Annotated in this window: 51 protein-coding genes and 3 pseudogenes (1 of these 54 running past the window's edge); 30 read left to right on the forward strand and 24 right to left on the reverse strand. The window is 55.2% G+C overall.

Translation table 11 applies throughout. From position 1 onward, the window contains the following. The first annotated feature begins 331 nt into the window (after positions 1–331). The 3 genes and pseudogenes from ACR0I7_RS16380 to ACR0I7_RS16390 form a co-directional block, all read left to right on the forward strand. Positions 332–1,249, forward strand: coding sequence for a TniB family NTP-binding protein (locus tag ACR0I7_RS16380; RefSeq protein ID WP_480512899.1), 918 nt, complete (start codon positions 332–334; stop codon positions 1,247–1,249). A 35-nt stretch (positions 1,250–1,284) separates the two neighbouring features. Further along, a complete protein-coding gene (locus tag ACR0I7_RS16385; RefSeq protein ID WP_480512901.1) occupies positions 1,285–3,072 on the forward strand; it encodes a TniQ family protein in 1,788 nt (595 codons plus the stop codon). Between the two features lie 648 nt (positions 3,073–3,720). Beyond that, positions 3,721–3,828: pseudogene (locus tag ACR0I7_RS16390) on the forward strand (IS6 family transposase); the annotation flags it as partial. A 57-nt stretch (positions 3,829–3,885) separates the two neighbouring features. On the opposite strand, the gene ACR0I7_RS16395 reads toward ACR0I7_RS16390, so the two are convergent. From ACR0I7_RS16395 to ACR0I7_RS16410, 4 genes and pseudogenes are all read right to left on the reverse strand, one after another. After that, a complete protein-coding gene (locus tag ACR0I7_RS16395; RefSeq protein ID WP_480512903.1) occupies positions 3,886–4,674 on the reverse strand; it encodes a sulfotransferase in 789 nt (262 codons plus the stop codon). Between the two features lie 165 nt (positions 4,675–4,839). Continuing rightward, positions 4,840–5,172: a hypothetical protein gene (locus ACR0I7_RS16400; protein WP_480512905.1), complete on the reverse strand. Its 333-nt coding sequence runs from the start codon at positions 5,170–5,172 to the stop codon at positions 4,840–4,842. Positions 5,173–5,430: 258 nt separating this feature from the next. After that, positions 5,431–7,407 (reverse strand): heparinase II/III domain-containing protein, encoded by a 1,977-nt coding sequence (locus ACR0I7_RS16405; RefSeq protein WP_480512907.1) that lies wholly within the window; start codon positions 7,405–7,407, stop codon positions 5,431–5,433. A gap of 504 nt (positions 7,408–7,911) precedes the next feature. Continuing rightward, positions 7,912–8,049, reverse strand: a pseudogene (locus tag ACR0I7_RS16410) (transposase); the annotation flags it as partial. Here ACR0I7_RS16410 and ACR0I7_RS16415 point away from each other — a divergent pair. After that, a pseudogene (locus tag ACR0I7_RS16415) lies at positions 8,050–8,247 on the forward strand (transposase); the annotation flags it as partial. It lies immediately after the preceding pseudogene. 56 nt (positions 8,248–8,303) lie between these two features. On the opposite strand, the gene ACR0I7_RS16420 reads toward ACR0I7_RS16415, so the two are convergent. The 7 genes from ACR0I7_RS16420 to ACR0I7_RS16450 form a co-directional block, all read right to left on the reverse strand. After that, complete coding sequence (locus tag ACR0I7_RS16420; RefSeq protein ID WP_480512909.1) at positions 8,304–9,704, reverse strand: TRAP transporter large permease; 1,401 nt, start codon at positions 9,702–9,704, stop codon at positions 8,304–8,306. Between the two features lie 11 nt (positions 9,705–9,715). After that, positions 9,716–10,348, reverse strand: a complete 633-nt coding sequence (locus ACR0I7_RS16425) for a TRAP transporter small permease subunit (RefSeq protein ID WP_480512911.1) — start codon at positions 10,346–10,348, stop codon at positions 9,716–9,718. Positions 10,349–10,417: 69 nt separating this feature from the next. Beyond that, positions 10,418–11,428 carry a TRAP transporter substrate-binding protein DctP gene (dctP, locus tag ACR0I7_RS16430; RefSeq protein WP_170640036.1) on the reverse strand — a complete coding sequence of 337 codons (1,011 nt, stop codon included), beginning with the start codon at positions 11,426–11,428 and terminating at the stop codon, positions 10,418–10,420. 125 nt (positions 11,429–11,553) lie between these two features. Continuing rightward, positions 11,554–12,894, reverse strand: coding sequence for a sigma-54-dependent transcriptional regulator (locus ACR0I7_RS16435; protein WP_480512913.1), 1,341 nt, complete (start codon positions 12,892–12,894; stop codon positions 11,554–11,556). After that, on the reverse strand, positions 12,891–14,621 hold the full coding sequence (locus tag ACR0I7_RS16440; RefSeq protein ID WP_480512915.1) for a sensor histidine kinase: 1,731 nt from the start codon (positions 14,619–14,621) through the stop codon (positions 12,891–12,893). Before ACR0I7_RS16440 ends, ACR0I7_RS16435 begins: the two co-directional genes overlap by 4 nt. A gap of 261 nt (positions 14,622–14,882) precedes the next feature. Continuing rightward, on the reverse strand, positions 14,883–15,704 hold the full coding sequence (locus tag ACR0I7_RS16445) for an alpha/beta fold hydrolase (protein WP_480512917.1): 822 nt from the start codon (positions 15,702–15,704) through the stop codon (positions 14,883–14,885). Between the two features lie 22 nt (positions 15,705–15,726). Then, the gene (locus ACR0I7_RS16450) at positions 15,727–16,401 is read right to left on the reverse strand and encodes a class I SAM-dependent methyltransferase (protein ID WP_480512919.1); all 675 of its coding nucleotides are present in this window, start codon (positions 16,399–16,401) and stop codon (positions 15,727–15,729) included. Positions 16,402–16,557: 156 nt separating this feature from the next. Here ACR0I7_RS16450 and ACR0I7_RS16455 point away from each other — a divergent pair, with 156 nt between their 5' ends. Further along, positions 16,558–17,715, forward strand: coding sequence for an alpha/beta hydrolase (locus tag ACR0I7_RS16455; protein WP_480512920.1), 1,158 nt, complete (start codon positions 16,558–16,560; stop codon positions 17,713–17,715). 174 nt (positions 17,716–17,889) lie between these two features. On the opposite strand, the gene ACR0I7_RS16460 is transcribed toward ACR0I7_RS16455, so the two are convergent. Further along, positions 17,890–18,333, reverse strand: a complete 444-nt coding sequence (locus ACR0I7_RS16460) for an Lrp/AsnC family transcriptional regulator (RefSeq protein ID WP_480512922.1) — start codon at positions 18,331–18,333, stop codon at positions 17,890–17,892. Between the two features lie 132 nt (positions 18,334–18,465). Here ACR0I7_RS16460 and ACR0I7_RS16465 point away from each other — a divergent pair, with 132 nt between their 5' ends. Further along, a complete protein-coding gene (locus ACR0I7_RS16465) occupies positions 18,466–19,086 on the forward strand; it encodes a LysE family translocator (protein ID WP_480512923.1) in 621 nt (206 codons plus the stop codon). 13 nt (positions 19,087–19,099) lie between these two features. Continuing rightward, complete coding sequence (locus ACR0I7_RS16470) at positions 19,100–19,987, forward strand: EamA family transporter (protein ID WP_480512925.1); 888 nt, start codon at positions 19,100–19,102, stop codon at positions 19,985–19,987. An 8-nt stretch (positions 19,988–19,995) separates the two neighbouring features. Here the strand turns inward: ACR0I7_RS16470 and ACR0I7_RS16475 are convergent, their stop codons facing one another. After that, entirely contained in the window at positions 19,996–20,808 is an 813-nt protein-coding gene (locus tag ACR0I7_RS16475) for a hypothetical protein (protein ID WP_480512927.1), read from the reverse strand. Between the two features lie 153 nt (positions 20,809–20,961). Between ACR0I7_RS16475 and ACR0I7_RS16480 the strand changes: the two genes are divergently transcribed. Then, the gene (locus ACR0I7_RS16480) at positions 20,962–21,840 is read left to right on the forward strand and encodes a LysR substrate-binding domain-containing protein (RefSeq protein WP_480512929.1); all 879 of its coding nucleotides are present in this window, start codon (positions 20,962–20,964) and stop codon (positions 21,838–21,840) included. Positions 21,841–22,296: 456 nt separating this feature from the next. Here the strand turns inward: ACR0I7_RS16480 and ACR0I7_RS16485 are convergent, their stop codons facing one another. From ACR0I7_RS16485 to tssH, 9 genes are all read right to left on the reverse strand, one after another. Beyond that, positions 22,297–22,842: an SMI1/KNR4 family protein gene (locus tag ACR0I7_RS16485; RefSeq protein ID WP_480512931.1), complete on the reverse strand. Its 546-nt coding sequence runs from the start codon at positions 22,840–22,842 to the stop codon at positions 22,297–22,299. 13 nt (positions 22,843–22,855) lie between these two features. Further along, on the reverse strand, positions 22,856–23,863 hold the full coding sequence (locus ACR0I7_RS16490) for an HNH endonuclease (RefSeq protein WP_480512933.1): 1,008 nt from the start codon (positions 23,861–23,863) through the stop codon (positions 22,856–22,858). Between the two features lie 4 nt (positions 23,864–23,867). Further along, entirely contained in the window at positions 23,868–24,278 is a 411-nt protein-coding gene (locus ACR0I7_RS16495; protein ID WP_480512935.1) for a hypothetical protein, read from the reverse strand. Then, a complete protein-coding gene (locus tag ACR0I7_RS16500) occupies positions 24,275–25,024 on the reverse strand; it encodes a hypothetical protein (RefSeq protein ID WP_480512937.1) in 750 nt (249 codons plus the stop codon). Before ACR0I7_RS16500 ends, ACR0I7_RS16495 begins: the two co-directional genes overlap by 4 nt. Before the next feature lies 1 nt (position 25,025). Next, positions 25,026–25,640, reverse strand: coding sequence for a DUF4123 domain-containing protein (locus ACR0I7_RS16505; RefSeq protein ID WP_480512939.1), 615 nt, complete (start codon positions 25,638–25,640; stop codon positions 25,026–25,028). Next, the gene (locus ACR0I7_RS16510) at positions 25,640–25,915 is read right to left on the reverse strand and encodes a PAAR domain-containing protein (RefSeq protein ID WP_480512941.1); all 276 of its coding nucleotides are present in this window, start codon (positions 25,913–25,915) and stop codon (positions 25,640–25,642) included. Before ACR0I7_RS16510 ends, ACR0I7_RS16505 begins: the two co-directional genes overlap by 1 nt. A gap of 136 nt (positions 25,916–26,051) precedes the next feature. Next, the gene (locus ACR0I7_RS16515) at positions 26,052–28,403 is read right to left on the reverse strand and encodes a type VI secretion system Vgr family protein (protein ID WP_480512943.1); all 2,352 of its coding nucleotides are present in this window, start codon (positions 28,401–28,403) and stop codon (positions 26,052–26,054) included. Positions 28,404–28,549: 146 nt separating this feature from the next. Beyond that, entirely contained in the window at positions 28,550–29,026 is a 477-nt protein-coding gene (locus tag ACR0I7_RS16520; RefSeq protein WP_480512944.1) for an Hcp family type VI secretion system effector, read from the reverse strand. Between the two features lie 90 nt (positions 29,027–29,116). Then, on the reverse strand, positions 29,117–31,702 hold the full coding sequence (gene tssH, locus ACR0I7_RS16525; protein ID WP_480512946.1) for a type VI secretion system ATPase TssH: 2,586 nt from the start codon (positions 31,700–31,702) through the stop codon (positions 29,117–29,119). A gap of 198 nt (positions 31,703–31,900) precedes the next feature. On the opposite strand from tssH, the gene tssA reads away from it, so the two are divergent. From tssA to ACR0I7_RS16625, 20 genes are all read left to right on the forward strand, one after another. Beyond that, positions 31,901–32,929, forward strand: a complete 1,029-nt coding sequence (gene tssA, locus ACR0I7_RS16530) for a type VI secretion system protein TssA (RefSeq protein ID WP_480512948.1) — start codon at positions 31,901–31,903, stop codon at positions 32,927–32,929. A gap of 109 nt (positions 32,930–33,038) precedes the next feature. Further along, positions 33,039–33,557 (forward strand): type VI secretion system contractile sheath small subunit, encoded by a 519-nt coding sequence (gene tssB / locus ACR0I7_RS16535; RefSeq protein ID WP_480512950.1) that lies wholly within the window; start codon positions 33,039–33,041, stop codon positions 33,555–33,557. Beyond that, on the forward strand, positions 33,557–35,035 hold the full coding sequence (tssC, locus tag ACR0I7_RS16540; RefSeq protein ID WP_480512952.1) for a type VI secretion system contractile sheath large subunit: 1,479 nt from the start codon (positions 33,557–33,559) through the stop codon (positions 35,033–35,035). The genes tssB and tssC (ACR0I7_RS16540) overlap by 1 nt, the downstream gene beginning before the upstream one ends. 1 nt (position 35,036) lies before the next feature. Next, positions 35,037–36,449, forward strand: a complete 1,413-nt coding sequence (gene tssC / locus ACR0I7_RS16545; RefSeq protein WP_480512953.1) for a type VI secretion system contractile sheath large subunit — start codon at positions 35,037–35,039, stop codon at positions 36,447–36,449. Next, positions 36,446–37,252 (forward strand): type VI secretion system accessory protein TagJ, encoded by an 807-nt coding sequence (locus tag ACR0I7_RS16550; protein WP_480512955.1) that lies wholly within the window; start codon positions 36,446–36,448, stop codon positions 37,250–37,252. The genes tssC (ACR0I7_RS16545) and ACR0I7_RS16550 overlap by 4 nt, the downstream gene beginning before the upstream one ends. A 1-nt stretch (position 37,253) precedes the next feature. Next, positions 37,254–37,763, forward strand: a complete 510-nt coding sequence (gene tssE / locus ACR0I7_RS16555) for a type VI secretion system baseplate subunit TssE (RefSeq protein WP_480512957.1) — start codon at positions 37,254–37,256, stop codon at positions 37,761–37,763. Beyond that, positions 37,756–39,534, forward strand: a complete 1,779-nt coding sequence (tssF, locus tag ACR0I7_RS16560) for a type VI secretion system baseplate subunit TssF (protein ID WP_480512959.1) — start codon at positions 37,756–37,758, stop codon at positions 39,532–39,534. Before tssE ends, tssF begins: the two co-directional genes overlap by 8 nt. Beyond that, positions 39,531–40,508 (forward strand): type VI secretion system baseplate subunit TssG, encoded by a 978-nt coding sequence (tssG, locus tag ACR0I7_RS16565; RefSeq protein ID WP_480512961.1) that lies wholly within the window; start codon positions 39,531–39,533, stop codon positions 40,506–40,508. Before tssF ends, tssG begins: the two co-directional genes overlap by 4 nt. Continuing rightward, positions 40,505–41,764 carry a hypothetical protein gene (locus ACR0I7_RS16570; RefSeq protein ID WP_480512963.1) on the forward strand — a complete coding sequence of 420 codons (1,260 nt, stop codon included), beginning with the start codon at positions 40,505–40,507 and terminating at the stop codon, positions 41,762–41,764. Before tssG ends, ACR0I7_RS16570 begins: the two co-directional genes overlap by 4 nt. Beyond that, positions 41,761–43,101 carry a type VI secretion system baseplate subunit TssK gene (gene tssK, locus ACR0I7_RS16575; RefSeq protein ID WP_480512965.1) on the forward strand — a complete coding sequence of 447 codons (1,341 nt, stop codon included), beginning with the start codon at positions 41,761–41,763 and terminating at the stop codon, positions 43,099–43,101. Before ACR0I7_RS16570 ends, tssK begins: the two co-directional genes overlap by 4 nt. Continuing rightward, on the forward strand, positions 43,098–44,543 hold the full coding sequence (gene tssL / locus ACR0I7_RS16580) for a type VI secretion system protein TssL, long form (RefSeq protein ID WP_480512967.1): 1,446 nt from the start codon (positions 43,098–43,100) through the stop codon (positions 44,541–44,543). Before tssK ends, tssL begins: the two co-directional genes overlap by 4 nt. Further along, positions 44,540–48,019: a type VI secretion system membrane subunit TssM gene (tssM, locus tag ACR0I7_RS16585; protein ID WP_480512968.1), complete on the forward strand. Its 3,480-nt coding sequence runs from the start codon at positions 44,540–44,542 to the stop codon at positions 48,017–48,019. The genes tssL and tssM overlap by 4 nt, the downstream gene beginning before the upstream one ends. 9 nt (positions 48,020–48,028) lie before the next feature. Next, positions 48,029–49,354 carry a type VI secretion system-associated protein TagF gene (gene tagF / locus ACR0I7_RS16590; protein ID WP_480512970.1) on the forward strand — a complete coding sequence of 442 codons (1,326 nt, stop codon included), beginning with the start codon at positions 48,029–48,031 and terminating at the stop codon, positions 49,352–49,354. Between the two features lie 47 nt (positions 49,355–49,401). After that, positions 49,402–50,499 carry a polysaccharide biosynthesis/export family protein gene (locus ACR0I7_RS16595; protein WP_480512972.1) on the forward strand — a complete coding sequence of 366 codons (1,098 nt, stop codon included), beginning with the start codon at positions 49,402–49,404 and terminating at the stop codon, positions 50,497–50,499. Between the two features lie 452 nt (positions 50,500–50,951). Then, positions 50,952–51,659, forward strand: coding sequence for a hypothetical protein (locus ACR0I7_RS16600; protein ID WP_480512974.1), 708 nt, complete (start codon positions 50,952–50,954; stop codon positions 51,657–51,659). Between the two features lie 131 nt (positions 51,660–51,790). Continuing rightward, positions 51,791–53,179, forward strand: coding sequence for a hypothetical protein (locus ACR0I7_RS16605; RefSeq protein ID WP_480512976.1), 1,389 nt, complete (start codon positions 51,791–51,793; stop codon positions 53,177–53,179). A gap of 26 nt (positions 53,180–53,205) precedes the next feature. Then, positions 53,206–53,610, forward strand: coding sequence for a hypothetical protein (locus tag ACR0I7_RS16610; RefSeq protein WP_480512978.1), 405 nt, complete (start codon positions 53,206–53,208; stop codon positions 53,608–53,610). A gap of 223 nt (positions 53,611–53,833) precedes the next feature. Beyond that, a complete protein-coding gene (locus tag ACR0I7_RS16615) occupies positions 53,834–54,220 on the forward strand; it encodes a hypothetical protein (RefSeq protein WP_480512980.1) in 387 nt (128 codons plus the stop codon). A 204-nt stretch (positions 54,221–54,424) separates the two neighbouring features. Next, entirely contained in the window at positions 54,425–54,769 is a 345-nt protein-coding gene (locus tag ACR0I7_RS16620; RefSeq protein WP_480512982.1) for a hypothetical protein, read from the forward strand. A 585-nt stretch (positions 54,770–55,354) separates the two neighbouring features. Then, positions 55,355–55,705 (forward strand): hypothetical protein, encoded by a 351-nt coding sequence (locus tag ACR0I7_RS16625; protein ID WP_480512983.1) that lies wholly within the window; start codon positions 55,355–55,357, stop codon positions 55,703–55,705. A 30-nt stretch (positions 55,706–55,735) separates the two neighbouring features. On the opposite strand, the gene ACR0I7_RS16630 is transcribed toward ACR0I7_RS16625, so the two are convergent. After that, positions 55,736–56,101 (reverse strand): hypothetical protein, encoded by a 366-nt coding sequence (locus tag ACR0I7_RS16630; RefSeq protein WP_480512985.1) that lies wholly within the window; start codon positions 56,099–56,101, stop codon positions 55,736–55,738. A 183-nt stretch (positions 56,102–56,284) separates the two neighbouring features. Here ACR0I7_RS16630 and ACR0I7_RS16635 point away from each other — a divergent pair, with 183 nt between their 5' ends. Both ACR0I7_RS16635 and ACR0I7_RS16640 read left to right on the forward strand, forming a co-directional pair. Continuing rightward, positions 56,285–56,515, forward strand: a complete 231-nt coding sequence (locus ACR0I7_RS16635; RefSeq protein ID WP_480512987.1) for a hypothetical protein — start codon at positions 56,285–56,287, stop codon at positions 56,513–56,515. Continuing rightward, complete coding sequence (locus ACR0I7_RS16640) at positions 56,487–56,960, forward strand: HD domain-containing protein (RefSeq protein ID WP_480512989.1); 474 nt, start codon at positions 56,487–56,489, stop codon at positions 56,958–56,960. Before ACR0I7_RS16635 ends, ACR0I7_RS16640 begins: the two co-directional genes overlap by 29 nt. Before the next feature lie 375 nt (positions 56,961–57,335). Here ACR0I7_RS16640 and ACR0I7_RS16645 read toward each other — a convergent pair whose 3' ends face one another. Beyond that, on the reverse strand, positions 57,336–57,671 hold the end of the coding sequence (locus ACR0I7_RS16645; RefSeq protein WP_480512991.1) for a pyridoxamine 5'-phosphate oxidase family protein. 1,638 nt of this gene lie beyond the right edge of the window; the window shows 336 of its 1,974 coding nt (coding positions 1,639–1,974); the start codon falls outside the window, past its right edge; the stop codon is at positions 57,336–57,338.

The raw sequence follows: 57,671 nt of genomic DNA on the forward strand, positions 1-57,671 counted from the left end.
CTTGAGCTACGCAACGGCTCCGCTCAGCAGGCCTTGACCGCAACCTAAACACGAGAAAGAAACAGGAACGGATTCTACATCCAAACGGCCCGGATCAAGGGGCTGGGTCACCTATCGATCTTCGATGACACTGTTGACCAACTAGATGGGCTTCCGAGCGCTGACGACGGGTTGGGTTTCATAATAGGCGAGCCAGCACCCGGCATCGAACAAGACGTTGCCGCAGAGAAAGCCACCCCGTCTTATGTAGACGACACGCCGATAGCGAAACCCGACTCTGGGGATAGTGGTTTCGATTATGACACTGATTGGTGGCAGGGGGACAACGACGATGTCTGATCATGTTTCCACTATGACCAATGCCGGTCCAATATTCATAGACAGCCGCGACGCCAAACGGATCAGGGAGCGGATTACAGAGACGTACGAGGACTTTGTAATGGCAACCAGATCCGGCCGACGTTTCGAGGCGCGCGGGATTGCCATTCTGGGTCTGACCGGAACCGGAAAATCTGAGGGAACTATGCAGGCACTAGAGGCGCTCGGGATGGCCGAAACCAACGCAGGGGACCCAGAAAGACCATTTCTGAAACTCGACCTTGGAGCGAGAGCGACATTGAAATCGCTCAGCGCGGCACTGTTAGAAGAGCTCGGTTGGCCGGCCCGCCAGAAAGATAGCGCCGAAGCCATGCTGCGCTCGAGCCGCAATTACATGGCTAAACTTAACACCAAGATTTTGGTGATCGACGAAATCCAACACATCAGATCGACGGGAAAACAAGATCGAGAGGATCTGCAGGATTTTCTCAAATCGCTGGTAAAGCCGCGCGTTGGCCAGATCATTCCAATCCTGATTGGCATGCCCGAATTTGACGATGTCCTCGCATCAGACGGTCAGTTGGATCGACGTTACAGAAAGGTCAGAATGTCGAGTTTTGATCCGGCGTTAGACCTCGCGCGGACGATTCGGGTATTGAAGATAGTAGCTGAGAATACTGGTATCGCCTTGGGTGCCAGCGTCATGACCCAGAACTTCGCAGCACGTCTCATGCACGCAGGTATGTATGCCTTTGGCGAAATCTGCGTCTGGTGTCAGCGTGCCGCATCAAAAGCATATCGGAGCGATGCAGATGAGCTTGTCATCGCACATTTCCAAGACTGCTACCGACAAGAAGAAGACTGCGTTCCCGCACTCAATCCGTTTATCGACGACGACTTCGAAACCATAAAAATCAAACCCCAAGAATAGCTGTCGCACAAGACGGCCCAACAACGAGCAGAAAAATGATCACAGTTCTACCATTAAAGACATCGGCGCTAGCCGATGAACCCGGATTCTCACTACTTGCCCGGAACACCGCCAACAACGCATCCAGCACCACACAAGAATTCTGTACAGCGACAGGACTGTCAAAGGCGAATGTCTGCACCGGCCGTCAGACCGAACTTGATCGCTTGGCCGATCTTACGGCTTCTGAGCGATCGAGCTTGACGCAAAACAGCCCAGAACAGCTGTCACGAACCTACTCACGCCTGCACGGTCAGCAGTTCCTGACGCGGTCGTTGCGCAAGCAAGACCTTGCGATCTGTCCGGTTTGCTGGCTGGAGACGGGAACGTCCGACAAATCCCAGCTACATCTCCGCCGAAACTGGCTTCCTCGCCCAATACAGACCTGTCCGATTCACAACGTTGCTTTGATACCGTTGCCGTATGCGGACTACACCTCTTGCTATGACCATATTATGCGTGCCCGCTTCGAGCGCGGCTGGCTTGATCGGCTGCCACGATATGTGCAGCCCATGCGTCAAAGTCCCTTCGAGCGCGCCGCTATCTGCCAAATCGAAAGTAATAAACCAATGTGCAATTGGATCGGTGATGTTCAGATCGACGTTGTGGAGCGTTGGTGCCTCGGTTTAGGGCATTTCGTCAAATGGGGCGCCGGCCATCCAGATGATCAAACTCGTGAACAGCAGTGGAATGCGATCAACGCTGGCTTTGCAATTACTGAACAAGGTGTGTCCTCAGTGTTTGAGGCTGTCGATAAGGCCCTCTGCAAGCATCGTCTTCGGCTGAGCAAAACCTGGCTGCACAACTGGGCTTTGCTGTCCGTCAAGCCAAAGGAACGTTCGTTCTTTCGGGAGTTGATGAGGCAGCTATGCGCCGATCAGAGCCACTTTTGTCTGACCAGCATCTCGCAAGAGGTCAGTGTTGAACGATATGTCGATGCCAACATTGTTGCGATTGCCAAGGCAGCAAATCGGCACCACAGCTGGATCAGGATGGCACTGGTACGTGACGGATTACTGCCCGAAGGTGGAAACCCTCAGCAACAGAACCTAAAGGTTCAGATGCAAAAATGCTTGGCCCACATCCAAGACTTAGTGAAAAGCCTGGATACGACCAAGGGTGCTAAGCTTCTTGGCATTGGCACAAAAGGGTTTGAAGCGCTGGTGAATGACGGTCTGCTTCGGCCGATCAGAAGCACTGCCCACAAGAAACGGCGGTTTCGGCGAGAAGGTATTGAGGGCTTTTCGGCTCGGATTCAGGAGCATGTTGCTGGCAACAGCCCTGCTGACAACGCTGATTATTGCAGCATCCATCAAGCGTGCTTTGCTTACGGATGCACCACACCGCAAGTCATTCGGCTCATCCTGACCGACCAATTGGCTGGCTCGTATCAACATGAAACCGAAGTTGGCATTGCCGGCATTCGTGTTCTCAGGTCTGCACTTGTTGCCAAGCTTCCCATCTTCACCAGCGAACACATCACACCATATGATCTGACCAGGCAGCTTGGCTTAGAATACGCTGAACTCAAACAGTTGAATAAACTCAACCTGCTGCCATGCTATCCAACTCCATCCGGCTGCCGGCGGAGAATTCGGAACAGTGTGAGCGTCATAATTCTCGATCAGTTTCTGGGGCGTTTTCAAACGGTGCGCAGTGCAGCGAGTGTGTTGCAGATTGAGGAAAGCGATCTCCAGAAACGCATCAATGAAGTAGGGATTTATCCATCTCCAGATGCTGGTGGCCTGCCGGTATATCCGGCATCCGAACTGCTAAGCCTCTAATCTAAAGTCAAAATTTCTATGCTGTTTCCGGCCGCTTCCTGCGGCCTTTTGTTTGCCTTCACGCCCATAAGACTCGCATCTAACCCGGATGAAGTTGGGGTTCTATACGGACAGTTTCGGAAAAGTGTCGTATTATCAGTGTGTTGAAAATAGAAAAGACTCGGTTTCAGACCGGACTCCACACATTGTGCTGTGTCGTCCGGTATGAATCGGAACTTGTCCGGTTAGAAAACCGACTTTTGTCGGGCAAGAACGCAACCTTCACCAAATTCGGCGGATTTGATAGTGGGTTCTCGGCCAAGTTTGCCGATTTGGTCATTCCAGGAACTACTGCGGCACATGCTGCTTAGCGACATAGAAATCGGTACGGAGGGCGGAAACCGGTCGTTCGCTGCGGGGGCATTCACCCTTTGGACGGCATCACAAAGCGGACCTACAAACAGTCGTAGGAAACGCGGATGGTAAGACGATTCAGTCTCAGAAGGCACAGCTTTGCCAAAAAAGTGCGGCTCACCTTGGTCCGTGCTCGGCTAAGTATCGGGCCTCTTCATACGACAACTTAATCGGGACCAATTAGTATTCACAGCTATAGCCATCATCATCACTATTCAAGAGGCTCCGGGCAATCAGTCAGCTCAGGCAACAACGTCAGCGGCTGCAACGTTGGACGGAAGCGAAATCGCGAACATGATCCGCAAAGGTCAGTTCACGCCCGGTCTCCGTCCGTTTCGGCAATTCGCAGAACTGGCCGCCTAAATGCTCTGCAATCGCTTAAACAGGTCACCGTTGTCAAATGATTGCAACAGAGCCATCTTAGTTGTCCAAAGTGATAAGCTTTCGAATATTCGCCCACATCAGTATTGCCTGCGATTTCTGTGGTTCTAGTGAGCTAGAAATCAAGTCTGAGTACTTTAGCTTTGGTGAATCAGGACGCTTGTGTAGGTGGCCGGTTTTCGCAGTTAGCATCCCCGGCTCGATTCCGGCGAAGGAGCTGAGCGTGTGGTTGGAAACTGACAAATACTCGGTCCCCAATACAAGGCGCCGGTTTCGAGGCACGACAGCAAGTATCCGTTCGTTATGACTGATCCAGAATTGCAACAGCTGACGCGAGAGTTCCGGCAATGCTTTTCTATACACTTCAGCATCTTGCACCATTGAAGGATCGTAGCAGACACTGCTGACCCTGGCCAATCGCATGAAGCTGGTAGGGTAAGGTAGTCCCCGGATGCTTGCGTCAGTGGCGTCTCGATGCAAATGCGCCAAAACTGACTCAAGCCAGCTTAGGGGCTCGCGTAACACCACCAAAAATTTGGCTAGAGGCATTAACGTCGTGAATTCCCGAGCAAACCAGAAATTGACGCTGGAGCTATCGACTTCAAGCTGTCCAAGTGCTTGTCGAGTTAACAAAAATGCACGGAGCTCAATCTGGCTGATCCTGCAGTCATCATATGCTTCAAGTATCTTGGTCGCCGCAAGATCGGCTCTGATCTGGTCGCCGTAAAAACTCGCCCGTGCGGGTGCGTTACCTGTTGCGTCGGCATTCGCCCAGACCGGGGCTTCGGTATCGCGAAACCGGCGCGGACCGACCCAACCATCCAGCACGGGTGAGTATACATCTGGTCCAAAAGGGCTATCTCCCGCTAAGCGAGTAAAGCGGTACGCACCATATGGAGTTTCTTCGGCAGGAGGCAGTGCGTCGCCCAATGCAAAAATGGCATCATTACCTACCAGAAAATGCTGAGCACGCTGGAAGGTTGCCAGGTCGTCTTAGATCAGTAACGCAATTGGTTGTCCCAAATACAACGGTACAGTTCCGGGCTTACAGAACAGGTCAGTATTGAAGAACCCGGTTGCCACCAGTCCGGCCTTGTCCAAATCATCAGCGGTGACAACCCGATCCGGTTGCATCTCGTCACCTAGCCCGGACAGGTCCAAACCTTTGAAAGTTTTCTGAGCCTGTGAAGACAAAACGAGAGTCGCGTAGCTCATATCATCCGGCCAGCCGTCTAAATCTGCGCCGCGCATATCGCTAGCATAAAGCCTGGCTCGGGTGACTTTAGCATACCCGTCAATGCGGTAGTTGACATCGGTTCCCTCCAACCAGGCTCAATAAGTAAAGGTTCCTCGGGCGAGAACGCATACGTCACCGTGGGTTTGAGGACTTCACACGCGCCCAGCATGCCTCCTGCTATCAATAGACGCCTGCGGGTCCAAAAATGCGGTGACTGTGTCATGGCCGATATACCCTAGGCTGCCTTGTAACCACCATAAGCGGTCAATAAGCAATTTGAAGCAAAACGATATGAAATCGCCAATCAACCGCCAAAAACATGGAGAGCCGGGAATGCGGATCTGCCTCTATCGGTCATTTTCCGACAAAGTGGCTTTCAATCGCCATTCGCTCAATGGAATCACCGTATTTTCAGCTTTGCCCGAGGCGTTCTCAAACAGAACTGCGATAGTTTGCGACGCGCCTGAGTCTTGAGCCTGCAAATCGATCATCAATCTGCTAACACCGGCATTGGGGTTCTGATCGGCACAGTCCGAGTTGTATGGCGTTTCGCATGGATTTGCCGAACGCAAGGAAAACGCGGCTTCAGGCGGTGAAAGAATATGTGCCCGTAGTTCCTGCCCATCCTTCTGCAGAATCGCGGTTTGCCCATTGATGTCGACCATTGCTTCGGTATGCATGGTCCAGGATACCGGGTCTGCGTGGTGTCCTGCTATCTCGTCTTGGATCAAAACTGTCTCTGCATCAATAAGTGCGATGCCGCGCTTTACGGTACCGATGGGCCGATCATAGGGTTCTGAAAGGTCCGCGATTGCAAAGGTAAAATCAGGGAACTGTCCAAACTCTTCGATCTGAGCGCGACCTGTCGTTTTCTGGTTTGCCGACCCAAAAACCAGCGTGTTCTGACCAATCGTGGCAGTGCGATAATAATCAAAGCGTTTGTTCGTGAAATATCCGGGCAGATGGTAGTTGCCAATCCCTAGGTCGGTTGCCCATCTCACTCCATTTGTCTCAAGAACAAATGTGCCTGCATCAAGGTTGTTGTGGTGGCTACGCAGGGGCCCGGCCTTAAAGCCGATAAAAGTTGCTGTTGGATCGTCCCATGCGGATCGCATTGTCACAAGCCCAAGCCCACCGAACCAAAACGCGTTTTGACGCCCGTCGACGGGCCTCGCCTTGGATTCTTGTCGCCAGATCAAGTCCAGCGCAATGTGTGATGAGGGTTTGGAATTCGGAGTACGTCGGTTGTAATCAGGCCGGTTGAAATGTGACGCAAGCCAAGTCAAGGCGACCAAATCAGTGGTTGTGTCGCTATCACCGTAGTTGAATAACATACCGCTCGGTGCCGTTACATGGGTAAGATAGTCGCCAAAATTCGCCAATCCGTCCGTTCTGGACAAGTTAAAATCATGTCCACGGACGGATTCCAAAGATGTAATCGCTATTGCCACATCCCGCGCGGACAACGCACCATACATTGGGCCTTCTGACCAGGCTCCATCCGGAGCAAACATGGCAAATCCATTTCGGAGAGAGGTCTGAGCATTATTGACAATCTGGTCCGCAAACTCTGGCTCAGCGTCAGAAATCGCAAGTGCCGCAACGATCATTCCGGTATTGCAGATGATATTCCAGTTAAACGACGCAACTGGCCAGGTGATATCTGCAGTTGCGGTGCCATCAGGTAAAGACCTTGGAACCGGTGTCGGATGCATCCAACGTTGCGGCACAACCCAACCCTTGTCGAAGTATGCCTTGTCCAACTCATAAATCTTAGAGGCCTCGTTCAACGCTTTGTCGATGAGTGCGGATCTGATGACAGCGTGTTCGCCTTCATCAAGTGTTTCACTGATCCAACTGTAGCCGAGTGCAACGGCCAACGTTACTCTGCTTAAGCCCAGAAAGTGCTCTGGATGCCAAGTCTCCAAATCCGCCAGCTGCATAAGCTCCAGTTTAGTTCGTTCAGCATATCGCTTGTCACGGGTTAATCTCCAAGCCATGCCCAAGGTCGTTAGACGCTCAACCGGCTTTTGGTCAAACCCTACAAATCCCGATTGCAACGTGGAGTCGCGCGCTTTGAGCGTGTCTACAATCGTTGGTCTTTGAAGATAGGTCTCGGCACCCGCCAGCAACTCTTTGTAGCCCGACGCGAAAACGGTGTCTGTTCTGCGCAGGGTTTCAATGCTTTCTACAAGTTTATCGGTCAGCATGATTTGCGGCACAACAGAGTCGGACCAAGCTCTATTGGCAAAAACTATGATCAGGAACGAAGTCGAAGCAAGAGCTGAAAGCTGGGATATTACCTTGCCGATGGCTGAGATCATTCAGAATGCTTCCTTTCCCAAAAGATGGCTGAGCTGGCCATCAGCGTTAAATACTTCGTTCGAAGCGACTTTACCTCTTCAGTCGATCACCCCGAATGTAGTGCACTGAAGCGAACCTAAAGAAGAGATCGAAGTCGTCGCTTTCTGGCTCGCAAGTCAGAGATGCCTGCCTGGTTCTTCTGAAGGGATGGAAGGCCTTTGAGTCGCAAATGGCAAGACTTGTGTGTCAAAGAAAATCGCGTTCGTTTAAAATCAATGCCTTGGATGAGTGGAAGTGGCAAAATTATGTGTCGCCTGGCAGTGAATGTTGCACGTCTGACGAATTTGACCTTTGCGTCATAAACTGACCCAACGCCCCCGTTTTGATACTCCCGCAGACCGTTTATTCGATCTGACTTCTCTTCCGAAAATCAGGTCAGATCTGTAGATCAGACGGCGAAGCTGTCTGTTCCCGCTGACGTCGGACACACGCCGTCTGGCATCTCGCCAGACGGGCATGCTCCCGTTCAGGGCATCCATGATCTGCTCCCACAACCCAGCCAGCATCCAGCGTCGGAACCGGTGACATACACTTGGCCATTCGCCGAAATCATCGGGCAGGTCACGCCAAGGCGCTCCGGTTCGAGCGATCCATAAAATCCCCTACGCACGTGCATCCCAGGCCGCAAACAGCGCAAAACAGTTGTCCGATACGACAAGCGCCGCTACAAACGCCGCAATCGTATCGAGATCATGTTTGGCAGATTGAAGGACTGGCGCTGTGTGGCGACACGGTACGACAGGTGCCCCAAAGTCTTCCTCTCAGCAATCGCTCTCGCCGCTTTGGTCATCTATTGGCTATGTGTCCTGAGCCTAGCTGCACCGGCATACCGCACTCCAAAACCATTCCATGTGTTTCAAACCTGAGCAGGAAGCCATAGGACGATAGCAGGGAAGGCAACGAGCATCGCGATGGTTGCAGCATCCGCCAGAAAGAAAGGCGTTACACCTTTAAAAACATCCTGAACGCTTAGGTCATCACGAACGCCGGCCACGACAAAGCAATTCAGCCCAATAGGTGGGGTGATCAGGCAAAACTCAGCCATTTTGACAACCAGAATGCCAAACCAGATGGCACACATAGGTCCGGACATACCGAAGGTACTTTCGGCTGCACTTACGGCTTCACCACCGTTCAACGCCATGACGGCGGGGTAAACTACCGGCAACGTCAGCAGCAGCATACCTATCGCATCCATGAACATGCCCAGCACAGCGTATGCCAGAAGAATACAGATCAGGATTAGCATCGGAGACATCTCAAGCGATGTGATCCAGTCTGAGAATGCACTTGGCAACTCGGCGAAACCAAGAAAACGAACGTAAACCAAAACGCCCCAGATGATCGTGAAAATCATGACGCTCAGCTTGGCGGTCTCCAAAAGCGCGTCTTTGAGTTCGGACCAGCGCATGCCCCGATACAGCGCCATCAGGAACACCACAAATGCTCCAATCGCGCCGCCTTCGGTTGGCGTACCCCAGGCATCGCCGCCGAACGGGTTGTAGACAAAGAAGATGATGGTGACGACGACAATCACGATGGGCAATGCAGGCGGCAACGAGAGGAAACGTTCTTTCCATGTGAACCCGGTGACTGCGGGACCAAATCCTTTGATCACGACGGCCATGCCAATGATCAGCAAGCCATAAATTACCGCCGAGAACATGCCCGGGATGAATCCGGCCAACAGCAATTTGCCCACGTCCTGCTCGACAATAATCGCGTAGATGACCAGAATGGCCGAAGGTGGGATGAGCGAGGCGAGCGTACCGCCTGCAGCGACAACACCTGCAGCAAAACGCTTGTCGTAGCCGATCCTTAGCATCTCGGGGATGGCGATACGGGCGAACACAGCGGATGTGGCGACCGAGGCCCCGGATACCGCCGCAAACCCAGCGGTTGCGAAAACGGTCGAAACCGCCAACCCGCCCGGGACCCATGCCAGCCAACGCTTCGCGGCTTCGAACAGCGCCTTGGTCAGGCCCGCGTAATAGGCGAGGTAACCAATCAGGATAAAGGTCGGGATAAGGCTCAACGCCTGGCTTGAAATCTTGGAGTGCGGCACCTGCCCTGCTGTTTTGACGGCCACAGTCACAGCCTTGCCGAACCGCGCCGGGTCATACCCAAACTTGGCCCAGAAGATCCAGATCAGACCAACCATGCCTGCTGTCGCGGCGGCAAACGCCACACGCATCCCCAACACCACAAGAACAAGCATACCGCCCGAGACGATCAGACCAATATCAATGGGTTCCATCAGATTTAACCTCAGTTGTCGTGGCCCGAGACGTGCTCGGCTTCCATTGCAGCTTGAGTGGCTGCATCGGCTATTAGTGGGACGGCAATAGGTGCCTGATCAGCTTGCTTGATCGCACGACCGTAGGCCCAGAGTTGCAGAACAAGTCTCAGGCCAAGCACGCTAAAGGCGAAAGGCGCCAACAGCTTTGCCGGCCATAGCGGGATACCTATGTCGATGGAGCTGTCGCGGCTCCAGAGTGGAGCGCCAAAGTCAAAGCTGCGTGCGAAATGCGCCCAGCTCCCCCAGATCAGCAAGACGATCAGCGCCAGAATGACGGCGGTCGTGATGAACTCAACGATATAGAGCATCCGGCCTCTGAGCGCTCCAACAACCATATCCATTCGGATATGGCCGCCATCACGCTGCGCATAAGAAATCCCCATGAAGGCGATCAACGGCATAGCCTGCTCGATCCAGTCCACGTAACCGGGAAGTGGCGCATTGGCAAAATTTCGGCCACCAACGGAGACCACGGCCATGACCATCAGCGAGAACACTGCAAGACCGCTGATCAGCGCCAGAAAGCTCTCCAGTTTGTAGAGACGTTGATCGAGAATGCTAAGACGGCTGTCGTCGGACAGCACCAGGGATGACCCGGCCATCGTTGTACTCCGCTGTCAGGAAAAAAGGCACCCGACGCCAGCTTGGCCGACGCCGGGCTTGTGAGTGGATTAGCTACCGTTTGCGATCTTGCCAGTCACAAGGTCATAGAGCTCTTGTGCTGGCAGGCCGCGCTCGGTGTTTTCTGCAATCCAGGCCTCGGCCGCGGGGGCGGCAGCGGCTTCTTTGAACGCTGCAATTTCTTCATCGCTGAAAGTGACCCGCTCGATGCCGCGTTGATCCAACTCTGGGCCCCACGCTTCCATCGTTTTTGTCTGGTAGTGGCTCACGTAGTGATCCAGAGCCTCTTCCACCGATCCCAGAAGCGCTTCGCGGTGTTCGTCAGACAGATCTTCCAGCGCCAGCGTGTTCACCACGACAGGGCAGTTGACGGTGCCGGGATTGAGGTTCGTCGTCCACCAAGTGCCATTTTCAATGGTGCCGAAGGACATATGCGCATGTGGCGCAAAGCTGACCGCTTTGACGATGCCGCTGTCCATTGCCTGGCGCACTTCGGATGCAGACATTGATGTCGGAACCGCCCCAACAGTCTCCATCGCCTTGCCGATTCCACCTGTCGCCCTTACGCTCAGACCTTCAAAATCGGTTAGAGATTTCGGCGCCTCACCGACGCCAACAAGGTTGTACTGCGGCAGCGGCGATGGCATCAGCAGAGTCGCGTCCCAGCGGGCCAGATCCTCAACAACGGCCGGGTGTTGATAAACGGCCATCGACAGGTCGACTTCTTGTTCAAGGGATGTCACGCCCAGAAACGGCAGTTCCAAGACAGTGATCGAGGGGTTCTTGTCGCGGTGATAGCCTGCGCAGAATTGGGCCATTTCAAACGCACCGATCGAAATCCCATCGAGGTTTTCTTTGTTCTTCGACAAACCGCCATAGCTGATGTTGAGTGTGAACTCACCGCCCGTTTTTTCGCTCACCAGTTCGGCAAGTTTTTCGACGTGTTCGGTAAAGGCGCGACGCTTGCCCCACAGGGAAACGTTCCATTCGACAGCCAGTGCTTCGGATGCAACGGTCAGCGACAGGGCGGCGATGGCCGCCCGGTTAAGATGTTTGCGCATAATGGCTCCTCCCAGATCACGCAATGTGTTTGGGCAGAGTATTCAGGATGCGCAGCAGCCTGCCTATGAAGGAAAACGCGCGTGAAGCTTCGGAGCCCCTGCGGATATCCGCAGAGTAGTTTCGCTTACAAGAGCGCCTCTTTATCGAGACCGAGTTTGACGATCTTTTCGTTGAGTGTCCGACGGCCAATCCCAAGCGCTTCGGCGGCGGCATCCATGCGACCTTTGTGTGCCTTGATCGCTTTGCCGATGAGTTCACGTTCAAAAGCGGCAACCGCTTCGCGCAGCGTATCCGGCACTTCGTCGAAATGCTGATCGCTTTGGATAGCCTGCGCCACCGACCCTCCTCCGCGTCGGGCCGCCAAAATACGCCGTTCGCAGACATGGCGCAATTCACGTACATTCCCGGGCCAGCTATGTGCAAGCAGAGCGACTAAATCGTCCTGATCAAGCTCTGGCGCGTCAATCTCATAAACCTGCGCATATTCGCTCAAGAAATGCGTTGCCAACAGAACCAGATCATCCCGTCTTTGCCGTAGCGGAGGTAAGGACAGGACGACAGTATTCAATCGAAACAATAGATCCTGACGCAGGCGGCCTTCCTCGGCGGCCAATTGAACGTCTTCGTTGGTTGCTGACAAGACCCTGAAACTTACCGGCACCGGCAACACAGCCCCCACCGGTAGCACCTGCTGATCTTCGATGACCCTTAATAGCTTGGCCTGAGCCGCTGGTGGGCATGAGCAGATTTCATCCAGAAACAAGGTCCCACCTGATGCTGCCACAAGCCTTCCGTCGGATTCGCCCACGACGCCGAACATTTCCGCCTCAAACGTATCAGCCGACAATGCGGCGCAATTCAGCGCCAGAAACGGTGCCTCGGGCGAACGGCCCAAATCATGTAAAGCATGAGCTACCAGCTCTTTCCCAGTGCCCGTATCCCCCTTCAACAAAACCGCAACCGATGTATCAGCAAGATCAAGTACGTCTTGTCGCAAGTCTGTAATGGTGTCTGTTTGGCCCAGCAGGATGCGGTCAAGGCCCGACAGTTTGAACAGCCGATCTTTGAGGCGGGCATTACTTCTTCGCATCCGGTTCTGTTCAGCCGCGTGCCTTAGCACCGTAAGCAATCGACGTGGTTCATATGGCTTTTCGATGAACCCATACGCCCCGTCCTGTATGGCCTGAACCGCCATGGGAATGTCACCATGCGCCGAAATCAATACCACCGGAGGCGCCACATGCCTGTCCAGACTGGCCAGCAATTCAAGCCCAGACATACCCGGCATACGCACATCGGACAAAATGACATCGGGCGAGGCGTTGGCCAGATGTTCCGTCACCTGTGTCGCACGTGGCAAGGCGCTAACTGTCCAGCCGGCGGCTTCGAGCAACTCGACAAGGGACTGTCGCATTGATTTGTCATCGTCAACGACCAGAACTTTGAAGGGTTGCTGCTGAGTCATTCGTTCGTTTCTTCATTAATTGAGGCTATCGGGAAGCTGACACGAAAAATTGTTCCGCCGTCATCACGATTTCGGGCCGTCATTGTGCCATCGTGATCTTTGACAATGCTGGTAGAAATCGCCAGTCCTAAGCCCATGCCCCGTCCGCTCTCTTTTGTGGTTACGAATGGCTCTTGCAACTCAGCCAGCGTTGCCTCGCCCAACCCGTGACCGTTGTCCTGAATTTCCAACACTGCCTCATCATCAGAAGCCTTGATAGCGATTTGGATTTCAGGCGCATCCGCACCCTCCGTTGCATCTATAGCATTGCGCAAAAGATTGGTGATGACCTGTTCGATCCGCAGGGCACTGCCCCGGATAAAGACCGAACTGGTCGGCGCATCAAATGAGATTTTCACCCTGCCCTGCTCGATGTTTGGCGCAACCAGAGCCATAGCGGCATTGACCGAAGTGCATAAGTCTACGTCGTCGAACGCCTCATTCTCTGACCGTGCAAAGAACCGCAATTGGCGCGTGATCCCTTCCATCCTGTCGACGAGGCTTCCGATTTTTTGCGGTAGCTTGGTCTCACCGGAAGATGAGATCTCTGCTGCCACAAGGTGATTGCGCATCGCAGCGATGGGCTGGCCCAATTCATGTGTGACAGACGCGGAGAGTTGCCCCAGAGCCGCCAGTCGGCTTGCGCGCTCCAACTCGCTCTGGGTGCGTTTGAGGCTCCTCTCGGCTGTCTTGCGGTCGTCGATTTCGATGGCAAGCCGTTCGTTTGCCTCGCGCAGCTTTGCCTCTTCCTCTTCAGATCTCGCCAAGGCAGCACCTACGCGTCTCGCGCGTTGTATCTGGAAGAAGATAAATGTGAGCCCCGCCAAAAGAACAAAAATTGCAGTTACAAGCCAACTGCGCGCTACGGCCTGATCATCATTTGCAAAATAGTGAAGCGACCAGCCATGAGGCAAATCCGTAGCCGCCAGATGCAAGCGCTTCGTCCCCGCAATTCTGGCCTGCCCTCCCGGCAACTCAACCCAATCCAACGCATCCAAGTCTTGCCCCGGAAACTGCTTGGCATCTCGAATCCGTTTTTGCTGTGGTTCTGACAATGGTGTCAACGCGCGATATTGCCAATCCGAGTTCGAAGAAAGCAAAACGACGCCGTCTTCATTGGCCAAAAGAACCTGTTCGCCCGAGTTTTTCCAACTATCCTGAAGACTAGAAAAATCGATCTTAATCGCTATGACGCCAGTTGAAGTTCCCTGGTCGTCAAGCACTGCGTTGGCGATGAAGTATCCTGGCAGACCAGTCGTCGCACCGATGGCATAGAAACGGCCCTGTTCGCCAGAAATGGCACTTTGGAAATACGGGCGGAAAGCGTAGTTCTGGCCAACAAAGCTCCCTGTGTCGCGGTAGTTCGATGCGGAAATCGTGATCCCGTCTTCGTCCATCAGGTAGATAGCATCCAACCCCGCCTGCTCTGCAAAGTCCTCGAGGCGTCGGTTTAAGGTTCCGGTGCCGTCTCCTTCGGCTGTTCCAACTACAAAGGAATCTTGTGACAGAACATATGTGAGGTGGGAAAACCGTTCGAGTTCGCTGTTTACCGAGCTTTGGTAAAGAGAGAGCCGGCCCTGAGCTTTCGAAAGCTCCTCCGAAACGAAGTACTGGTAAGAAACCAAATAAAGGCCAATGCTAGCGGCAATGGCTATCAAAATACCTACAATATACGAAGCTGATCGCATTGAATGCCCATGAACTGCGACAGCATAGGATCACAGTAGGTATTAGCCGTCCATCCCAAGAGTTCTAAACCGACATTTGGATGTTTAGGCCAAACAAGAATGACCGAGTAATTTGAGAACACGAAGCAATGAACGAACATGCCGAAACAACCATTTGCATTCCGCAAGCAGATTTCGACCCCTTGCGGTCACTCGACCTATATCTCAGACGCTGCGGTTGCAGCCTGCTTTGCGGACATTCGCTGCGGCTGCAAAGTGAGCTTAATTTTGGGAACCCTGATTAAGTACCCTGTCCAACCAGGACCGGAAAGCCATTGCGTCCTTTGCTGGCCAGATGTGATCAGCTCCGGGAATTGGGTGACCAACTACGTTCTTGAGACGGGTGACCGCCTTGCTTGGGATTGTCCAGACATCTCCTGATTGCTCACCCCAAGCCACATGAAACGGCATCCGCAACGTTTCAAGTTCAGCGGCTGTCACCGAAATAAAGCGATGCTTGGCACTGAGCAAGGGGATCAGCGTATGCGCATTGTCTAAACAAATGTGGCGAAGGTTCGGCGGAAGCTTTCCGAGTGCTTCAGGCCCACCCACAGCGCCGATAAAGGCTTTTAACACTTTCAGTCTGTCGCCCGCTGCGGCGGCCTCCGCGACGGGAAAAAAGGTTTCCTGCATACTCAATTGGTGCATCGCGATATCCAGGGGTGCGCTGACAAGACTTGTTGAACTCGGTTCATAGACCGCAACGCCCGAGACTAAGTCAGGCCGGTCGACGCTCAGGCGCAGGGCGACATTCGCGCCATAGGACCAGCCCACAACAAAGACCGGGCCGCAATCAAGGCATTCGATGAGAGAGGCAAGATCATCCGCATGGGTTTTCTCTCTGAACTCCAACGCGGTTTTCGGCCAGTGGTATTGTCCGAACCACCGCAAGGTCGGAGCGATACATCTGTACCGCCGCGAAAGGTGCCGCACATGAGGCAGCCAGATTCGGTGATCGCAGGCCGCACCGTGGACGAACAACATAGGGGCTCCGGTGCCTTGATCAATACAGGGAAAATAGTCGGTGGATACGTTTATGGTCATGAAACTTGCTCCAGATAGGGGACTAGATGGACAGATGAAGATCGGGGCCTGTCGGGCAGCGGTCAGGACGTTCGCCGGGCTTCAACGGTCGGGCGTGCCCGGTTGTTTGCCAAGCGATTGGGAACGGGACGCCGCCAAGCTTGAAGGTGTCTGCATCGACACGAAACTTCGCGCATCGCAATTCGGTGGCCGCGCGGCGGTTCAACTGGCAGCCGCCCAGCAGCGAGGCCCAGGGTCGTTCAACGATATCCTGAACGCGAGAAATCCATGGCGTCGGTGCGCTGACATGCTCACAAAACAACACCTCGCCATCTGCGCGCAGCACACGCCGGACCTCGCTCAGCACGGCTGATACGTCCTGAACGGTGCAAAGCGTATAGGTCAGCACCACGGTGTCGATGCAGCTATCCGAAAGTGGCATATCCTCACCGAAGCCCTGCACCAGTTCGACCGGAATGCTTGACTGATCAGCCAGTTTCCATGCCATGTCCAAGCTGCTCTGACAGGGGTCCAGCCCGATGAGTTTCGTAACGCGACCCGCATCGTAAAGCGGAATGTTCAGCCCCGTGCCAATGCCCAAATCCAGAACGACGCCTTGCGCCTTGGGAACGATGCGTTTGCGTTGCCCTTCAAAGGCGCGCCCACCACAGCCACAATCGACAATGCGGGGAAGGATATGTTTATTATACAAAGACATGATTTTTCTCTCTGCTAGGTGACGCAGAAACCATGTCGGGGTTTGGCGTTGTGCACTTGGCGGAGGTCTGGAGAAGCAATGAAGAAACGCTGGATTTTCAGGTCTCCAGAATGCTCTGCGCAGGGCCGACCCAAAGATGTCTGAGGTTGGAAGGCTATGATCTACACCTTTTCCAACTGCACTCTGGACATCGACCGGCGCACGCTGGTGCGCGATGAGGTCGCGCAGCATATAGAACCTCAGGTCTTTGATCTTTTGGTTCTTTTGGTTCAGGCCGAAGGGCGGACCGTCACCAAAGACGAGATCGTCGCGCAAATCTGGGGTGGGCGGGCGATTTCGGACGATGCGATTACCAGTCGAATCAAAAGCGCGCGAAAGGCCATCGGCGATAATGGGCGCTCGCAGCGGTTTATTCGCACGCTACCGAAGATCGGGTATCGCTTTGACGGACAAGTGGATGCGCCGTCCGGCGATCCTCAACACCCTGTGCCCAACTCCGGCCATGAAACAAGAGCGCCCGAGATCGGCTATGTAACGGACCGAAAAGGCCGCTCTATCGGATATGCGGTTCACGGCGACGGCCCGCTGGTCATACTCCCTCCTTTCTGGGTAACCGCGTCTGACCTGTGGCATGATAATCCGGAAATCCAGGAGTTCTTTCTGACCCTGGGTAAAGGGTTACGCATATTACGTTATGACCGCCCGGGCTCGGGCCTTAGCTGTGATGCGCATCCAAACGAGACGCTGGAGGATGAGGTCGCGTTGCTGGAGGATATGGTCGAGGCGCTTGGCACCGATCGTTTTTCACTTGTGGCGATCTCGGCGGCGGGGCCTGTGGCCATCCGATACGCCGTTGCGCACCCCGCAAAGGTTGAACGCATTTGCTTCTATGGCTCCTATGGCTCGGGCAAGGATTTGGCTCCCCCGGAATCGCAAGCAATGCTGCTGGCGCTGATCCGAAGGCATTGGGGCGTCGGATCGCGCGCGCTCGCGGATATCTTCGTGCCTTCGGCGGATGCGGGAGACAGGCATCGTTTTGCGGCCCAGCAACGCGCTGCTGCGGACCCAGAACAGGCAGCTTCGATGCTGGAACTGAGTTGGCAGATTGATGCCAAACTCGATGCGCCCAAAGTCGATGTCCCGACTCTTGTACTGCATCGCCAGGAAGACCGCGCCGTTCCAATTGATCACGGGCAATGGTTGGCACGCTCGATCCCAGGTGCTCGGCTGCAGTTACTGCCCGGAGATGCACATGCACCTTGGTTCGGACCAATGGATATCGCAGTGCAGGCCAATTCATTTTTGCTTGAATAGCTATTCGTGTTCTGACTTCGGCCCACTGCGGACATTGAGCCGCAAACCCAGATGCTGCAGTCGCAGCCCATTTTGCAGTCATTCGCTGCAAGCGCGAACTCCGGGCTTCGTCGAACTCACATATCGCGGACAATGCGAGCCTTCGGCTCGATCATTCCAATGGCTGCTAAGGCTCTATAACGGAGGGGCGCGCATTCTGACGGGGCTCGACTTAACGACCGAGGTATTCGTTGTGGCCATCCGCCCGAATGTCTCAAGCAGTGGGTCCAGTTCTCCAATGTCTTTCAGCAGTAGGCGGGCCACAAAACCATCTTCACCGGTGACCTTGTCGCACTGAACGATCCGATCCGTGTCTTGGATCTGCTGCTCCAGCAGATGGCGTTTTCCGGGCAGCGGCCGAAATCGAACAACGGCCTCAAGGGAGTAACCTAAGGCTGCTGGTGAGACCTCAACCGAGAACCCTTGAACAATACCTCTGTCCTGCAAACGCCGGACGCGATCGCGGATTGTTGGCGAAGAGACACCCATTTCGGCAGCGAGGTTTTTCCAACTGATGCGCGCATCATTCACCAACGCGGTGAGAATGGCGCGATCAAGCTCATCCAGCACATCTTCCATACTGATGTGTTTAGCCCAAATTGCCTCCCTTTTCACGTACAAAATCGTCTATCTGCCTTCTATTCAGAAAACACTCTGCCCCACGCAAGTTGTACTTTGGCCCGGAAACACATCCAAACTCTAAGAGAGATCATGAACTGGGCACTTTGGGTATCCTTTGCGACAATCTCCGCCGTGAACATTGTCACACCAGGTCCGGCGAACCTGAATACGGTGCGGCGTGCGATGCAATTGGGCCTGACACAAGTTGCGCCCACAATAGTTGGCAATGCCTTGGGTCTGGCTGTAGGTGGCGTATTCTGTGCAGCGGGCATCTCGTCCTTTGTGATGGCGTCAGGTTTGCTCTGGTCTCTCTTTCAGTGGGTCGGCGTGGCTTATTTGGCTTGGCTCGGCGTCAAACTGTTGATCAGGAGAGAGACCCTGTCTTTAGGCTCTCAGGCCGCCGCTGCGGTGCCCGCCCGCGCGTTGTTTGCAGAGGCATTTTTGCTGGCAGTGACAAATCCGAAGGCACTGCTGTTTTATCTCGCGCTCTTCCCGCAGGTTCTCGACCCCAACAGCGCACTTTGGCCTCAATCAATTGTGCTGGTTCTGACCTATTGCGCATTGTCCATCCTGTCGCTCAGCACCTATGCCCTTTTGGCGGACAAGCTCCGCCCACGTTTTCTGACGCAGGGGCGCTATGACCGTTTCCGTATGTGGTCGGGCGTCGTCCTGCTGGGCTTTGCCGCAAAACTCGCTATCCAAGTCAGCTAAACGAGGCCCTGTCATGCTTGCTTTGTCCTATCTCGCGGCTTTTGCCGCTTCGACTGGGTGGGCGACTGGTACGGTTCTCGCGGAACAGCCCGCCCGCGCCCTTGGTTCTTTTGCGTTCATCCGCATCCAAGTTGTCGCCTGCGCCGCGATCCAAGCATGCCTGTGTTCAGTGTTTTCGCTTTGGTCGACAGCGTCCACTGCCCATTGGTCTGCTTATGCCGTGTCGACGGCGGCTATGCTGGTGGGGCTGCTGTCCTTCACAACCTGCCTGCGCGTCGGGGGCGCGCGGCGGGCTGAAGTTGTGTTCTCGCTACGCGCTCTTCTCGTGGCGGCAATGGCATTTGCTTGGCTCGGAGAAACACTCAGCATCACGGATGCGCTTGGTGGTCTCATTTGCCTAGCTGGCGTCTTAGTCGCGATTCTGTCGAAGCGCGCAGATGGAGAAGGGATACCCGGCGGCGCGGGAAAGGTGGCTCTCTTCATGGGCATCGGACTGGTGGGTGTGACGTGCCAAGGCCTTTCTTTCCTTGCCGTAAAACCCGCTTTGGAGGGTGGGACGAACCCGCTCGCGGTTTCGGCTATCCAACTTGGCGGTGCTTCTGCCATTGTCACGCTGGTCGCGCTCTTGGCGGTAGGTACCTTGCGGTCACCGATGCAGTTGACGCCATTCTTGGTGTTTCGGACCATTTTGCCTGGGGTCATCGGATACGTGTTCGCGTCCTCTGCCCTTTTGTATGCTTTTGCGACATTGGAGGCGGGCGTCGCTGCAGTCCTGGGGTCTCTTGCACCTGTCCTTGTGATCCCGATTCAAGCGGTAAGAGACCGTGAGTACCCTGGGGTAAAAACGGTCATAGGGGCTGTCATCGCTGTGATTGGTGCCGCTGCGATTGTGATGAATTAGTGTTAGAATTAGCGTGCAACTCTTCTTCGGACCTCACTCCGATTCATCAGAGTTTTGAAGCACTTTAGCCCACCAAGGTAGATGCCAGCACACCCAAAACCGATCAGGGTCGCATAAAGCACGCCCAGGTCGGGGAATAGTATCGTGACACAAGCCAGATAGATACCGGTTGAGAGAAATGAGATTCCGAACCCCTTGATCATCGCAAATGCCGCTGCCCGGCCATGGCTCGAATGCAAAATGACAAGCAGAGGGACCAGCGTCACGGGAAACGGTGAAAACACACCGGCCCATTTGGGGCCGACGAGATCGACCATCTCCGTCACGGCGATGACAACCAGCGATGCCAGCAGCATGCGGGCGAACAGAACGCCGGGCGCCACCGTGACGGATTTGCATTTTGAGCGCGCGGGAATGGCTCTGAGCTGGAAGTTAATGATGCTTGTCGTGGCGAGCAAAAACAGGATTGCCAGTGGAAAGCTCCACGAGATGTTTGCAACACCTGCCGCGACAACGAAATAGACGATCAGGGCGAGCGTCAGGTTGGTCTTAAATCTGAACTCTCCGGGCAACCGGGAACCGATCAGATAGTAAGTGTAGGCAAAGATCGGGTTTATTGACAATGCCGCCAGGGAATAAAGCGAGGCTTGTGACGCCAGAACTGGTCCGTTCTCGGCAGCGATAAATGAGACAACGATAGCCGTCCCAATTGGAAACCCTGTGAGGATACCCGCGAGCCTGGGGTTTCCTCGATCCGCGATGAACCCAAGAATGAGGACGCTAAGCGCAGACACGATGATTTTCAGGAAGAGAAGGGTCACGCATGGCTCCTGGGGGTGAGTTTTTGGGCCAGAGACAATCAGGCCGGAAATTCTTCAAAATCCCGAGATATATGAACCAGACCCGTCGTCTTGACGAATGGTGTTTCCCGCCCTTAGCCTGAAGAAAAACTTTAGCCTTAACACGGTCGAGATATGCGCTTGAACCTAAATTCGCTCAGGATGTTTGATGCTGCCGCCCGCCACTTGACCTTTCGGAAAGCAGGGGAGGAGCTCAATCTTACTCAAAGCGCGGTCGCGGACCGTGTGCGCCAGCTCGAAGACGCGCTTGGCCGTCCCCTGTTCCTTAGGCAGGCCAGAGGTCTGGCGTTAACAGAAGACGGTTGCGCGTATCACGCCAGGATCAAACGCGCCCTCTCAATAATTGAGAAGGCGACCGAAGACATTTCCCATCAGCCTGAGACAGCCGTGTCCATCAGCGTGACACCGTCATTTGCTGCAAAATGGCTCGTGCACAGATTGGGCGATTTCAGCGAAGAAAACCCCGATATCGATCTGCGTATCGAGGCGTCAGACAGACCAGCAGATGTTGGAGCTGGACAGATAGACATAGCGGTACGCTTTGGAGCTTCGCCCTACGTTCCAGACAAAGCAGTGAGATTGTTTTCGCCAATCAGGCTTTGCGCCGTCTGCACTCCGGCGTTGGCTGGCCGTATCGGTCAAGTTTCATCACCGGAACGCCTGTTCGAACAGCATCTGGTTGAAGATGGGCAAATGCGATGGAGCGCGCTTGCAGATAAGATGCACGTCACATTGCGACACAAACCCAAGCGGCTCAACCAAACGTCGCTTGCAGTCGAAGCGGCCAAGTCAGGAGCGGGGATCGCCCTTGTGCCATATGTCCTGGTCACGTCCGAATTGAAATCGCAGGAACTGGTAGAAATATGGAAGAGCACCCATGACTCTCCGGAAGCGTACCATTTGATCTCTCCCAAATACCCGACAGAGGTGCAAAAACGCGTTGTCGAATGGATGACCGCCGAGGTCGAAAACCACTCCTGCCAGGAAGACTGAAGAGGTCGGGCATTTCGAATCCATTCTGGCTGCATACAAGAGAGCTGCGGTCCGAAGCCGTGAACGCTACCAGGATGCGGCACTTCAACCCAGACCGACAAATTGCGTGGACCGGACATTGGCGCATCATGCAGCATCAAGCACTTTGGGCTCGAAACCGACCTCAGACCGTTGATCTCCCACGAGAGAACCCGGCGAGAAGAAACGGTGCATCAGTTAAACGGGCATCACTTCGAACATCTACCAATACGTCGCTTAGGAACGTGGCATCGTCTCAAGAAGGTGCTAGCGGGCAGAAGCTTACATGGGGCTGCACAGTTTCTCGGTGCAGGCGATAAACTGTTTCAAGGGCTCGTCGCCGATGGAATGATCAAAAAAAATCAGAAACCGTATCTTTGCCAACACTCGCTCAGATAGCTTATCGTGCCTTGAGCGTTCAGAACCTATGCTAGTAGCTCACGCGAAATCCGTCATCGGGCGGAGATCGCGAAGGAACTCTGCCAGCGACGGCGCTACATAGCCAATGCCCAGCGTGTTGTCGCCCTCACCCCACGGGTCATAGGCAAGACCCCATATGTAGATCGCGTTGTTGTCAGGGTTGAGACCATCCATGAGAAGGTGGGATCTACCTCCCTCTGCCAAGCCCATGAAGATGTAGCCAGGAGTGATTCTGCCTGGCTGAAGCTTCTCCAAATCTTCGCCATATCGCTTCTCTAGGAAAGCAGTCGTCTCTTCAATCATGCGTTCCGATGAGAGTTTTCCGACACTCAACATTTCAAGATGGGTCATACCACCACCTTCGAGTGTGACACTAAAGGCATTATTGATCTCCGCGCCTAAAAAACCATACGTCAGAAGAAAATCCCGAAGCTGATGCGGCATCTTCAATTCGGTGGCCGTTTCAAACGCGGAGATATCTTGCTCCGACCACTGATCACCTTCGTCAAACTCCATGTCACCACGTGCCTGCATCGACCGGAAGGCGTTTTCTATTTCTGTCATCTTTAAAACCTTTCTAGAATGTCTCGCGGTCGCGCATCATCGAGGCACCACCTTGATGCGGTACGTTTTTGTGCACGTCAGTATCGATCAGCTGCATCGTCGTTCCATCTTCTTTGTGATGCCATGTCCATACGTCTTCCATTTTTGACGCATTCCATTTGCGGCCCTGGCGTTCTGACATCGCCTGCCGGGCCTGCCCAAAATCGCCGATTGTTCCATCAGTTCGAACCCCGTCGTTGTTGCCTCTCATATTTGAGATTTCGACCTCTATTGGCTTACCATCAGACCCCTTGCGTACAAACGGTGAAAAATCGGGGAAACCGTCTTTAAACTCAATTCCCTTTTGTCCCGGGTACTTTTTCAATGCCTTGGCAAGATCTGATCCTTCGTCCGGAATCCAAGTGCCATTGCCTGGTTTGCCTTTCCATTTGCCTCCCGACGACGGCAGCCGGCCTGCACCCACTGTGTTGTTTTGAAGTTCCGCGAGCTCTTTCTGCTGTTGCCGGCGACAGGCAGCCGTATTGCAATCCTTGAACTTCTTCATAATCGCCCGGCGTTTCATCTCACGCTGCAAACGCCAGTATCGCTTGGCCGCCGCCCGGCGGATGTTCATAATCTCGCCGGATGTGCGCGCGGCAGCGCGTAGCGCGTCGGTCCCCGCATTTACGACCCGGCGGGCCTGACTGACCACCTCTTGCGAAACCTTCAGCGCATCATTCAGAGCACCGGCGGTTTTCAGAGCCTTGCCCCCACGCACTGCCCCCTTGATCCCGTCACCCACCACCGGCACAAAACCAACAAGATCCAGCGCCGCGCCCCACCAGTCGCCTTTGGCAACCGAACGCCCCAGCGAGGCGAAATCGCACGCGATGCCAACACCGGGAACCGAACTGCAAGCTGTCAGCGCCAGATCCGTCCCTACCTCAGCGATCTGCGCATTGAGGTCATCCAGTTCCTTCTGCGCGCGGTCTACGCGGGCCTGCCCCCAATTGTTAAGTTCTCCGGTTTCCAGATTTCCCATGGGGCTATCCTTTCATTGGGGGCAGATCGGTGTCGAACCAGCAGGAGCGGTTGTTGTCCACGATCACATCCACAGCGAGTTCTTCGTCAATCTTGTAGAAAGCATCGATTTTATCCGCAGGCGACAACGCCGGATCAGTCGCGATATCGACAAAGCCCGGATACTTCCAGAAACACGGCCCGAGGTTCCACATCAAAGTTACGAATTCGAACTGTGCTTCGGTGGTATCAATCCCGAAATGACGTGCAATGCTGCGCCCTGAGATGACCTGCTTTTTCAGGTCTTCCGGATCGCGTAGGTCCAGATGTTCGGGGATCATGTCTGGCATGAACTCATCAACATACCAATCCGCAAAGTCCCGATCATCTGCAAGATAGGCATCCCGGCTGCGCTCGGCATCGAACTCGAATGTCATGCAATATTCTCCTGGGTCGCGCCCGCTCCGTCCGGCGGGCGATAGCGGAAGCCGAAATCAAAATCCCCACCGCTGTTCCATTTGAACAGGCATGGATCTGTGCTCAGGCTGAATGGATTCAGTTCGATTACCGTGACAGGTCGTTTGCCCGGATCGGTTTCTAACAAAACATCCATCACAACACGGTCCAGCGGGAGATGGGAAAGCGCCTCACCTGCAAAGTTGCGCAGGCGCGTTTCGATGCCCAAGGCATCAGCGTGAATCTCGGGGAAAACTTCGGTATGAGCGTATTGTGAAATGCCGATGAGTTGTTTGTCATAGACAAACATCCGAAACTCTGTCCACGGTGCTATGTCACGCCACGGTATTGCAAAAAGAGCCGCCGCACGTTTCGCGCGTCGGGCCTCGTCCAGCAGTTTTCCGGCACGCGGGTTGCGGCGGCGCAGAAGCGACCAGATACCGGCGATATCGTTAAGCGGAAACTGCCGCGCTCCGGCTTGCTTGAAACTCGAAAAAGAGCTGCGCAGAAACAAGGGGCCGTCCAGAACCTCGAAAGCATCCTGCAAGTCGCTCCAGAAAGCATCGCTTAGGACGCTGCTATCAGATGTGGCTTCGATGCCGAGCAGCAGATCGATCAAACGATCCCGATCGTCGGGCACGAGCGGGATGTCAACCGTCTCATCCATCCATTGGCCAAACGCACCAAGCGTCATCAGATGATCGACCCCCAGACCCGCACCAACCATCTCAGACGATCTCTTTACTCTTTTCGCCGGATGATAAAACCATGTTCACCTTCAAACCGTCTTGCTCAGCAAAACTCATGATACGAATGCCGTCCTCATCCTCCACCAGAACCTGATCGATACCGTTGAAAAACCGGGCAAGCTCAGGCGTCTCGAATATGGGCAGATATTGTCGCAAGGTCTTGGGTCGGTAGAACTTGAAGAACATACGTCCACTGTCGGGGGTCTGCACATAGAGGTGCATCTTCAATCGAGTTTTCAGCTTGGTCAGCGGCAGCGGAGAGCGCAAAAACGTACCCCAATTGTTTTTCCAGCCCTCGGAAACAAACCATTCAAAGGTCTCGCCATGACGATTGAGCTTCACGAGCCAAGGTGCAACCTCGCTCAGATCTTCGTAGACCGCGCCATCAAATAGGCATCGTGCGTTGTCACCAAAGCCTTCCAGATAGGTTTCGATCTCGGGGCTCGCTGCAGCGTCAATCAACAGATATGCGTACAACCCTTGTTCGGTGTTGTTGCCTGGCACATCAAATAACAGCGCATCAAGCTGATCATAGAGTGCCTCTTGATCGGGGTCATGCGGGAACAGGGCCTGGTAATCAATCGCGTCCTCCATCAGCCCACCTTGATGCTTGCTTTTCCGGTGGTGATAGCGCCGCCATGGGCGGTCAGATCGCCCACTCGCATGACAGCCTTACCGTTGATGCGTACGCTTGACGCCCCCAAGACCATCGGATCGGTGTCGGGCTTAACGCATTGGCAGGCTCCCCCCTCCACTGCGATGGGCACACCATTCAGTTTCACGTGTTCCTGGCCAGCGCTGGTGATCGGCCCGACGCCATGGTGCGGGCAGCTATGCAAATCATCCAGGGTCGCAACTGGTTTAGACATCATTCACTCCTGCGAATTTCAAAAAATTCAAAGTGGTTACCTCACACTTGGAACCTTCTGGTGATAAGCCCACCAGCGATCTCACCCAATCGCCTGCAAATCTGCGCATTCAATCGACGGGGACTGTTCCCACCCCTTAAGCTTCCTTGTTTTTGGGGCATTCCTGCACAAATGGTTTGTCCGATTTCAACGCCGCGACCTGATCTGGTGCACCAGACGTGAAGTCGACCTGAGGTGATTTCACCTTGAAATGGTTGGTCTTGATGGTGACACCCGAACTGTCGATGATAATCGTGCCACCCGGCCCACCGATGACAAATTTCTCTTTGGCGTGAAGCACATGTTTCACCGTGCGCCCAAAGATCGAACGTTTGACCTCGTAGTCGTAGTCTTCACCCACAACGAGCTTCTTGGTCTTGCCAACCGAGGTACTTTGAATGTTTCCGATCACCGTATTTTTGGCGACACCGATATGCTCGGTGCGCGCGACGCCAACTGTATCAGTCCGGAACCGTTCGACGAAGGTGTTGAGTATCCCCGATCCACCAATCAGCCCTGCGACTTTGGACGCCAAAGAGGCCGCTTCTTTGGCCTGCGCCACACCCTGACCCTGGCGGTGACCGCCCGAGCCAGAGAAACCGCCATTGCCCATAAGCATGGTCATTTCACGCGCCACATTTGCGGTTCCCGTGAAATCTGACGCAATGGACGATATCGGCTCAGCGCCTAATTTCTGTCCAGCCTTACGGAACATCTTGCCGCCAGCCTGCATCAACGGCACTAGCAGCGACAGCATCTGCAAACCCGCTCCGCCAACGCTGACGTTTTTGTTGCGGCCAATCTGCTCAACTGCGTTAGCTCCGATCTGGAGGCTGGCATTGCTACCGATCGTCTCGATCCGGTTTGCTCCGACATTGGCGCTCTGGTTATTGAGCACCTTTTGCGTCATGTCCTTCTGAGCGTGTAGAAACAGATCTTCACGACCTTGTTCATCCTCAAACGAAAGCTCATTGAAACCGCCGCCCTTATGGGTGTTAGACCTCAGAACGGTCCTGGTTTTGTTCATCGGCAGGTCATAGGGCACTTTCTGTTTTTCGTTCGGTACCACACCTGTCACGACCGGGCGGTCCGGATCGCCATCAAGATAGGTTACCATTACCTCCATCCCGATACGGGGGATCACCTGACCGCCCCAGCCTGCACCGGCCCAGTTTTGCATTACACGCACCCATGCCGTGTCCGACCCATCCTTCTTCGCACGCCGATCCCATGGAAACCAAAGCTTGATGCGACCATGCGTGTCGGGATGTATCTCTTCACCCGAAGGTCCAGCCACAATCGCAACCTGGGTTCCATCAATGCGCGGGCGTGGGGTGGCCCGGTGAGGTGTCGCAGGCACATTCGCAGGCAAAGCAAGAAAACGGTTGGTATAGTCCGGCTGACCCCCACCAGTTTCGTAGCTGGCATCAATGGCCTCGTGCTCGATCGCCAGGACCACCTGCTCATCAAAGACATTCTCGGGATTGGCCACATCGTAAGGTGTGAACTTGCTACCCGCCGCCAACGTGCGGGTGTTTGACGCCCCATCAACTCTTTGGTGGTCAGCCTCCGTCGCCTGCATCCGCAGCTTCATCTGCCGCTCCATCGCAGCATTGTCGATCGCGTCCGACGCCTGTCCGGTACCGTAGCCCCCGACAGTCTGAAACTCATAGAGTTCGTAGCTTCCGTTTTTGGGCAGATTCAACAAGCTGGGTGCACCGCCCTCAGGCACCATGCCGGGTGTCTGAAAGTTCCAGTCCCGCGCAGTCCGCACCCCTGGTGTGTAGCTGAACGAGGTTTCGAAACGGTTTATGTGGTTGCGATCAGTTGATCCATGCGCGAACCGCACCCGCTCACCACCCGAATATCCGGCGACATGAGATGCAATGTGCAGAACATGCTGGCCTGCCTCATGTTCGAACCAGTAGAAAATCCCATCCTCTTCAAGACGCCTCGTCAGATAGGCAAGATCGGATTCGTTGTACTGCACGGAATAGTGCTGCGGCTTGGGAGGCGTCACAATACCGCCCGCCACGGGCGCAGGCAAACCATGTTCGGCCAGTAGCGTTTCGCAAACTTCTACGCTGCTCTTGTCCAGCCATATCCGGCAATCCGAGCGCTGGCAGAGCAGCCACATCTGAGGCCGCAATGTCAGCCGATAAGACTGCAATCCGCGTGTGATCTTGGGACCCATTGTCATATTGGTGACCAGAGCATTCCAGACCCTACGCGCGCCACCGCCAAGCTCGAGGCTGACGTCTGCCAGCTTCCCGATAATCTGAGCCGGCGCCAGGTTATCCCGCTTGGAACGAAGTTGCAGCGTCCCCTCGAACAAGGTGTTTACCCCCTCGTTCAGCACGAGCCGTTCTGCCAAAAGCTGGTCTGCCCCTAGCAAACCGTCAATGCGCAATATGCGTTCTGCCTGAACAAACTCGGATGACGCATTCATTTGCTACACCTTGCAGCTTGGACCTGTCCTATTACCGCCACACACAACAGGTCGGGAGGGGATCAAAAAAGTGTAAAACGGGTGGTCGCTCGTTCCACAATATCCGGACCACACCCAACGGCGCGGTCCGGAAAGGTGTAACTGAATCAAGCCGCCTTGGTGGTCGACAGATCGTAGGATGCGATCATCGGCGACATCGGCTTGTGCTGATCGTCGTGCGGGATGTACTTAACTTCCATCTTCGTGAAGTTCAGCTTGATGGTTTCAACCGGACGGTCTCCGGTGCTGTCGACCGAATAGTTCGAAACCAGTGTGTTGGTCAGCTTGTATTCAATGTAGGTATCGCCCGGGTTACCGGTGGTGACCAGGTGAATAGTTGTGTTTTTGCCGGTGCGACCAGTGCAGGCTTCGGCGAAAAGCTTGGTGGACGAACTGTCGCTCACCTTGGTCAGGACAACCTCGCTAACGGTGGGCTCAGAAGCTTCACGGTTTGCGGTCGAGCCCGCGGAAGTGTTCATGTTGCGCGCCACATTCCAATGGATCGATTCAATATCCATCCAGTCTTTGTGGGTTTCATGGGTCGCATCACCGGGGATTCCGTCCAGTTGCAGGTAAATAGGCATTCAAAGCTCCAATAGTTTTCTAGCACCAGTAGGTTTAACGATCTTCCGAGCACCGAAGGGGCGAGGCAGGTTAAATAGCGAATTGTCCCTTCAGCTCACACTGCGCCGATTGGGAGCGGACGTACTGACAACAAAGCCCCCCTCCATATCGACGATCACTGATCGCGGAGTCTTTCCCCGCGCTAGCGATTCCAAAAAATAGTCTGCCAGTTTCGGCATGAGTTCTCGTGCAATCAACGCCTCAATCGCGCGAGCGCCCGTGTCGCCCATATCCGCGCGGTCGATCAGCGCCTGACGCGCGTTTTCGGTTGTTTTGAAGGATGCGCCGTAGGTCTCAGATAGGCGTTCGGCGATCTTTGCCAGCTGAAGGTCAACGATCCCAGCCAGCACTTCACGACTGAGCGGCAAGTAGGGCAACAGAGATGTGCGACCCAGAAATGCCGGTTTGAACACCTGAACTAGTTCGGGGCGCAAAACCTCGACCAGAGCATCCCCTTCAGGCATGGCATCCGGATCCTCGGAGAGAGTGGCCAATGTTTCAGTGCCGGTGTTGGCTGTCATCAAAATCGTGGTGTTGCGGAAATCGACATCGCGCCCCTCGCCATCGCGCAGCGTACCCTTGTCGAAAACCTGATAAAAAATCTCCTGCACGCCAGGATGCGCTTTGTCGATTTCATCAAGAAGCAAGACGCTGTAGGGCCGCCGGCGCACCGCCTCGGTCAGAACACCACCCTCGCCGTAGCCGACGTAACCCGGGGGAGACCCCATCAGCAGCGAGACTTTGTGCTCTTCCTTGAACTCCGACATGTTGATGACGGTCAGCGCCTGTGGCCCGCCATAGAGTTCATCCGCAAGCGCCAGCGCCGTTTCGGTCTTGCCGATTCCCGACGTACCCAGCATCAAAAAAACGCCCTGCGGTCGACGTGGATCGCGCAGATCAGCCCGCGCCACTTTCATGGCATTCGCCAACGCATCAAGTGCATTATCCTGCCCCAGAACACGTGCCTTCAAGCGCTCGGCAAGCGACGAAACCATGGAAATTTCACTGCGCATCAACCGTCCGGTAGGGATCCCGGTCCAGCGCCCAACCACCGAAGCAATAGCCTCGGCATCGACCACACGATGGACCAGAGGGACATCGCCCGCTTCCTTGGCCAATGCACGTTCGGCCTGCGCCAAACGTTTCATCGCATCTTCACTGTCTTCTGCTTCAATGGCGTCTGCCACCGTGGCAAGTTCCCTCTGCCGAGACAGGCGTTTTTCCAAAACCACGGCCTCGGACTCGGCCTGTTGAAGATCAGATTTCAACGATTTCAGACGCGCCGGAAGACCCTTGGTGAGAGGCTCCAACGCAAGAGCATCGATTTCGGACCTCAGGCTTTCGATCTCATGCAACCGCTGCTCCAACGCTTCGGGCTGGGTCTCGCGACTCATGCTTACGGCTGCTGCGGCTGTATCAATCAAGCTGACGGCTTTGTCCGGCAACTGACGCTCGGGAAGGAAACGCTCCGAAAGCTCGACTGCGGCACGCAACGCGCCGTCGCGTATGATGACGCCGTGATGATCACGAAACTTGGGCACTACAGCGCGCATCATGCGAATGGCCGTCTCGGTATCAGGCTCGTCCACCTTGACAGTCTGAAACCGCCGCGTCAGCGCAGGATCTTTCTCAAAGTACTTCTTGTATTCCGACCATGTGGTCGCCGCAATTGTGCGCAATTCACCCCGGGCCAGCGCCGGCTTAAGGATATTCGCCGCATCACCCTGACCAGCTGTACCGCCTGCACCAATCATCATATGCGCCTCGTCGATGAACAGGATGATTGGGTCTTCGCTGGCCTTGACCTGATCGATCAGTCCCTTGAGCCTGCGCTCAAACTCACCCTTTACGCCGGCACCGGCCTGCAAGAGGTTCATGTCCAATATGTATAGCGTCACATCCGACAGCCGCGGCGGTGCGTTCCCCTGAGCAATCGCCAGCGCCAGGGCCTCAACGACGGCAGTCTTTCCGACGCCTGCTTCACCAACCAGAATCGGGTTGTTCTGACGCCGTCGGATCAGGATATCGATCACCTGACGCAACTCTGAGTTGCGCCCCACCATTCGATCAATCCGTCCCTGCCGGGCCTCCATGGTCAAGTTGGTTGCAAACTGCGCCAGAAAGTCCTCGCCGTCTGTACCGGCGGAATGAACTGCAGGAAATTGCGCCTGCGGCTCTTCTCTGACCTGCATCGCTGCCTCTTCGACAGCGCCTTGTTTCAGGTTCAAAAACGCGGGAGCTGTGCCGCGCAAAACTGTGCGCAGCTCATCGTCGGTAAGAAGGGTCAGCAGAAGTATTTCTGGAGTAATCTGCGTCGCGCCCAACTTGAGCGACGCAACCACCCATGCCTCGCGCGCGAGTGCAACAACAGAACGGGACATTGCCGGTGCTCCGGAATGGCCACGGGCTTTGTTCTCGACAGAATCATGAAGTTGATCGCCGATTTTTGCGACGTCGCCACCAGCGATCTGCACCAAATCGCGAAACACACCTACTTCCAACAGTGAGCTCAACCAGTGCCCTAAATCGATCACTTCATGAGAGTATCGAACGGCCATGGACGCTGCAAATTCAAGGGCGGTAGAAGCATCGGGAGAAAGCTTTTTAATCAATGTATGCAAATCAAGCGATGACATCTAACAAAAACAACTTTCAATTGATTATAAAGACATACGAAATATTTAAAGTAGAGCGATTCGCGCGCCTCTTAGTTGAAAATAGGGCAACTATATTGCTGGCACAATACGGATTAGCTACCGTCTTGGAAACTTCACAAATTCAGTGTATTATAAGCTAACTTATTGAAATAAAATAAAAATATTGAATAGATCGCGATGAACACCACTTTAAAACCCGCTGGAAGCGCAGATTATGCGCAACTTATTGGCGAAAATCCGCGTAAATCCAACGAGGCAAGAGAGGTTTACCGCCGATTGCGTGATTTCCGATCTTCCGCGCGGTTGATTGAGCGGGAATTTGAAATCTCAGAGCGTGCAATATACCCCCTATTGTCTGCGCAAAAGGAATGGATGGAAGTTCGCCGATTGGCAGAACGTATTCTTTCCAACTATGCAAAAGATGTAGAAGTTGCGGCCTGGCTTGTAGAGGCTCAGACGCGTTTGGATGGGTTTGAGGGGCTCGCTCGTGCAATTCGATTGGTGGATGACATGGTGGCCGCTTTCGGTAATGCGCTACACCCTCAGCCGGAAGATGCAGATGACGATACGTTCGCAGCGCTTGCCGGGCTGAACGGGTCTGGACGGCCGGGTGTTCTGTTGCAACCACTACGTTTGCTATCGCTTACGCCCGATGCCTCCTACGGTGAGATGACCCTGTGGGATGTGCAGAATGGTGGGGCAGAAGATGCTGTCCGAGATGCCATGCATCAATCGGGTAGTGCGCAGATGCAGACCCATCTGAAGCACATTGAAGACGCGGCACAGGCGATACGCGATCTGGATGTTCGGCTCAGCAATTTGCGTGGTACTGACGCACCGTCTTTCGCTCAGATCAGTGATATTATCGACGATTCAGCGCGTACAGTGCGCCGACTAGCCGCGCTTGAAGGGCACATAGAAACAGTCGAAGATGATCAACCACAAGATGTTTCGAAAACGGCGCCTCAGGCCGAGGTTATCGGCTCGCGAGAGGATGCGTTCAAGCGGTTGAACGAGGTATCCGCATATTTTCGCAAAACCGAGCCTCACTCGCCCATGGCCGACGCACTTGAAACGCTGGTTCGCCGCGGTCGCATGGATTTCGTTAGCCTTTTGACAGAGCTCGTGCCTGACGACCACGCGCGGGCGGCGGTTCTTACAACCGCAGGGATCAACATTACGGACACGGGGGACAAAACACATTGACCCTCTGCAACTGTCATCGGTCGGGCGATCAGGCTGCCGCGGTTGCTACATCATCCAGAACGTCATCCGATCGGCGTTCGTTTTTGCAAGTATTATAAGGAGTAAGACATTGGCCAGCATTCACGACAAACTGGATAAAGTGCGCAAACCGCGCGTTCACATCAAGTATGAGGTCGAAACCGAAGGCGCGATGGTCGAAAAAGAGCTGCCTTTCGTAGTCGGCGTACTTGGCGATTTTTCGGGTAATCCGACGGAAGAACTCGCCCCGTTCGGTCAGCGTAAGTTTGTTCAGATTGATCGCGATAATTTCGATGATGTCATGGCTCGTATGACCCCGGGCGTTAGCACCAAGGTCGAAAATACACTTGTCGAGGACGAAGACGCGATGATGTCGGTCGATCTATCTTTCAGTGCGATGGACGATTTCGAGCCAGCGCGGGTCGTCGAACAGGTGCCCGCGCTCAAGGCTCTTCTGGAAAGCCGTAATCATCTTAGGGACTTGCTGACCAAGGCAGACCGATCAGAAGAACTGGAGCGTCTGTTGGAGGACATTCTGCAGGACAACGATGCAGTGGCCAAAATCGTCGGCGAGATCAAGTCACGCCAACCTGAAGCGGAGGACCAGTGATGGAAGCGCAAACCGAAAACAAGCTGGCCGAGACAAGTGAAGCCACTAACGCGAACCTGCTGGATCAAGTCATCGGCGCCACGCGCCAGACCGAACCGGACCGTGCAACGGAACTTATGCGCACACTGACCGACGCCGCATTGTCGGGTACAGTGCAGTATAGCCGTAACCTGACGATCACTCTGACCAAAGCGATCGAAGAGATCGACGCTAGGATTTCGCGCCAGTTGGCGGTAATCATGCAGTCGCAGGAATTTGCCGATCTAGAAGGCTCTTGGCGCGGTCTGCGGCACCTGACTCATGAATCGAACACCGGCAATAACCTGAAGGTTCGCGTACTGAACGCCTCGAAGAGAGAGCTGGCCCGGGATTTGTCCAAGGCTGTCGAGTTCGATCAGTCGCGCCTGTTTAAATCGATCTATGAAGATGAGTTCGGTACGCCCGGAGGCGAGCCCATCGGCGCAATCATCGGTGACTATGAGTTTGATAACAGCTTTGAGGATGTCGAACTGCTTTCCAGCATGAGCCAGGTATCAGCGGCGGCTTTTGCCCCCTTTATCTCGGCAGCAAGTCCTCGGATGTTTGGGTTTGACGACTATACTGAACTGTCGAAGCCACGCGATTTGTCCAAAATCTTCGACAGTGCAGAGTATACCAAATGGCGTGGGTTCCGAGACAGTGAGGATTCTAGGTTCGTCACGCTGACGATGCCGCGCGTTCTGGCCCGGATGCCATATGGCGAACGGACTAAAAAGATCGATGAGTTCGACTATAACGAAGCCATCGCCTATGATGGTGAGCAGATTCCGCACAACAATTACTGCTGGATGAACTCGGCTTATGTGATGGGAACGCGACTCACCAGCGCGTTTTCGGAAAGCGGTTGGTGTACTGCGATCCGCGGCGCTGAAAATGGAGGCAAGGTCGAAGGGTTGCCGACGCATCTTTTCATGACCGATCAGGGCGACACGGATGTGAAATGCCCTACCGAGATCGGCATAACTGACCGCCGCGATGCTGAATTGGGGGCAAACGGGTTCCTGCCGCTCTGCCACTACAAGAACACCGATTATGCTGTGTTCTTCGGCGCGCAGACTACGCACCAGCCCAAGAAGTACGACCGGCCCGAGGCCACTGCGAATGCAGCGATCTCGGCGCGTCTGCCCTATATGATGGCGACCTCGCGGTTTGCGCATTACCTCAAGGTGATTGGACGCGACAAGATCGGCTCGTTCATGGAGGTTGAGGATTGCGAAGACTGGCTGAACCGCTGGATCAACAACTACGTTAACGCCAATGACGCCGCGGGACCCGAGGCGCGGGCGCAATACCCGCTGCGTGACGCCAAAGTTTCAGTCGAAGAAATCCCCGGCCGACCCGGCAGCTACAACGCGGTCGCCTGGCTGCGCCCTTGGCTGCAGATGGAAGAACTGACCACTGCATTGCGAATGGTTGCAAGGATTCCAGAAAAGAACTGAGATGCTGGATCAGGGTGGGAACAAACGGCAGGGCGCGGAAGCGCGCGCTGCTTCTATGGATGATTTGCGGCGGGCGGACCTGTTCGCCCGCATCGACGCGGTGATCGCCCGTATCGATAAAGTCATATCGCGCCAGCTCGAGGTCATCCGTGCCCACCCGGACATCTATGCGCTCGAGGCGCGGTGGCGGGGACTGCGCCTGCTGGTCGATCGTTCCGATCCCGGTCACGGTGTCATCGTCAAGGTACTGGATGTCGATTGGCCTACTCTTGCGCGTGGACTAGAACGCGCCGCCGATTTCGATCAAAGCCACATCTACCGTCTGGTCCATGACGGAGAATTCGGGATGCCCGGCGGGCAGCCTTTTGGCCTTTTGATTGGCGACTATCAGCTGTCTCATCAGGCGGATAGCGGCGCGGCAGACACAGTAGATGCTATTCGCCGACTGGCGGCCGTTGCAGCCTCGGCGTTTTGCCCGTTTGTTGCGGCCGCAGGGCCGCAGGCCTTCGGGCTCGCCAGTTTCGATGAGCTGGCACCCTACACCGGGATCGAACCCGCACATCTGATCCAACGCGAGCAACCCGATTTTTCCCGATGGGAATCGCTGAGGCAAGCCGAGGATACCCGCTTTGTCGGTTTGATCGCTCCTGATCTGCTGCTGATGCGCCGCGATGATCCTTATCGACCCCGCCCCTTTGTCCAACGTGACGCGGTGGCGGACACGTTGCCTTGCAATGGTGCGTTTGGCTTTGCGTTGGCGGTGATCGACGCTTTCCTGTCCAGCGGTTGGTTTGCAGCTATTCGCGGGGCATATCAGGACGAGGCCGGCGGCGGCCGCGTGGTTGGTCTGGACCCGGTGGACATGGACACCGATGCGCATGGCCTATCAGCCCAGAGCCCGGTGAAATTGCGCCTGTCTTCAGAGCAGGAGGAAGCCCTCTGCGAGCATGGCATCATCCCGTTGTCCCATCTGCATCTCGACACGGACCCGGTGTTCAACATGCTGCCTTCGCTGCATATCCCGAAACGCTATGACAGACCCATCGCAACACAGAATGCCCGGCTAGCAGCGATGCTGCACTATGTGCTCTGCACCTCTCGTTTTGCCCACTACCTAAAGGTGATCATGCGAGACGAGATCGGCTCGATCGCCGATCCTGAAACTGTTCAGGCGGACCTCGAAACATGGCTGCGCGGCTATTGCCTGGGCAACGACGACGCAGAAAACGAGTTGAAAGCGCAGTATCCCTTGCGTGACGCGGGTGTCTCCGTCGGCCCAATTCCGGGACGGCCTGGCACATATAATTGCACTATTCGACTGCAACCTCATTTCCAACTCGACGATGTCTCGACCAGTTTTCATCTGGTCACCGACAGCTCGAGCACTGCCCCTCACGAAGGACTTGTTGCATGAGCCAGACTGCCGAAGTGATTTCTAGCGCGCTTAAAGCCGATGATCTGAACGGAGCCGTTGACGCAGCTGTCGCCACAGTAAAATCCCGGCCGCGCGATTTCGACGCGCGCATGCTGTTGGCCGAGTTGTCGGTTCTGGCGGGCGATCTGGACCGGGCCGAGACCCATGCCAAACTGGCGGGCCAGAACGCGCCAGACAAAGCTATTGGTCTGGGCGTGTTACGCCAACATCTGCGCGGCATCCATGCCCGCAATGCCTGGTGGCGCGAGGGTGCCGTGCCGGTTTTCCCCGGCCAACCCTCACCTCTGAGCAAGCTGGCACTGGACATGAATGTAGCGCTGCGTGCCGGGAATGGGACCAATGCGCGCGCGCTTTTAGACCAATTGGACGCAGAACGCGGCGCTCAAACCGCGATCTGGGACAACATCGTTGTCGATGAGTTCCGCGATCTCGATGATCGGCTACCCCACGCGCTTGAGGTGGTAACGGCAGGCGGCAATTATATGTGGCTGGACCTAAGCACCTTACAGGAGGTCATCTTTGAGCCAATCGCGCGCCCGCTTGATCTGGCCTACCGCCGCGCGCGGGTGACACTGCACGACGGCTCTGCAGCTGATCTGCTGGTACCCGCGCTCTACCCTGCACCCGAGGGCGGCGCCCAATCGCTTGGCCACATCACGGATTTTACCGAAGGTCCCGGCGGAATTGTGTATGGTCATGGTCAGCGCGGCTGGCTTGTCGGGGATGAGATGCGGACCTGCGCCAGCGCGACAATCCTCCGCTTTCCGGAGGGTAGCACTTAAAATGTCCCGCGATCTCACCCCTCCGCGTCAGGAGCGTCTGGCGCCTTCGCTGATCGATCGACTAACCGACGTTGAGCCCGAGTTGCCCCATGATCCGCCCGTTCGCCAATCCGAAACGCTTGAGGGGCTGCGTGAGGCGGTGCGGCGTGATCTGGCAATCCTTCTGAATACGCGTTGCCGACCAACCTCGCCGCCCACAGATCTTCCAATGCTCAAGGACAGCTTGATTAGCTTCGGGGTCGAAGACTTTTTTAATGCCAACCTCGTCACCGACGAACAGCGCCGCCGCTTCGCTGCGCGGATCGAGCAGCGCATTGCACGATTTGAACCACGCCTTGAAGATTTGTCGGTTTCACTGCTGCCTACACCGCAGCAGGACCGACGCACATTGCGCCTGCGGATCACCGCCCGTTTCCGCGCCCGTCCCGGCCTACCGCCGGTGAGCTTCGAAACGCGTCTCGATCCGGCGACCCACGGCTTTACTGTGATTAGCGGTGCGCGCAATGCATAACCGGTTTCTGGAGCATTACAGCGAAGAACTTGAGACTCTCCGTGACCGAGCGGCCCGATTTGCCGACGCCTTTCCCAAGATCGCCGGCAGGCTGCGCCTGTCCGCCGACACTAGCGATGACCCACATGTTGAACGGCTGGTCCAGAGCTTTGCCTATTCTACCGCGCGGCTGCGGCAAAAGCTGGATGACAGCCTGCCGGAATTGAGCGAGGGGCTGCTGGAGACGCTCTACCCGCACTATTTGGCTCCCTTGCCCGCGATGACAGTGCTGTCCATTGCAACGGACCCCGAAACGGACGTTCAGCAAATCTTGCCGCGCGGAACACTGATCGAGAGCGAGCGCGTCGAAGGCGATGTTTGCCGGTTCAAGACAACCCAAGACGTAAACCTGGCACCGATCCGGATTGAGGTGGTTCGGATGATGAACCGCCCCATCGAAGCACCCGCGCTGCCCGGCGACAGCCCTGCGGGCTGCTTGAAGATCACTCTGACACCTATAGGAAAGACCCCAATTTCCGAGCTTGGAGTAAACCGGTTCCGGTTTTTTGTAGCGGGACCCATGCGGCAAGCTCAGGCCCTCCACGCACACCTGACCCGGCATGTGACTGGAGTTGCGGTGGCTACACATGCCTCCGACACATCCGCGCGGTTCCTGCAATCCTCGGCCCTGAAACCCGTCGGTTTCGACATAAGTGAAGCGCTGTTGCCCTGCCCTGAAGGTGCTTTCCCGGGCTACCGCATGTTGACCGAGTTCTTTGTGCTCCCCGAGAAGTTTCTGTTCTTCGACGTCGAAACGGGACCGGTCAGTCAGACTGACCGACTGGATTTGTATCTCTATCTAGATAGAGCCCCCGCGTTGCTTGAACGGCAGGTGAACCAGCAGTCTTTGTTGTTGGGTGCAACGCCTGCAGTTAACCTGTTCGAAACCCGCGCAGAACCAGTGATGTTGAACGGCACACGCACGAGCTTTCCGCTTTTGGCGGATGCGCGGCGTGCTGATACACGGCAGGTGCATTCTATCACTCGGGTGACGCTCAGCGATGCGGCCGGTCGAACCATTCCTGCACAGCCATTTTTTCACCGGGTCAACGACCTCGCGCATGAGGGTGTCTTTTATCAGATCGACCGCAGCACTCGCGCAAGTGACGCCACTGCTCAACGGTCCTCAATCGCCTTTGTTGATCAACGAGGTGAGGCTACTGCGCCGGGCGAACTGACCGCCGGGATCGATATCCTTGCCACCAATGGCGACTTGCCACGCTCGCTGCCCTTTGGCGGCGGCCAACCCAACCTGAGCTTCGCTTCGCCAATCGAGGGAGCGGGAAAAATCACGTGCCTCCGCCCCATGAGTTTGCCAGATCGTGCCAACCGCTCAGAAGATCACCGTTGGCAACTGATGTCTCATTTGTCGTTGAACCATCTGTCGCTGGAGACCGAAGGCACAGCCGCGCTTAAAGGTATCTTGCGACTTTACGACCCCGGCGATAGCCGTGAAACCGCGCAAATGATCGATGCAATCCAAGAGGTGCACAGCACCCCTGGCATCACTCGCCTGTCGGGCGTCGTGGTCAGCGGGATCGATGTAACGCTCGTCTTCGATCCCGATCAGATTGAACCGGGCCGGGCGGTGCTGTTCAGCAGTGTGATTGATCACTTTCTGGGCGCGTACACCACAATCAATACTTTCACTCGGCTGCGTGTACAGTTCAAAGGGCGAAGTGATGCGCTGGTTCAGTTTGCCGCCCGTTCCGGGGAGCAGCCGCTGATATGACTGATACGCACCTATTTGATCTGTTGAAATCCCACCCTTCTTGGTTCGACACATCTACGGCGTTGCGTGTGGCTGAATCTGAGGCGAAACGCAGCGGCCGACGTATCGTAGGGCGGACCGTACCCGCGGATGCTGCAACGCCTCGACCGATCACCGCCGTTTACGAGACCGCAGAACTCATCGAGGTGGAAACACCGGTCATGGGTCTTCTAGGACCACTTTCCCCCCTGCCGCCCTCCTACGGTGTGTTGGCCGCGCGCGACCAAAGGCGACGCGCGGGCGGTTTTTCGGCTTTCATCGATCTTTTCTCAGACCGGCTAACCTGGCTGTTCGTCGAAGTGGATGAGAAATACAGCTTACCACGCCGCTTGCGTTGGAATCGTGCGAGTAAAAACAAAATCCTGTTGGCACTACGTGCGCTGATCGGTTTCGCGACTCCCGGTCTCCGGCGCGAGACACCGTTGCCGGGCGATGAAACACTGCGCTATGCTGGGCTCTACGCACAGCGGACCCGAGGTGCTGTTGGGTTACGCCAAGTTCTGTCTGCAGAACTGAACCTTCCGATTGAAATCAAGCAATTCCACTTGCGCTGGCGCGAACTCCCGATCTTGGAACAGACCCAACTGAACGGTCGTGCGATCATGGATCGCGACGCCAATGCAGGCAGCCATTTTCCTGATCGTACGGGGCAAATCCGTATACGCATCGGGCCTGTCCGTTATTCTGATTTCCTAAGCTTTGAGGAAGGGCAACCCCGGCTGGAACGCATCCGACGGCTCACGCGGTTATACGTCGGGCCAGTGATCGATTTCGATTTTCAGATTGTGCTGGACCGGCGTGACATACCTCAAACGCAGATGAACCGCACGGGTCCAGGGGTGCGTCTGGATTGGAATTGTTGGGCGCGCAGCCTGCCGGCAAAGGCAGACAGCGAGGACGCGATCATCAGCTCTAGCACACGGGTTTTGACATGAGGCTCACTTTTGAACTTCTGGAAGGCCCCGGTGCGGGCAGTCAGCGTATGACCGACGGGGCAACACCTTTCAAGATTGGCACCGGCCCCGGGGCCGGATGGAAGCTTTCCCCTGATGCGGGTGACCAGGCTCATGTGATTGTTCGGCGCGCTGGCAACAGTTTTGTTGCCGAGGTATCTGGAAACGTGATGATCGAAGGGCACCCCGTGGCCAACGGCCATGAAGTCGCGATCCACCATGGCACGACATTGATGCTTGGAGCCAACAAACTGCGTGCAAGGTTGGAGCATTCAGAGTTCGACAAGACGGGTGGTACAACCGATCTGTTCGCACATCCTGCTACACCAACCATCAGCGCGATCCTGTCTGACGTGACACCGGGCGGCGATGGCGCACTAGGCGTGCTGCCGGGCCGCGGCGGTGAGGAATGGTTAGAAAACCTGACGGGCCAGAACCCCGATCCCAGTCCACGCAACGCCAATTGGGACCAGTTGGGTAGCTACGGAGCCGATTTAGACGCAAACAGCCGAAGTATTGAAGAGGCTCTTCCCTCGCGTCCCGACAACGAGCCCATCGCACAAGCTCTGCTGCCCGAGGATTGGAACAGAGACTCTCTGACATCCGACCGTTTCGAGCAGATTGCAGCACCGCATGAAGGCTTGGCTCTGGCGGGTGGGGTGCCCGAAAAGCCGTCGCATGCCACGGAAAACACAAAGCATGAGTGCGCTGTCTTGAGACCGTTACACGATGCACTCGAGCTGTATGGGTGCGAACTCGACGCGCCCACAGCCACGCAACTTGCCAATGCTGGCGAGGCGCTCAGGATCACACTCGAGGGACTGACCAGGATTGAGAAGACACTCGATCATGTATTGAACGATCTGGATATCGACATCCAAGATCAGCAAACCTCGACACGCGCAGCATTGGACCCTGCCATCTTGCTCTCGAACCCTGCGGGCCTGTCGACCGACGCTCTGTCGGAGCGCATCGCCAGAATTACACGAACTCAGGCCGTTCTAACCAAAACTCTCACCGACGCGCTGGCAGACGCACGCGCGGACTTGGCTCCTCAAACCATTACGCAGCAGGTCGCTGCGACACGTGGTATTGCCGGGCGTTTGCGCCCTTCGGCTGAAGCCTGGCGGGAATACTGTACGCGCTGGTCGTCGCCGGGCAGCCCACTCGATCCAAAAACGCTGGTACAGGCGTTGCAGGACGCCCTGAATGATCCGCTAGAAAGGCAAGACACTTGAAGACCCAGAACCGCGTCGCATGGACCGAAGGCATGTTCCTCAAGGTCCAGCATTTTCAGCAGTCTGACCGTTGGGCGGAAGCCCTTGTGCGCGACCGCACCGCGCCGCTGGCACCCTATCCTTGGGGTCTGCTTGACCTGACGCTTGACAAGGCGGCTCTAGGAATCGGGCGGTTGGGCCTCAGTACCATCCGAGGCACTCTGGCCGATGGTACCAGTTTCTCGGCCCCCGAACACTGCCCCCTGCCCGCCCCGCTTCAATTGAGCGAGGGGATGACCGAAATCACAGTTTATCTTGCGCTGCCTACACAGCGACCGGGCGCGCCAGAGTTCGGCCCAGGAGATGGTGTGGCGTCGAGCGGTGTAAGGCTTGCACGCGAAGAGTTCGATGCTGAGGATAACAATGCCGATATCTCATACACAGCACCCATCTCGGTTGGTCGTCTGGCACTGAGCCTTAAGAAAGACGGCGACGATCTGGCAGGGTTCGAAACGCTGCCCATCGCCCGCGTGGTCGAGGTACGTGGGGACCTCAGCGTGGTGCTGGATACAGAGATGATTCCGCCGGTGCAGGTGGTTGCTGCGGCACCCCGGCTGCTTGGCTTTCTAAATGAGTTACTGGGCCTTTTGCGTCACCGAGCCGAGGCGATTGCACGGCGCGCGGCGGAACCAAGCCTGCGCGGCTCGGCGGAGCTGGGTGACTATCTGATGTTACAGACCCTCAACCGGATCAGCCCGCTGATCGAGCATTTTGCAGATCAGGCCGGGCAGATTCACCCGGAAATGGCTTATCGCAGCTTGCGCTCGCTTGCGGGAGAACTGGCCACCTTTACGACCGCCACGCGACTTCCCGCAGACATGCCCTCATATCGTCATATTGATCCTCGCGCCAGTTTTGAGCCCGTGATGGATGAGTTGCGCCGCGCACTGTCTTCCGTGCTGGACCAAACCGCTGTGCTGATCCCGCTTGAGCAACGCCGCCACGGCGTGCGCGTTGGCATGATCGGAGATGCCGGGCTGAAGGAAGGCGCTGCACTGGTGCTGGCCATAAAGGCAGATATCCCCGAGGAACGGCTGCGCCGTCTGCTGCCTAATCAGATCAAGATCGGCCCGGTCGAACGGATCGCGGAGTTGGTTAACGTCGCGCTTCCCGGTGTGCCGGTACGGGCCCTGCCGGTGGCTCCGCGACAATTACCCTTTAGAACAGGAACGACTTACTTTTCTTTGGAAAGCCAAGGGGATGTCTGGAGCGGCATGATCGAATCCGGCACCATTGCGCTTCATCTCGCTGCGGAGTTCCCGGGGCTTGAGATAGAACTCTGGGGGATCAAGTCGTGACCGCCACATCCGACTCGTCCCGTGGCGAGGACGAGCCGCTGATCGTGCTGCCGACGCCTGGAGGCAAACGTATAGATGCCAAGCCCACGCTAGCGACCGCCCCAGACCCGACACCCAAGCCTGTTTCAATCCCGGATATTCTGGCCGGGTTCCGGCTGGACGGAAGCGATTTGCCGGTCGTAGTTGCCGCTGCTGCCCCATTGTTGAATCTGGCCCACACCATGCGCAAATGTGAGATGGCTCCTGAGCTTGGTCAGCTGAGGCGAGAAACCATTGCGGCAGTCAAAGACTACGAAAACAGACTGAGCATTGCCGGAATCGTTCCTCTGCAAGCACGATCAGCTCACTACGTGGTCTGTGCCACTTTGGACGACGTCATCCGTAATCGTCCGTGGGGCGAAGGTTGGGCGGTCGAGGGTCTAGTTTCGACCTTCCACCATGATGTCACCGGGGGGGACAAGGTTTTCGAGCTGTTGCGCCGCTTCCAGCAGGAGCCAGGCACGCATCGCGATATCCTTATGCTGATCTACCTTTGCCTGTCGCTGGGTTTCGAAGGGCGCACGCGGGTCTCTGCACGCGGCGGGCTGGAACTGGCACAGATCCGCGACAACCTCTATCGCGTGTTGCGGCATCAGTTCGGTACCGCCGACAGGGACCTCTCGCCTCATTGGCGGGGTGAGGACGCAGCGCATGTATCGCTGCGGCGGGGGCGGATGTTCTGGTTACTGGCGGGGCTCGCGCTGCTGTTCCTGTCACTGATCTTTTTGACCTTCACCTTACTTCTGGGCCGCGCCTCGGATGGCACACTGGACCAAATGGCCGCTCTACCGCCCGATGATGTACCATCTCTTTTCATACCTGTGGTTCTGCCACCTCCGCCCCCAGAATTGCCGCCAGAACCGCCTAAAGTGGAACCTCCAGAACCTGCTGTGGTCACGCCGCCACCGCCGCCACCGATCGAGGTGTTTATCTCGTTTCTGCAGCCCGAAGTGGAACAGGGGCTGGTGACGCTGTTGCGCGATGGCGACAACGTGCTGGTGCGTATCTCCAATTCCGGCGCGTTTGGCGTTGGTGCGGCACGCATCGAAGAGGACTTCATTCCCCTGCTACATCGTATTGGCGAAGCACTGGCCGCTGAGGACTTTAATGTCACGGTGCTGGGCCATACTGATAACCTGCCGATCCGGGCCGCGCCTTATCCGTCGAACTTCCACCTCTCGACCGCGCGGGCGAATGCCGTACGCGATGTTTTGGTGAGCTACGTGCCATCGGACAGCGTGGACATCCGCGGCGAGGCCGACACAAAACCGATCGCCAGCAACGATACGGAAGAAGGACGTGAACGAAACCGCCGCACTGAAATTCTGGTGCGCGGTGCCGGTGACAGTGTCTCTTCGGAATTTTACGAAACCGATGGAAATGCGTCGGAGGTGTCTGAATGAACCCTTTGGGCATGTGGACGAGCCTTAAATCTCAGATCGACAGCTATCTGGGCGTGGTCGGTCGGCGCTTTCTTGTGCTGGTCTGGCTGATTGCGATCTGTGTGATCATCTGGGTATTTGGGCCGCGGCTGGCCTTTGGCGATTTTGCTCCGTTGGAGCCGGCACGCAACCGGATCATAGCCATCGCCATAGTACTGGCGGCCGGCGGTGTATGGCAACTCGCCTCATGGCGGCGCGCTCGTAAGACCGATGCGCAGTTGGTCGAGGATGCAACTCTATCGCCCGAAGCGCGCGCAGCCGAGGAAACGCAGGAAGAGATCAACGAACTACGCCACCGCCTGCGCGAGGCGATGAAGCTTATGCGCAAGGTGGCGAAGCGGCGTGTTGGGTATGTATACGAATTCCCGTGGTACCTGATGATGGGTGCACCGGGGGCGGGTAAGACCACGCTGCTAACCAATTCCGGGCTTAAATTTCCGCTGGGCGATGCGATGGGCGCCGAACCCGTGCAGGGTGTGGGCGGTACACGCAATTGCAATTGGTGGTTTACAGACCGCGCCATCCTGATCGATACGGCTGGCCGATACACAACTCAGGACAGTCAGCGCGAGCAGGATGCGCGCGGATTTCTGGGCTTCCTGTCAATGTTGCGCAAGCGGCGCAAAGCGCAGCCAATCAATGGCATCATCTTGACCCTTTCGTTGACAGACCTGTTGACGCAGGACCCCGATCAGCGCTTGCGCGAGGTGCGCGCGATCCGACAGCGTCTGGCCGAAATCGAAGATACACTAAACGCTCGAGTTCCAGTTTACATCGTTCTGACTAAAGCTGATCGGTTGACCGGATTTGAGCAGTTCTTCGAAGATCTGGGGGGGCAGTCCCGCGAGCAGGTCTGGGGAATGACCTTCGATCTGGAGACTGCCGAAGCAAACGGCGATCTGCCCGAGATGTTCAGTAGCGAATACGCACTTCTAAGCGAACGCCTGAGCGCATTGTTGTTGGAACGGTTACAGCAGGAAACAGATATCGAACGACGCGGCGCGATCTTCCGCTTCCCAGCTCAGATCGCGGTGCTGCATGACAGTCTGCGCGAAGTGATTGAGGAACTTGCATCAGGTGCCGCCAGCGTATCCTCGCCGCTGATCCGTGGCGTTTATTTTGCCTCTGCAACACAAGATGCCGGGGCTCGCCGAATTGCAGGCCTACCCGCCCAGACAATGAACCGCAGTTACTTTGTTTCACGTCTGTTTTCCGAGATAATCTTGGGTGAGGCAGCGCTGATTGGTCGGGATCGACGGGTCACAAAACGCCGCAAAATCGTAACGGCGCTTGGATATGCGGCGCTTGCAGCACTGGTATTGGGCTTTTCGGTTTCCTGGATCAGCAGCTATTTCGTCAACAACCGCGCGTTGACGCGGGTCGATGACACGTTGGCGCACTACGCGACACGTGCACGCGCCATCCCTACACAGCAGGTGCGCGATCACGATTTCCTGCGTGTGCTCCCCGCTTTGAATACATTGGAGAAGACTCCAGCCGCCTTCGAGACTGAGGCAGAACAGGTACCGATTTATCTGTTGGGCTTTGGGCTTGGGCAGGAAAGACGGATCGACGCGCGCTATCAGGATCTTTATGCCAGCGCGCTGGGAACATATCTGCAACCCCGCTATATGGTGGCGTTGAAGGATAGGCTAAAATCGGAAGGTTTGACCGAAGCTGACGCCTTCGAAACACTCAAACACTACCTCTCGCTGGCAGGCTACGGCCCGGTGGATCCTGACGCGCTGCTGGCGCAGTCCGATGACATATTTGCGGAGCTTTATCCGGGTCCTGGACGGGCGCCTACCCGCGACGCACTGCGCCGACATCTGGAGGCAATGCTAGAGCGTGGGGATTTGCCGGTGCTGGAGATCGATACGGCGCTGGTGGCCAAGACTCGCGAAACGATCGCCAACCGCTCGGCGGCGCAGCGCACGCTTGATCTTGTCGAAACCCGCGTCGAAGCGCGTGCCATTCCGGGATGGAGTGTCGCCTCTGCGATTGGTCCCGCTGCCGGAGACGCCTTTGAACGCATATCGGGTACGTCGCTGTCGGAACCGATCCCCGGGCTCTACACCAGCGCAGGCTATCAGACTATTCTGTTGCCTCAGGTGACCACCATGGCCGAAATCGCGGCAAGCGAAGATTGGGTGCGGGGGCCAGGTGCACAACAACCGGGCGAAGTCAGCGATATCGCCCGTAACTCGGTAGAGCTCTACTGGACAAAGTTCAGCAGCCAATGGCGCGATACGATTGGCGATATCCGCTTGCGCGATGTGACTTCTTTGGGGGATGGGGCCGATCTGCTCCTGCTGCTGGCCTCGAACACCGCCCCTTTACGACAACTGGCGACCGATATCGCCAAGCACACGGACCTGAGCGCGCCGCTCGGCAATGCAACCGGTGGCCTGGATGCCTCGGCACAATCATTCGATCCCGCCGCAGCGCCAGACCTCTTCGGCCCACTACGTCGCGCACTTGAGGCCGAAACGGAAGCGAATGAAGAAAACGTTGAAGGTTTCGCAGCGTTGACCCCGCTTTTTGACGGGATCTATCAGCAACTCAATCGCGTAAACGCAAACGATGGCCGTGCTGCCGAAGTATTTGCTGCAGAAAGTCAGCTCAACGAAGGTATTCAGGAGCTTGTCGCCTCGGCACGGGCTCTTCCGGGTCCGGCGGACGCGTGGTTAACCGGCCTTGCCGGATCGCTGGCCGCCAGAACTGTGGACCGAGCGCGTCTGGAGCTGTCTGAAATATGGGCCGCTGGCCCCGCCCAACAATGCGCGCGCGCGGTCGAGGGGCGCTATCCATTCGACAGGGAACAATCGCGTGAGGTCACACTTGACGATTTCTCACGAATTTTCGGCCCTGATGGTGTGTTCGATCAATTCCTTGCGAACAATCTCGACCCATTCGTTGACCGATCTAGCAATCCGTGGAGTTGGAAAGGAGGGTTAGGTACAACAGGACAAACCTCACTAGCGCTGGCGCAATTCCAGCGCGCGGCTCAGATTCGTACGGCGTTTTTCCCTGCAGGCACCACCCGCCCCGAGGTGGGTGTCGATTTCGAGTTGATGGGCAGCAGCGGCGATCCGACGACCGTTCAGTTGGGAATTGGCGGCGCGCTTTCGGTGTATGGATTTGCCAACGCACCACGCCGCGCATTGACTTGGCCGGGGCAAGACCCAGGACGCGCCTTTATTCGTGCTTTGCCAAGCGCGCGCAGCGATGATCTGGTTGTCAACAGCGACTGGAGCGCCTTCAAGCTGATCGATCAGGCGCAACGGATCACGCCCGTATCACGCAACGAATTCGACGCCACCTTTAGGGTCTCAAACTATGAGCTGCGCTTTCGCATAACTGCGGACAGCGTGAACAATCCCTTCGCACTAGAGGCCATGTCTGCCTTTGCCTGCCCACGGACCTTGATGGAGTAGATGAGGACGATGCCATCTCAAACCCGCCAACAGATCGAATTGCGTACCGGATATTTTGGCAAATTACCGACTCATGGTGACTTTGTATCGAACGGTTTGTCACGTGGGATGATAAACAAATTGGACAGTTGGCTGCGCCAGTGCGTTCGGGAAAGCCAACGCGCGCTGGGACGGGACTGGCTGGACACATTCCTTGTTGCTCCCGCATGGCGTGGATTGGTCGGCGCAGGTGTGCTGGGGTCTGAAGCGGTCATGTTGGTGATGATTCCAAGTGTCGACCGGGTGGGACGCTATTTTCCCTTGGTTATCGCAGCGTCTTTGCCCGGGCATACCGGGCCGCTGGATCATTTGACCAGCAAAATGCTGGGTTGGTTCCAGTGGGCAGAAGCGCAAGCACAGTCCGTTCTGGGGCCCGAATTCAGTCGGACGGAATTAGATCACGATCTTGACGCAATGCAGTTTCTTTTTGCGCCCCCAACCCGCGATGGATCAGAGGAGGTCGGCAATACAGAGAGCCTCTGGTGGGTGCATGATGGGGAAAACGCAATGCTTCATCTGGAGGGGCTACCAGATCCATCCTGTTTTCACGATCAGATTCTATGCCACACCCCTGCTGGCTGTGGACGGCCTGTGCAACCACCTGCGGTGGGGCATCGCGTGCTACTGAAATCGCAATGCGGAGGCGCCGCAGTCCGCGGTGCACGCAAGGCAACACTGACAGATGCCTTTGCTATCGGCCCCAATGGCCAGGCCCTAAGCCTGATCAGCGGCATCGGCCATGTGCCCGGATTGACGAACGCGGTCGAGGACGCAGCCGAAACCTTGGGGATAATCGCAAACCACTTTTCGATGAACGATCTTGTCGCCGAGGCTAAGGGCAAACTTGGTACTATCAACACCAAGCTTCGTGCGCGGGGAATGCCAACCGGCAGGGTCTTTGGCGCATCAGTTGCGGTGCTGTTGATACAGGGTGGACGCTACGCGCTGTTCTGGAGCGGAAATGTCCGCGCCTACCTGCTACGCGAAGGGCAATTCATACAACTGACACGCGATCATGTGGATCCGCTAGTGCCCAACTTGATCACTCGCGCGCTTGGTGTCGAGATGCGTCCGAACCTAGAGAGCACAGCAGGTAAAGCCAAGGAATCTGACCGATTCCTGCTCTGTTCAGGTGGTGTACACGCTGCGCTGGCTGAGGCTGAAATTGCACAGGTACTAGAAAACGCGACCAGCGCGCAACAGGCGGCAGATCATTTGACGCAGGACGCTCTGATCGCGGGGGCTGCCCTTGATGCTACGGCGCTGATCGCGTTTCTGACGCCAAGGGAACCTTGAGCCGACCATATGGCAATTAGACCAAGAGGTAGTGAGTTATGAAAAGAATGTCCCTGGCTTTCTTGGCCGCCCTGGCACTGTCCGCCTGCGCGCCATCCGACGGCCCTAAGACACAGAATATAGTATCAAAAGCACGAAAATCCGAAGTGCCAATCCTACAAATCAACGATGAGATCGTTAGCAAGCTGGGCGACCGCCGCGCCGCCGGAGATCTAAGTACACTGGGCCGCCAGCGCCATCTTCCGGGTGTGATCAAGCCCGGTGACACGATTGGTGTGACCTTGTTCGATACCGGCGAGGCCGGCATCTTTAATGCCTCTGAAAGCGGGGCCATCGCATTGGGCGAGTTTCCTGTTTCTGATACCGGCGCGGTGAATCTACCCTTCGTTGGCACTGTCCAGATCGGTGGTCGTTCGACCGCCGGAGCACAGAGCGTCATCACCGAAAAGTTGCGTGAAAACGCCATCAACCCATCCACAACAGTGTCAATTTCACGTAAGGCCACGGACAACTATACAGTGCAAGGCAACGTCAACGCAGCGGGCGTTTATGGCCTGACCGCAAGCGGTGAAAGCGTGCTGGACGGCATTGCGACAGCTGGAGGTGCTCGTTCTGTGCCTGATCAAACCGTAGTTACCGTGATACGCAGGGGACGCACCGCCAGCCAACGGCTTGATGAGGTGATCGCGAAACCAAATTCGAATATCCCGCTTTTGCCAAACGACACCGTGATCGTAGGTCAGGGCAATGCCAGCTATATCGCTGAGGGCGCTCTTTTAACTACTGGCGAATTCCAGTTTGCTGAAGGGACGCTAAGCCTGAGCAAGGCGATAGCCCAAGCTGGCGGATTACAGGCTACACGGGCCAATCCGCGTTCGGTTTTCGTAATGCGCCGGATGGCACCAGGTGAGTCCTTCATCCTGCGTGATGCCAAGGGAAGCCAACGGGTTATTACGGGCGACGTGATTTTCAGGGTCGACTACAAGGACCCGCAACAAATCCTAAATGCATCCAAGTTCCAGATCGCAGATGGCGATGTGCTGTATGTCGGGAATGCGCCGTTGGCCAACTTCTCGAAATACTTCCAGATATTCAACAGCCCACCCGAAATCCCTGCGCCTCCCCTCCCAACGACGCAGGGCTGATACCGGTCTGATTTTTGGGAGCGCGATTGTATAATTCGCAACTTCCACAACACTTTGGATGTTGCTTCATGGTCGCATATGCGCAGCGCAAGGACTCGGTCCAACAAACGGGAAGCCTAGTCATAATTCGAGCGATTTCGCTCTTCTCTCCCGCCTTGGGAAAGGTCGTTTTCGATGAACATCGAAATTCATGCGTTTTGAAACCAACGGTGCGATGAGAAGCAATCTCAACGAACTTTGATGGATGTACTGAGATGCGCGTTATCGCCGTTTAGGCACCCTGAATAGTACGACAGAAATAACCCTGCCTGTTGTCACTTAGAACGCATGTCGGCGACTATTTGCCGGATAAGACGAGATGACAGAACGAGCCTCATCAAGCGGCTGGAAATTGCTCGGTTAACTGGTATTGATACAACCATAACCCTTTTTCATTTATCTGGTTACAAGCTTTGGCTTTAAGACTTTCGAAGAAGCAGCTTGCCGCTCTTGAGATGCACTCTGCCGCCATCTGGGATCGTGAGACAGCTCAGAAATTGCTGGCTTTCTACCCGTCCCATATGTCCGCATTGGGGGCATCTTTGGATGAGGTGACCGCATTTGTCCGCACGGTTCGAGACTATGCGCAAGCCTATCAGATCACGTCCAAGCGCGAGGTATTCAAGCTGGCCGTCATCGGCGTCTCGCTGGGCGCCCACTTTCCTCATGATCCGCGGTTCGAGAACGGGATAGCATATTGCCTGGGCCGCACGAGCATTCCGCAAAACCGTCGCCTCGTGCTTTTGAGCGACTTTGTCGAGACATGGCTGGGTGCAACCTGGACGGGGGAAGGTCTGGATATCATCGGCGCACGTCTGGTCGAAAGGGTCAGCGGTTCGCAGCCCATCAATGACTCCCTGCATGGGCTTGTCAGCCAAAGCCCGACGATCGCCACCCAAGCACACCGCCAAGCGTTTCTCGATGCCTGTTTATCTCATGCGGACGGCTATGGCCTGCGCGAGGCAGAGAGACGTTTTGCTTATGTAGGGGCGGCACTTATCCACGGAGTATATTGGTTTGATGATCCGCTGATCGGCGCGCTGCGCCGGATCGTCGAAGGGGCTGAAACTGTCGACCTGATGCGCGCGCAGATGGCTGACTTCTATGCGGGTTTTGCCTGATGGGACCAAATGGGAACCCGAACAATCCCGCCCTGCTCCGACAGGGCCTTGCCGCTGCAGACGGTCAACCTGCCGGAGACGTTGGACAGATATGCGAAACCTGTCCGGACAATTGGGTCGAAGCGGGCGCTGTGGACGACAGTACCGGTCAGCCACTTCCCGGCATAGGTTACCGCATCTACGACATGGCCAGCGGAGACCGCGTCGCTTCAGGGGTTCTCAATGACGAAGGCAAATCCCCTCGCCACTACATCCCGATGCCTGCTACGCAGCTTTACGTCATCTTCGGCACTGACGAAGCGATGGACGAGGCCGAAGATGAAATCGGCGAGCGTCAGCGCGAGCATGCGCTGCAACAAAATGCTGTTTCAGACTGGCGTGGAATACCTGCGGGTCTTGATGAACAAGGGTTCAATCAGGCCTATGATCAGATCGCGCGGGAAGCCGGGAGATACGAAAAGCCCAGCGTGGGCTTGTTCGAAGGCGCGGGCTATGGCGCCAATATGCTGTGGGACTACGTCTCTTCGGGGTTTGATTCCCAGCACATGCTCAATGAACTCTATCTCGACGACCGCCGTAGAAACTTTGAGCAATATCAACTCGCGACAAATGCGCGGCGTGCATCTGATGCGGAGAGTTTTTGGGGCGGCGGTGGCCAGGGCCTGACCTTCGGTTTCGGCGAAGAGGGCATGGCGCGGTTCGAGTCACTCTTCACCGATCGCTCCTACGAAGAACTTGTCGCGGAACGCCGTCAACTGATGGATGCAGAACGGCTTGCCAATCCGAACTGGTTTGTCGGCGGCGAGATCGCAGGTGCCGTGCCCACGATCTTTGTCCCGGTCGGCGGGGCCGCCGCCAATGCCGCCCGCGCCGGGCAAGGCATACGCGGTGCTGTCACAGCCGGAGCCCGCACCGGTGCCGCAACGGGCGGCCTGTCAGGCGCAGGCCACGACGAAGGCGGCATACTAGACCGCCTCGACGGAGCCGCCTTGGGTGCCGCCACCGGAGGCCTCGCCGGCGCCGTCCTCTCGGGCGCTGGTGTGTTGATTGCGCGCGGGGTCTCAAGGACAAGGATTTGGGCGAAGTTCCGTCGATCGAAAGCGTTTCAAACAGAAGATGACCCGGCTCGTCGCGTAATGGGGTCTGCACGGGAAAGCCATCCCAGTGAAACTGCGGCAATGCGGGCTGAAATGGAAGCAGCAGGTGTAAAAATTATCGAAGATAGTAATAGAATGGCATATTCCCCACTTGGTCGCGGTAAGCCGGGTGAACTTGTTATGGATCCCGATGCATCTTATGCAGCTTGGCGTCATGAGTATCAGCATTTTATCGATGACCAGGCGTCTGGCTGGCGCGGTCAGGAAGCCCTGTTTGATAACAATATGCGGTGGCAGTGGGAACAAAGAGCCTATGCCGAAGAAATGCGCGTTGTCCGAAGAGCAGGGCATCAAGATATAATCCCCGAAATCGAAGTACTACGAACGCGAGAGTGGAACGCAATATTTAGGCCGGAAAGATGACGATTGAACGAGAAGATATCCCGAGAATGACCGACGAGGCACTTTTTGAGATTGCTGAAAATGAAAGCTTATTTCTCGCTCGGGCGTGGGCAATGGACGAACTCGCTAAACGAGCGTTGGTGCATAAATCTTCGATAGAGAGACTTTTAAGCAGTGTCGGTAAAACTGTTGCCATTCGTGGACGAAATGGCGCTCCGCTTGGAACACTTGCAGCGTGGACGATAGTCGATAATTTGGATGATGATTGGAAGAGACAGGTCGCCGTTTCGGCAACAGATTGGTCTACCTTAGATCAACAGGACTTCTTTCGGAGATTTTTTGAAGAGAATGAGGTGAAAGCCATTTTTGACGAAATGCTGTCTTACGGCATGATAGCAAAAATTACTGTCGATGAGGATGGTAACGTAATACCTCAAACTCAGGACGGTTGAGTAGTGTATCGCGGACGCGGATTTGGAGGTCGTTGAAACCCCGTGTCCCCCAAAGAGAGAACCCTGGCATATGCAATAAGGACGCATTCACAGAGGTGAAGCCAGGTTGCGAGGACTGGCAAAAGAGCTCCAAACAGAGCTCGGAATGGATGTAGATATTTCTATTGTTCGTGCGGGAGGGCCGTTCGACAGTCCCCCTATGATTCCTATGAGATGAAAAACCATGAATGATTTGACTTGTAGGCTCTATCTTGATGGCCCTTCTAGTCTTGATGAACTAACCGAACGTTTACTGGTTATTACAGATGGAACTCGAGTTGGCCGGACTATTTCTTCGCCGCAGGTAGAGTTCGACTTGGAGCTATCGGACAGTGCAGATTCTAAAGCGGCTGCGGCATTGGACGGTTTTTTGTATTGGCCATTCGGAGCGTTTGTCGAACCTGCCTCAGCATCTCGAGGTGAGGCAGCGTATCTTGATACGCTAACAAATATCATCTCAAAACTGAGAGAGGAAGGTTTCCGCGTTGTCGCCTCGTGTGGCTTCGAGGATGAGATCGCTGAGCGAACAGGATGGAATTGGTCAGAAGCGACCCCACATCATCCCGAGTAGTGTGCAGCATGAGTTTATATACTTTAAGTTGCTGGTTTAGATTTTTTTGAAGACGGTCAAACGACAATCCTAGATGCCGTCACCAAAAAACCAAGTTGCGAGGAGTGGCGAGCGGGCAGGAATATCGCGTACGCAGTGGGCGGCCGCAATCCGATATTGGGAAGACATCGGATACACAGTAAACCCTATTCCATATGGATCAAGATGACTATGAAGTTATGGCAGCTGAAATCGTTACTACGTTCTTACCCCAATATTCTGAAACGAACATTTGAGATGGATGAATGGGCAAACTATGCTTCATTGTACGCAAACCATGATGTTTTAGTGAACACTCAATATCGTACCAAACTAGATGCAGAGTTACCCAATGCGCTTGTAATACACGCACTAGAACAAGCTGATATTTCGGTTTTCTTGTCTGGTGACAAGATATTATCATCTCGTCGCTATCGCACTGATCATGAAATGTCGATCGCAAAAGCAGTGCGTAAATATGGGGATGAAGTTATCGAAGACGTTTTTGAATATGGTTCCGTGAAGCTGTGAACCAAGGTCAGTACCAGAAAATCTGGTACAGGAGACGGACTTTAAATGCATCCATCAAACTTCATCCGCATCCCTTTGTTTAAGCTCCATCACATTAGAAATGTTGATGATTTTTCTGGATTTACTAAAGAAGAATGGGCACTAGCGTCTAAGGACTACTCCAAGGAAGAACTCTCCGAAATAAAAGAATCCATAAAATGGGCTGTGCGAAACAAAGACTTTGATTTTGCGTCGTTACTGCCAAGCATAAACTTCACAAATGATCAAATATACGAGTTCTTTTGTAAGCTGAACAAGTCTATACCAGAGTAGACGACTCATTGCGGAGGCAGTAAAGAGCTACGACTGGAGCATCGTAGTCGACCGTTTTCAACGGAGCCTCCGGTGACTTCGTCAGGCGTTCAGTCCCGGCATCTGGTGGAGCGGGTTTAGTGTATTCATGGACAATAACACCTGTTGGACTTAGGAACGAGCAGCTTACGTTGAGGAAATGAAGACTGTTCGGTGCAGTGGTTTCCCAGACATGGTTGAAGAGATAGGCAAGCTTCGTACGCTAGCGTAGCAGCGTATTTTTGTGGGGTCGCAATGGAGATTGAACGGGATGCGATATCCAAATTTGACACACAAACGCTCTTCGCGATCGCTGAGAATGAACAACTCTATTTGCAGCGATCTTGGGCGATGACCGAGTTAGCCTCAAGAGTCAAAGATGAGATGATAGAGTTGCCTCGTCTTTTGAATGTTTTGAAAGACCACATCACTGTTAAAGGTCGAAATGGTATACCTCTGGGGGCCATGGCGATAACATCTCTCATTGATCAAAGAAATAACAAAATTTTACACGATCTATCAGAAGCAGCATCCGGATGGACGTTCAAACAACAGCATGCACTGTTTCAACAATATGTTGAAGATGAGACACGGTCTGACGTTTGAAACCAAATGATTGAGAAGTTTGGTTTCCATTCACGAGTTAAGATCGAAAAGAACGGTGATGTTGTTCCTGTCGACGGTGTTTGGATGTGGCAGGAGTGATGGGTTTCCCGGTGTGGTCGAAGAAATCGCCGAGCCGCCTTCATAGATAGGTTCTGTTTTCCCGTTATTCGCTCCCCAAAAGAGTATTTGAATAACTTGGGGTTTAGGGGCCTTCTCGACCAGACCTATGAAGACGTCGTCGCGAGCGGCAGGGCTGACGGATGTGGCGCGCAATACGATCGATGTGGACAGCTCACAGATACCGAGTTTGATAAGGGAGCTAGAAGCAAACGGTCCACAAGGTGAGATACAAGTGAATACGTCGGGAATGATCTTTGCAAAAGAGCCGCCTGCCATTGCGCGTACGATATTGGGTGACGCAACATATGATGCGCAGGTTGGCCAACATGGCAATATTGGAGACCGAGGGCACGTGTTCTATGAACAAGTTCGATCGGGTGGGCTAAGTGCTTGAGAAGTAGAAAGAATTCGCAACCAAAGCCGTGCTTACTATGGTTTGTTTGATTAGGAGGAAACAATATGGCGAACGATTTCTTCCACCGCACATCTGACTACTATGTGCATGACGATTACGAGGCGGTTATGTTCCGCTATGAGGCAAGTACTGGTAAACACTTTAGGCGGTTCACAAATGAAAAAGCCGAGAAAGAAGTTCCAAAAAGCAACAAGTTGCTTTTCGATACTATTCTTTCCGGCCAGGAAATTACTAGTGAGCAGTATTATGAAACAGATATTTCCACCAAAAACTGACGAAACGACAAGTGACTTTTTTCTCAAAGCTGCTCAGCTCGCTCGACGCGCACACAAAAATCAACGAGATAACCTGGGTGTCGATTATATGTCCCATGTTCTTTCAGTTGCAGCCGTCGTTCGTCCCCTTGGGGAGATTTATGAGGTGGTCGCACTACTTCACGACACTGTCGAAGACTGTGAGGATCGAGATATCGTGAGCTTGCCCATAATCGAGGAGATGTTTGGGCAAGAGGTCAGAGATGCAGTAGATTGCATCACAAAACGTCCAGGTGAGGCATATGGTGCATATCTGGATCGCGTTTTGACCAATCATATTGCCACCTCAGTCAAACGCGCGGATTTGGAACATAATCAATCAAGGCTTCACTTGTTGGAAGACACAGAACAACGAAAACGTCTCGAGCAGAAGTATTCGACCGCCCGAAAGGTGCTTTTCCCTTGAATCGGAACTAAGACCCCCTGCCGAGAAGCTTGCCTGTTGATTGCGTGCATTATCTCAAATACTAGGATGTTTCGACTAAAGTAGCGGGTGACCGCCTCGACGGCGCCGCCACCGGAGGCCTCGCCGGTGCTGTCCTCTCGGGCGCGGATGTGTTGATTGCGCGAGGTGTATCTAGGACGCGGATTTGGGGGACGACTAGCGGCAGGGTTCCACCTAAGCGAGAACCCTTCCACAGACCCGATCTAGATGATCAATGGTACCGCGCAGATGATGGCACTTTGCGTTGGCCACCAAATGACGAAAGCCTTTTCACACCCAATCACAGTGTTGATGATCCTGTCCTGCGACGTCATGGACAAGTCTTTGTCCCCCCTATCAAAACACAAAGGTCTCGCGGTGACGTCTTGCTTCTTCAACGCCCAACTCGTTGAGCGCCGCTTCCGTACTGGTCATCATAGCTTCAGGACCGCACATATACACATCTCGCATTCCGAGATGCGTGACCGATTGAATGTCTTCGCTACGCATGCGTCGCTCCTCAAGCTTCAGCGGCTGATCGGTGAACATTACGTACAAACCATCGCGTGCGGGTTTCGCAGCCAGTGGGTTTTCGCCTGCGCTTTGAAACGCAATAATACGTATCGTCACCTGATCCAAAACAGAGCTGTTGTGCACCGCAAAGTGCTGCAGAACTGCGATGTCATCGTCCCG

It is taken from the genome of Ruegeria sp. AM1, assembly GCF_056540745.1.

Coding starts and splice junctions, on each gene's coding strand:
- ACR0I7_RS16640 (WP_480512989.1), top strand. CDS start 56,487: ATGAAACAGATATTTCCACCAAAAACTGACGAAACGACAAGTGACTTT.
- ACR0I7_RS16405 (WP_480512907.1), bottom strand. CDS start 7,407: ATGATCTCAGCCATCGGCAAGGTAATATCCCAGCTTTCAGCTCTTGCT.
- ACR0I7_RS16425 (WP_480512911.1), bottom strand. CDS start 10,348: ATGGCCGGGTCATCCCTGGTGCTGTCCGACGACAGCCGTCTTAGCATT.
- tssC (WP_480512952.1), top strand. CDS start 33,557: ATGGAAGCGCAAACCGAAAACAAGCTGGCCGAGACAAGTGAAGCCACT.
- tssC (WP_480512953.1), top strand. CDS start 35,037: ATGCTGGATCAGGGTGGGAACAAACGGCAGGGCGCGGAAGCGCGCGCT.
- ACR0I7_RS16420 (WP_480512909.1), bottom strand. CDS start 9,704: ATGGAACCCATTGATATTGGTCTGATCGTCTCGGGCGGTATGCTTGTT.
- ACR0I7_RS16495 (WP_480512935.1), bottom strand. CDS start 24,278: ATGACATTCGAGTTCGATGCCGAGCGCAGCCGGGATGCCTATCTTGCA.
- ACR0I7_RS16440 (WP_480512915.1), bottom strand. CDS start 14,621: ATGCGATCAGCTTCGTATATTGTAGGTATTTTGATAGCCATTGCCGCT.
- tssG (WP_480512961.1), top strand. CDS start 39,531: ATGACTGATACGCACCTATTTGATCTGTTGAAATCCCACCCTTCTTGG.
- ACR0I7_RS16465 (WP_480512923.1), top strand. CDS start 18,466: ATGAACTGGGCACTTTGGGTATCCTTTGCGACAATCTCCGCCGTGAAC.
- ACR0I7_RS16620 (WP_480512982.1), top strand. CDS start 54,425: ATGACTATGAAGTTATGGCAGCTGAAATCGTTACTACGTTCTTACCCC.
- ACR0I7_RS16515 (WP_480512943.1), bottom strand. CDS start 28,403: ATGAATGCGTCATCCGAGTTTGTTCAGGCAGAACGCATATTGCGCATT.
- ACR0I7_RS16470 (WP_480512925.1), top strand. CDS start 19,100: ATGCTTGCTTTGTCCTATCTCGCGGCTTTTGCCGCTTCGACTGGGTGG.
- tssA (WP_480512948.1), top strand. CDS start 31,901: ATGAACACCACTTTAAAACCCGCTGGAAGCGCAGATTATGCGCAACTT.
- ACR0I7_RS16500 (WP_480512937.1), bottom strand. CDS start 25,024: ATGGTTGGTGCGGGTCTGGGGGTCGATCATCTGATGACGCTTGGTGCG.
- ACR0I7_RS16570 (WP_480512963.1), top strand. CDS start 40,505: ATGAGGCTCACTTTTGAACTTCTGGAAGGCCCCGGTGCGGGCAGTCAG.
- tagF (WP_480512970.1), top strand. CDS start 48,029: ATGCCATCTCAAACCCGCCAACAGATCGAATTGCGTACCGGATATTTT.
- ACR0I7_RS16505 (WP_480512939.1), bottom strand. CDS start 25,640: ATGGAGGACGCGATTGATTACCAGGCCCTGTTCCCGCATGACCCCGAT.
- ACR0I7_RS16480 (WP_480512929.1), top strand. CDS start 20,962: ATGCGCTTGAACCTAAATTCGCTCAGGATGTTTGATGCTGCCGCCCGC.
- ACR0I7_RS16460 (WP_480512922.1), bottom strand. CDS start 18,333: ATGGAAGATGTGCTGGATGAGCTTGATCGCGCCATTCTCACCGCGTTG.
- ACR0I7_RS16450 (WP_480512919.1), bottom strand. CDS start 16,401: ATGTCTTTGTATAATAAACATATCCTTCCCCGCATTGTCGATTGTGGC.
- ACR0I7_RS16380 (WP_480512899.1), top strand. CDS start 332: ATGTCTGATCATGTTTCCACTATGACCAATGCCGGTCCAATATTCATA.
- ACR0I7_RS16615 (WP_480512980.1), top strand. CDS start 53,834: ATGAATGATTTGACTTGTAGGCTCTATCTTGATGGCCCTTCTAGTCTT.
- ACR0I7_RS16490 (WP_480512933.1), bottom strand. CDS start 23,863: ATGGGAAATCTGGAAACCGGAGAACTTAACAATTGGGGGCAGGCCCGC.
- ACR0I7_RS16550 (WP_480512955.1), top strand. CDS start 36,446: ATGAGCCAGACTGCCGAAGTGATTTCTAGCGCGCTTAAAGCCGATGAT.
- ACR0I7_RS16510 (WP_480512941.1), bottom strand. CDS start 25,915: ATGTCTAAACCAGTTGCGACCCTGGATGATTTGCATAGCTGCCCGCAC.
- ACR0I7_RS16445 (WP_480512917.1), bottom strand. CDS start 15,704: ATGACCATAAACGTATCCACCGACTATTTTCCCTGTATTGATCAAGGC.
- tssH (WP_480512946.1), bottom strand. CDS start 31,702: ATGTCATCGCTTGATTTGCATACATTGATTAAAAAGCTTTCTCCCGAT.
- tssF (WP_480512959.1), top strand. CDS start 37,756: ATGCATAACCGGTTTCTGGAGCATTACAGCGAAGAACTTGAGACTCTC.
- tssM (WP_480512968.1), top strand. CDS start 44,540: ATGAACCCTTTGGGCATGTGGACGAGCCTTAAATCTCAGATCGACAGC.
- ACR0I7_RS16520 (WP_480512944.1), bottom strand. CDS start 29,026: ATGCCTATTTACCTGCAACTGGACGGAATCCCCGGTGATGCGACCCAT.
- dctP (WP_170640036.1), bottom strand. CDS start 11,428: ATGCGCAAACATCTTAACCGGGCGGCCATCGCCGCCCTGTCGCTGACC.
- tssE (WP_480512957.1), top strand. CDS start 37,254: ATGTCCCGCGATCTCACCCCTCCGCGTCAGGAGCGTCTGGCGCCTTCG.
- ACR0I7_RS16435 (WP_480512913.1), bottom strand. CDS start 12,894: ATGACTCAGCAGCAACCCTTCAAAGTTCTGGTCGTTGACGATGACAAA.
- ACR0I7_RS16385 (WP_480512901.1), top strand. CDS start 1,285: ATGATCACAGTTCTACCATTAAAGACATCGGCGCTAGCCGATGAACCC.
- ACR0I7_RS16595 (WP_480512972.1), top strand. CDS start 49,402: ATGTCCCTGGCTTTCTTGGCCGCCCTGGCACTGTCCGCCTGCGCGCCA.
- ACR0I7_RS16610 (WP_480512978.1), top strand. CDS start 53,206: ATGACCGACGAGGCACTTTTTGAGATTGCTGAAAATGAAAGCTTATTT.
- ACR0I7_RS16485 (WP_480512931.1), bottom strand. CDS start 22,842: ATGACAGAAATAGAAAACGCCTTCCGGTCGATGCAGGCACGTGGTGAC.
- ACR0I7_RS16635 (WP_480512987.1), top strand. CDS start 56,285: ATGGCGAACGATTTCTTCCACCGCACATCTGACTACTATGTGCATGAC.
- ACR0I7_RS16625 (WP_480512983.1), top strand. CDS start 55,355: ATGGAGATTGAACGGGATGCGATATCCAAATTTGACACACAAACGCTC.
- ACR0I7_RS16630 (WP_480512985.1), bottom strand. CDS start 56,101: ATGGCAGGCGGCTCTTTTGCAAAGATCATTCCCGACGTATTCACTTGT.
- ACR0I7_RS16455 (WP_480512920.1), top strand. CDS start 16,558: ATGATCTACACCTTTTCCAACTGCACTCTGGACATCGACCGGCGCACG.